The sequence below is a fragment of the Halomonas sp. DP5N14-9 genome, from assembly GCF_019802175.1.
Lineage (GTDB): Bacteria > Pseudomonadota > Gammaproteobacteria > Pseudomonadales > Halomonadaceae > Halomonas > Halomonas litopenaei.
The window spans coordinates 225,552-281,996 of sequence record NZ_JAHVHR010000029.1 but is presented as its reverse complement, the minus strand read 5'-3'; the positions used below and the strand labels follow the sequence as shown (position 1 = coordinate 281,996).

Below are 56,445 nucleotides of genomic sequence, written 5' to 3'. Positions count from 1 at the left end.
GTCCTGCCCGCCCCTGGACGTCAATTCCGCCTACGCCTACCTGTTGCTGGCCACCCAGTTCCGTGACAGCTGCGCCGTTGCCACCAACGAGGAAGGCGAGATCGTCGGTTTTGTCTCCGGCTACGTGAAGACCAACGCCCCGGACACCTACTTTCTGTGGCAGGTCGCGGTGGGCGAGAAAGCCCGCGGTACCGGGCTTGCCCGGCGTCTCGTCGAAGCCATCCTGACCCGTCCCGAATTTGCCGAGGTTCATCACCTCGAGACCACCATCACCCCGGACAACCAGGCTTCCTGGGGCTTGTTCCGCCGCCTGGCCGATCGCTGGCAGGCGCCGTTGAACAGCCGCGAGTACTTCTCTACCGACCAGTTAGGTGGTGAGCACGATCCGGAGAACCTGGTACGCATCGGTCCCTTCGATACGACGCGTATCTAGCAGCATCTATGGTGGTGACAGGGCGCCAGCATCTGTCGCCACCGCTACCCGATAACTTCCCCTACGAATCCGACAGGAGGTCGCAATGCAGACCCAGATCCTCGAACGCATGGAATCCGAAGTTCGTACCTATTCCCGTTCCTTCCCGGTGGTCTTCACCAAGGCGCAGAACGCTCGCCTGACCGACGAGGAAGGCCGCGAATACATCGACTTTCTGGCCGGCGCCGGCACCCTGAACTACGGCCACAACAACCCGCACCTGAAGCAGGCGCTGGTCGACTACCTGGCCACCGACGGCATCATCCACGGCCTCGATTTCTGGACCGCCGCCAAGCGCGACTATCTGGAGACCCTGGAAGAGGTGATCCTCAAACCGCGTGGTCTCGACTACAAGGTCCACCTTCCGGGACCGACCGGCACCAATGCCGTCGAGGCGGCCATTCGCCTCGCCCGGGTGGCCAAGGGTCGTCACAACATCGTGACCTTCACCAATGGCTTCCACGGCGTGACCATGGGGGCGCTGGCCACCACCGGCAACCGCAAGTTCCGTGAGGCGACCGGCGGTATTCCGACCCAGGGTGCAGCCTTCATGCCCTTCGATGGCTACATGGGCAGCGAGACCGATACCCTGGACTACTTCGAGAAGCTGCTCGGCGACAAGTCCGGCGGCCTCGACGTGCCCGCCGCGGTCATCGTCGAGACGGTTCAGGGCGAGGGCGGTATCAACGTGGCCGGCCTGGATTGGCTCAAGCGTCTCGAGGGCATCTGCCGCGACAATGACATCCTGCTGATCATCGACGATATTCAGGCGGGTTGCGGTCGTACCGGCAAGTTTTTCAGCTTCGAGCACGCCGGCATCACGCCGGACATCGTCACCAACTCCAAGTCGCTGTCTGCACTCGGTCTGCCGTTTGCCCACGTGCTGATGCGTCCGGAACTCGACAAGTGGAAGCCGGGCCAGTACAACGGTACCTTCCGCGGCTTCAACCTGGCCTTCGTCACCGCCACCGCTGCCATGCGCAAGTACTGGAGCGACGATACCTTCGAGCGTGACATCCAGCGCAAGTCGCGGATCGTGGAAGAGCGCTTTCAGAAGATCGCCGCCTGGCTCAGCGACAAGGGCTACCCGGCGTCCGAGCGTGGCCGCGGCCTGATGCGCGGCATCGACGTGGAAAGCGGCGATATCGCCGACAAGATCACCGCCAAGGCCTTCGAGAACGGCCTGGTGATCGAGACCAGTGGCCAGGACGGTGAGGTGGTCAAGTGCCTGTGTCCGCTGACCATCACCGACGAGGATCTGATCGAAGGTCTCGATATCCTCGAGCGCAGCACCCACGAGGCGCTGAGCTGAAACAGGAGTCGCCCGCAGGCTCTCTGCGGGCAGGCGCCAGCAGCAAGGCGTCGCTGATCCTGCCCTGAGCAATATCAAAAGCGAGGGCCCGCCCTCGCTTTTTCTGCGGCCGCCACCAGCGTTCGAAGCCTCGCAAGAGGCCTTTCGATGCCCGGCACCGCCGACGCCCCCGACACCTGACAACGGAGAATTCGATGATCGTTCGCAACCTGGAAGAAGCCCGTCAGACCGATCGCCTGGTCAAGGCAGAGAACGGTAACTGGGACAGCACCCGCCTGATGCTTGCCGATGATGGCGGCCAGTGTTCCTTCCACATCACCCGTATCTTCGAGGGTACCGAGACCCATATCCACTACAAGCATCACTTCGAAGCGGTCTTCTGCATCGAGGGCGAGGGCGAGGTGGAGACCCTGGCCGACGGCAAGATCTGGCCGATCAAGCCGGGCGACATCTACATCCTGGATCAGCACGACGAACACCTGCTGCGTGCTTCCAAGACCATGCACCTGGCCTGCGTGTTTACCCCGGGTCTGTCCGGCAAGGAAGTGCACCGCGAAGATGGCTCCTACGCGCCTGCCGGCGAGTAAGGGTGTACCGTCAGGATTGAACAAGATCGAGCAGGCGCAGAAGCGGGCGCAAGTCTCGCTTCCAGCACCAGACAACGGCGTCCTTCGGGGCGCCGTTGTCGTATCTGGCCCATCGCCTGAGGTTCTTGCAGGGTTCTGGAGGTAGACAGCACGGGAATGGCAGCGGGGGCATAGGAGGCAGACACATCAAAATTGTGCCCAAAAGTTCGTAGTGCTTCCTATACTTTGCAGCAAACTTCTCAATGGAAACCGTCCCCATGGCCGTTTGTCGCTCCCGACTCCTGTCCTCCGGTATGTATCACTACCTGCTGGCAGCGCCGACGCTTGGTCTAGCGTTGCTGGCCCCAGCGACGGCTCACGCCTCGGAAGGCGGTAGCAGCATCTACGTGCCGGGCGCCTACAACGACTTTGCCGCAGGCTTGGCCCCGCCACCCGGGGCCTATGCGCGCAACGACCTGGTGCGCTACGAGGGCGATATCGGCGCGCGCCCCCTGGGCGGGCGGCTGTCGGCGGGTCTCGACCAGACGCTGTGGTTCAACCTGCTCAAGCTGACCTGGGTGACCGACGTCGAGTGGCTCGGCGCCACCTACATCGCCGGGATCAATCTTCCCTACGTGTTTGACGTCAGCGTCGATCTCGAGGCCAGCATCCCGGGCCAGGAACGCTTCAACAGCGGAAGCAACAGCGGCTTCGGTGATCCGTATCTGGTGCCTGTCGCCCTAAACTGGGCCAACGGGACTCACCACACCACGGCGGCGGTGGGTATCAATATTCCGGTGGGGCGCTACGACGAGGACGATCGGATCAACCTGGGGCGGCACTACTGGTCGATCGATCCCACCATTACCTACAGCTGGCTGCCCGAAAGCGGATGGGACCTGTCGATGACCGCGGGCATCCTGTTCAACTTCAAGAACGATGCCACCGACTACACCACCGGCGACGAGTTTCACCTGGACGTGCTGGCGGCGAAGTACCTGACGCCAAGCTTCGGACTGGGTCTGGCCGGGTACGTTTACGAACAGCTCGAGTCGGACTCGGGACCGGTACCGGATCGCCTGGAAGATGGTTTTCGCAGTAGCGGGGCAGGGGTGGGGCCGGCCTTCATGAAGAGCGTCTCACTGGGCCAGGCGCCGGTCACCTTGATCGGAAAGTGGCTTCACGATGTGTCATCCGAAAATCGCTTCGATGGCGATACGGTGTCGCTGTCGGCAGCCTGGGCCTTCTAGCCACCTCCCCACCTCCCGACCAGCGCCCGATCCGATGATTCGGGCGCGCCGCCTCGATTCTTCCCTCGAACGAATCTCCGTCATGTTCTCGGGCGCTCAGCGGCGCCCGATTCTCCCGTTATTCTGCATTGATATTGTCTGCCCTGAATGTCTTTATCAGCCGAGGCCTTGCTCGTCCCACGAGACTTCCTGCCGCCTATGCAGCTCAGGCGGCACAGGGACACAGCGGGCCACGCGTCACGACTGAAATTGACAGAAATTTACAAATAAACTGCCGCTGCAGCGGGGCCTCCCTGCACCAGGAACAGGTTTCGGACAGGTCGTTATTGCCCGCTAATAAAGAGCTTTTCCGAAAAATGTCGATCATGTTGGCCGCCTTGGCTGACGCACCTCGACAGCGGCATTGCACTTTAGTCAAAAAGTGTCAGGAAGGGGTTGCAGCCAGGAAGTCCTCTCTTCCACTTTGTCATACATAGTATGCCATGGTTTCCAGAAAACGGCCCAGGCCATCGCCATGTGATGGCAGTACGAGAGGGCCGGACACTTGCCCAACCGGGTATGACAACAACGCCAACAAGGTCAACCAGAGGACTCGCCATGAATCCCGCCGCTTCACGCAAGCTCACCCGCGCCATCCATCTTGCCGGCCTGGCCGCGACCACCGCCTTGCTGGCAACGCCAGCCCTGGCGGAACAGTGGCGCGGCTGGAACATTCATCCTCCCGAGTACCCCAACAGCATTGCACTGGAGACCTTCGCCAAGGAGGTGGACGAGCGAACGGAAGGGCGCATCACGCCAAAGGTCTATCACAACGCCGTGCTGGGGGATCAGCCCGATGCCATCGAGCAGACCCGAAACGGTGCTCTGGATTTCGGCAATTTCAACATGGGCCCCATGGGTCCGATGGTGCCGGCTGCCAACGTACTCTCGCTGCCCTTCATCTTTGAAAGTGAAGAGCGCATGTACGAACTGATGGATGGCGAGATCGGCGAACGCTTCGCCGCAGCGATGGAGGAGCAGGGCCTGGTCGCGCTGGGTTGGTTCGGGGCAGGCTCGCGCAGCCTCTACAACACCGACCATCCGGTCGAGACTCCGAAAGATGTCGAGGGCATGAAGGTCCGGGTCATGAACAACGACCTCTACGTCGACATGATCGATGCGCTGGGTGGCAACGCCACCCCCATGGCCTACGGTGAGGTCTACCAATCGCTGACGACCGGAGTGATCGACGGCGCCGAGAACAACTTCCCGTCCTACGAATCCAGCGGCCACTATGAGGTTGCCGGCTACTACTCACTGACCAACCACCTGGTCATTCCCGAGTGCCTGTGCATGGCCCGCAGTACCTGGGACGAGCTGTCCGAAGAGGACCAGGCGGCGGTCCGGGAGGCCGGGCAGATCGCCACCGAGCAGCAGCGTGAACTGTGGGAAGAGCGTACCGCCGCCAGTCGGCAAACGGCGCTGGACGCAGGCGTCGAGATCAATGAGGTTCCGGACAAGTCAGAATTCCAGGCGCTGATGCAACCGGTCTATGAGGGCTTTCTTGCCGAGAACCCGGACCTGGCCTCGCTGGTCGACGACATTCGTGCGGCTCAGGCCGACTGATCCCATTGATACGAGAGCCCCGTCCCCGGTGCCGGGGGCGGGCGGGGAGGCTGATGCGTGAACGCACCCACCGACACCTCTGACGTCGGGTCCGAGCAAACCGAGTCAGAGCAAGAGGGCGCCACGGTACGCCGTGGTGCCTTTCCTCCGGCATCGCCGGAGTCACGAAGCATACGCTACAAGCGAGAAACACCCAGCCGACTGGACCGCATCCTCGACAGTATGGCCCATGGTTGCATCATGGTGGCCGGGGTGCTGCTGGTGTTGCTGATCATCACCTTTGGCTGGCTGGTATTTGGCCGCTACGTGCTCAATGACACCCCCACCTGGGTCGAGCAGACGGCGCTTCTGAGCGTGGCCTACATCACCTTTCTCGGCGCCGCTGCCGGCGTTCGTCACAACAGCCACCTGTCCATCGACCTGCTACGCGACAACATGCCGGCGCCGATCAAGGGTCTGATGCACCATCTGGCGGATCTGTTCGTGGTGGCCTTTGGCGGCTTCATGGCCTGGCAGGGCTGGCAGTTGATGATGACCAACCTGGCACGACCTATCCCGATGCTCGGACTCTCCGAAAGCTGGCGTGCCGCGCCGCTGGCGATCTGTGGCGCGCTGATGGTGCTGTTCGCTGTGGCCAACATCGTCAAGCGGCTTGGCGGCCGGCACAACCCGACCCAGGAGGACTGAGCATGGGACTCGCTATCGTTTTTGGACTCTTTGCCCTGGGACTGGCCGTCGGCGCTCCGGTGGCCTTTGCGGTAGGACTGGCAGCAGTAGGGGGCTTTCTCTATGAGGGACTGCCGCTGTTCGTGGCATTCCAGCGCATCCTCTCGGGCATTTCGGTGTTTTCCCTGCTGGCCATTCCGTTCTTTATCTTCGCCGGCGAGCTGATGCTGCACGGCGGTATTTCCCAGCGCCTGGTGCGCCTGGCCTCTGCCGCAGTGGGCCGGGTGCGCGGAGGGCTCGGGGTGGTCAATGTGACCTCTTCGATGCTGTTCGGCGGGATTTCCGGTTCCGCGGTGGCGGACACCTCAGCGCTCGGCTCCATCCTGATTCCGGTGATGAAGGAAAAGGGCTACGACGCGGACTACGCGGTCAACGTGACGGTGACTTCGTCGGTGGCCGGGGTGGTGATTCCGCCCAGCCACAACATGATCCTCTACGCCGTGGCGGCCGGTGGCGGCCTGTCCATCACCAAGCTGTTCATGGCGGGCATCGTGCCGGGCATCCTGATGTGTGGCCTGCTGGCCCTGGCCGCCTATCTGGTAGCGGTCAAGCGTGGTTGCCAGGGCGAACGCTTTCCGGGCTGGCAGGCGCTGGCGATCAGCTTTGCCGCCGCACTGCCAGGGTTGCTGACCGCGGTTATCATCGTGGGCGGCGTGCTGTCTGGCGTGCTGACGGTGACCGAGTCAGGCGCCTTCGGGGCCATCTACGCCATCGTCGTCACCGCACTGGTCTATCGCGAGCTGCGCTGGGCATCGTTCAAGCAGGCGGTCTACCAGTCGGTGCGCACCACCGCACTGGTGATGATCCTGGTCGGCTGCGCCTCGGCGTTCTCCTATCTGCTCGCCCTGTATAGCGTGCCGGAGTTGCTGTCCAACACACTGCTCGGGATCACCGACAATCCGCTCGCCATCCTGCTGATGCTGAACCTGATCCTGCTGGCACTCGGCATGATCATGGACATGGCGGCGCTGATCCTGATCTGCACGCCGATCTTCCTGCCGATTGCCGCCCAGTTCGGCATGGATCCGATCCAGTTCGGCATCATGATGATGATGAATCTGGGGCTGGGACTGTGCACGCCGCCGGTGGGTGCCTGCCTGTTTGTCGGCAGCGTGGTCGGCAAGATCAAGATCGAACAGACCGTTCGCACCATCTGGCCGTTTTACCTGGCGTTGTTCGCCGCCCTGATGCTGGTGACCTACGTTCCGGCACTGTCCATGGCGCTGCCCAATATGCTGGAGTGATGGCGACCATGCCAAGCCAGCCTTTGACGAGGCGCCACACACCGCTGACCACCTACAGGAAAAGAGGCACACCGATGAAGATCGCCAGGGTCGAGACCCATCTGCTGGATCATCCCCTTGAACAGGCCTTCGAAAGTGCTTCCATGCGCTTCGAACGCCGCCAGCACTGCCTGGTGGAGATCACCTGCGAAGACGGCACCGTCGGCTGGGGGGAGTGCCTCGGTCCGGCCCAGGCCAACGCCGCGGTGGTGGCCACCTACGCCGACACTCTGATCGGCGCCAACCCGCTGGAGCATGAAAGACTGTGGCTCGTGCTCTACAACCGGCTGCGTGAGCAGGGCCAGCGGGGGCTGACCATGACCGCCCTCAGCGGCATCGACATCGCGCTGTGGGACATCAAGGGCAAGCACTACGGTGCCAGCGTGTCGGAGCTCTTGGGAGGGCGTTTTCGCGAACGCATCCAGGCCTATGCCACCGGCTCCTTTCGTCGCGATGGTGTGGACCGGGTCAGTGATATCGCCGCGGAGGTGGCGGGCTACGCCGAGGAGGGCTTTCACGGGGTCAAGATCAAGATCGGCTTCAACGTCGAGGAAGATCTTCGGGTCATCGCCGCCGTGCGCGAGGCCATCGGTCCCGATCGGCGTCTGATGATCGATGCCAACCACGGCTATGACCTGCTGGAGGCCCTCGAGGTCGGCAAGCGGGCGGCGGCTTACGACGTCGACTGGTTCGAGGAACCGGTACTGCCGGAGCAGATTCATACCTATCGCGCGGTGCGCGATGGCCAGCCTCTACCGGTCGCCAGTGGCGAGAACTGGCATGGCCGCTACGCCATGCAGGAGCCGCTGGCCAGTCGCGCCATCGATATCTGCCAGCCCGACATATGCGGCGTCGGCGGCTTCACCGAGATGCGGCGCGTCGTGGATATGGCGGCGCTTCATGGCGTGCGTCTGATTCCCCATGTGTGGGGCACCGCCGTGTGCATCGCCGCCAGCCTTCAGGCCATGGCGGCGCTACCGCCCAATCCGCCCAGACGTGAGCCGATCGAACCCATCATGGAGTTCGATCGGACCCACAATCCCTTCCGTCAGGCCATTGTTACCCAGCCGCTGGAGCATCATCAGGGCTGGGTCGATATCCCCGACGGCCCTGGACTTGGCATCGAGATCGATCGCGACGCCCTGACACGTTTCGCCCTCAAGGAGACAAGACAGTGATACCGGCCAATACCCGTCCGCTGGAAGGGCGCGCGCCCAGGCTGAAGGCACCCGCCGGCGCCACCGATTGCCATATTCATCTCTTCCTCGATGGCTACAAAGGCCAGCCAGGCGGGCCGCCGATCAAGGAGTTGGCAACCGTCGAGGATCTCCGGCGCTTCCAGCGCTGGATGGGGCTCGACAGGGTGGTCGTGACCCAGTCCAACGCCTATCAGTTCGACAATGGCGCCTTGCTTGCTTCGCTCGATCAACTGGGCCTGGACAAGGCCCGCGGGGTCGCCGCCGTCAGTCCTGACACCCCGCTGAAAACCCTCGAAGACTGGCATGGCCGAGGTGTGCGCGGCGCACGCATCATGAACCTGGGCGGAGGCGCCATGCCGTTGGCTCGCCTGCCCGAGGTCGAGCCGTTGATCGCGCCCCTTGGGTGGCACCTGATGGTGCAGTTCAATGGCCGCGAGCTCGACCAGCACCTGCCGATGCTGGAACGTATCGAGTGCCCGTACATCATCGATCATATCGGCAAGTTCATCGATCCGGTGCCGGACGATGATCCTCGCGTCGACGCCATTCTCAGGTTGCTCGATCGCGGCAACGCCTGGTTCAAGATCTGCGCTGGTTATGAAACCAGCCTGAGCGGAGGGCCCGACTACGACGACGTCGGCGCCATCGCCCGGCGGGTCATCAACCACGCCCCGGAACGCATCCTCTGGGGCAGCAACTGGCCCCATGTTGGTGTCCCGCGAGATCAGTACCCCGACGACCCTGACCAGCTCGACGTACTGCTGGCCTGGGCCAATGAGCAGCAGCGCCAACGCATCCTGGTCGACAATCCCGCCGAACTGTACGGCTTCGGTCGCTGAAGGCGCGTATCACGAGACACGAGACACGACACCCGAGAAGGAATTCTGACATGTTGAATCGACTGCTGGTCACCGGCGCCGCCGGGGGCCTGGGCACCGCTCTGAGACCTCATTTGAGTCGCTTGGCGAAGGAGGTCCGCCTGTCCGACATGGTCGCCGTCGACCAGGACGTGACCCACGACACCCGCCATGAAGAGATCGTCACGGCAGACCTGACCGACGTCGATGCTGTCGCTCGCCTGGTCGAAGGCTGCGATGGTGTTATCCACCTGGGCGGTGTATCGGTGGAGCGTTCCTGGCAGCAGATCCTGCCGGCCAACATCATGGGCACCTATCACCTCTATGAGGCGGTGCGCCGTCATGACAAGCCGCGGGTGGTATTCGCCAGTTCCAACCACGTCATCGGCTTCTACCCACAGCATCAGCGGCTGGACGCCAAGGTGCCGAAACGCCCGGATTCGCTCTATGGCGTGTCGAAAGGCTTCGGCGAGGACCTCGCCAGCCTGTACTTCGACAAGTTCGGGGTCGAAACCCTGGCGGTGCGTATCGGCTCCTGCTTTCCCGAGCCCGCCGATGCACGCATGCTGGCCACCTGGATGAGCGTCGAGGATTTCGTGGCGCTGCTCGAGCGCGCCTTCTGCGTCCCTGAACTGGGCTACACCGTGGTCTACGGCGCCTCCAACAACGCCGAACAATGGTGGGACAATCGCGAAGCAGGCTTTCTGGGCTGGGTGCCCAAGGACAGCTCGGAACCCTGGCGTGCCGAGATCGAGGCCAGGGGAGGGCGGTTGGCTCCCGATGACCCTTCGGTGCGCTTCCAGGGCGGCAAGTTTGCAGGCCAGGGCCACCCTGACGATAAATAGCCGCTGAATCGCTGCGGAAAGCCACCAGGCATCCGTCTCCGGCACTGGCAGAGGGACAGAGGGACAGAGGAACAGAGGATCGAGCAGCGTGACACCGGGGACCTGACGCCATCGCCTTGATACACTGGCGTCCTGATAGTCAGTGCTGATATACAGCCCTGATAAATAGCCCTGAAAAGTAGCCCAGTGATAGCGCTTTGCGGCACGTCGCGTCATCGCCACGCGAACTGAAGAGGAATCGACCATGGCAGCCAAGCCAGCACCCCGCACGGAACCGGCACCGCTAAATGTCAAGAAGCTGACGCGTGAAGGCAGTCTGTCGATGAACGTGGCCGACCAGCTGGAAGGTCTGATCACCGCCGGAACCATCGCCGTCGGCGAGAAGCTGCCGACAGAAAGCGGCCTGTGTGATTCCTTCGGTGTCAGCAGGACGGTGATTCGCGAGGCGGTGGCTCACCTCAAGTCGCTGGGCCTGGTCGAGGCACGGCGTGGCGTCGGCACCACGGTGATCCGGGCCGCACCGGCCGAGGCCATGCCAGCCAAGCGGATTCGTCCGACCACCGTCGAAGACATCCTGCATGTCATCGAGCTGCGGCTTAATCTGGAGCCCGCTGCGGCGGCGCTGGCCGCCGAGCGCTTCGAAGCCGACGACGAGACTCGCCTGCGTGATACCCATGCGGCCTTCGTCAAGGCCCGTCAGCAGCGTAGCCAGGCCCGCAACGAGGACTTCGAGTTCCACCACGCTATTGCCAGGGCCACCCACAATCCGTTCTTTCCCCAGGCGCTGGAGCAGCTCAACCTGAGCGCCATTCCACGCTCGAAGCTGGCGACCAGCGAGGTCAACACCGACTCCACCAGCACCTATCTCAAGCGCGTGGAAGCCGAGCATCAGGACGTGCTCGACGCCATCCTGTCACGTCAGCCCGACGCCGCCAGAGCCGCCATGGCCCGACACCTGGAGCGCGCCCGGGAGACCTACCAGCGGTTCAAGGAAAAGGGCTGAGTTAAGGAAAAGGGCTGAGTGACAGCCGGCCACCAGAACGTCAGGTCGTGTTCGTGTGAATGTGAGTGGCCGCCATACACGGATGCCAATTCGATGATCTGAATCCGTTGGGCTCGGCGGGGAGCTACCGTCGAGTTCGAGGCAGATAGAGACAGTGACGGATTCCAGGTTCTGGAGGCTCATGCCCAGGATCAGCGGATCAGTCTTGACCGCCATGCGTCAAGGCCATGGGCCATAACCGCGGGTTCGCATAATCTATATTATGTTAAATGAGGTGTTTGCCGGTTCTCCCGGACAAGCCTCTGATGCTCTGCTGCCTCCCCTTTCCCCTTTGGCGCTTGCGGCCTCCATGTCGATCGTCTGGCTGCTTTTCCATCCTGCACAACCCAGCGACGCTTCCTCTCCGCTTGCGAGCACAGGCTAGCTGGCAGGAACCTCACGTTCGATGTCACATCGTGCCACACCGTCGTCTGAAACCCGTCCTCCGGCATCCAGGCAGGCGTCCTGGAGATGCCAGAGCTGGTAACGGCTTCCTGCGTAGAACCCCATGACGAGTCCGGCGACCAGCGCCGTGGTGACGATAATCGCTATCGTGCGTCTTCCCTGACGATGTCTGGCTGCCATGGTGATGTCCGGATAGAAAAGATCTTGCTGACCGACGGTGATCAGTCGCCCAACGCTTCCAGCACCAGTTCGGCCACGCGTCGGCCCGAGGCTGGATTTTGCCCGGTGACCAGCCGCTCATCGACTACGGCGAATGGCTCCCAGGCGCGATCCGCCTTCAAATAGAGCCCGCCACGCTCGACAAGCTCCGTTTCGGTAAGAAACGGCACGATGTCGTCGAGCTTGGCCAGGTGCTCCTCGTGATTGGAAAAGCCGGTCACCTTCATGCCCTTGATCAGGTATTCCCCATCATCCCGGGTCACATTGAGCAAGCCCACGGTACCGTGACACACAGAGGATACGATACCGTCTGCCTCGTAGATGTCCCGACACAGGCGTTGGAGCGTCTCGCTGCCCGGAAAGTCCCAGATGACCCCATGCCCGCCCGCCAGATAGATTGCCCGATAGTCCGCTGCGTTGACCTCGTCCAGGGCCAGCGTCGTACCCAAGCGGTTCATGAAGTCCTTGTTCTGATAGTAGTCCCAGTCAATCGCCTCGGCGGCCGCCAGACTGTGGGGATCGATGGGCGTATAGCCCCCCTTGGGGCTTGCGATGTCGCAGGTCCAGCCAGCCTGTTCGACATGATCGATGAAATGCACGGCTTCACCTAGCCACAGACCCGTGGCTCGATCATGATTGGGATACTTGGCGTGACTGGTCACTACCACAAGAATCTTGTTATCCATGGCGAGGGCTCCGACGAGAACGTTGAACCTTGTAGTCGACTCTGTCGCTATCTTGTTGCGTTATTGTAGTCAGCCTCGTGCTAGCTTCAGCAAAGCACGAAAGGTTCTGCATAGTGGAAGCGGAATGCCCAGGGGCGTGTATAGGGACTTGTGTAGCCGACAATACTCAGGCAACTCCTTGGTTCTATTGTCCCGATTTCTGATGAGGTAGACATGAGCCCCGCCCAGTAGACACCCTTGCGCTTTTCCAGGGGTGGGGGCTCGGGATTGTGGGCGGTTCTCAGCAGTACAGCGGAGCACCTGAGGCGTGATCAACCCGGCCCCAGCATGGACAGCGCTGGCGTCGCTCCTTATCATCGCTTCAATTTGTCTCGTTCGATTAGCTTCCTCGGAAGTGGTCTTGTCGAGTCACACCATTTTTGTCGATGCCGATACAAGGACGCTAGCGTCATGCCCCTCCGACCGACTCGTTTTCTTTCTTTGGCCGCCGTCGCGATGCTCGGTGGCTGTGCTCTGGCACCGGTCGACGCTCCGCCTCCTCCTGAGCCTCTCACGCCTTCGGAATTCCACGCCGAGATCCGAGGGCTCGAGACGCGCCTGGCGGGACGCTGCGACCTGACCCACGACATGCTCAGTGAACAGGCGGCGCAGGATCGCCGCATGACCGCGGATATCCGCGAAGTCGGTAGCCTGCTGCGCGGCGTACGCCAGGATCTGGCCGGGCTCGAGCGCGGCAGCACGGAGCCCGGTCCTCGGACGACGCAGTGCGAGGCCAGCACCGAGTCCGGTATCGACAACAAGGAACTGCTGGGTCGCAGCGAGTGGGTTGGCTTGCCCGATGTGGGCACCTATCTGAAGGCGCGGATCGACTCCGGGGCCAACACCTCATCGCTGTCCGCTACCGATGTCACCACCTTCGAACGGGATGGTGACGAATGGGTGCGCTTCAAGCTGGGCCTCAATGAAGAGGATTCGGTGGTCGAGGCCGTGCGCGATGAATGGATCGAGGCACCGGTAGAACGCAAGGTGACCATCGTCCAGGCCAACGGTGAAGAAAGCCGCCCCGTGGTCAGCCTGCTGATGACCCTCGGCCCGCTGCGTGAACAGGTCGAATTCACCCTCAACGACCGCACCCACCTGAGCTATCCCGTCCTGCTTGGCCGTCGTTTCCTGTTGGATATCGCCGTCATCGACGTGGCACGCCACTACCTGCACGACCGTCCCGAATTCCCAGGAGGGGAATCGGCCAGCGAAGCCGCCGACGAGGAAGCGGCCGATCGTGATGATCAGGAACAGCCCTGAGATAACGCTGTGTGCCGACGCCTCGGGGCGTCGGCCTTTCGCTCCCGATTAAGGAAGACCCATGTCCAGACTGCCCTTTTATCTGATCGTCGCCCTGCTGATGGTGGTTGGCATCGCGATGAGCATTCACCGCCACGTGGAATTCGAGGTCCCCTGGACGCCGGGTGAACAGCGCCAGGTCTGGGAAATCGAGGCTCAGGTCACCTTCGATGGCCAGGGCGAGCCGGCCAAGGTGGACATGGCCCTGCCCTCCTCTCAGGCCGGCTTTCGTGTGCTGACCGAGCACACCGCCTCGCCGGGTTATGGCCTGGCGTTCCTGCAGGAAAACGGCGCACGTCGCGCCGAGTGGTCCACCCGCGAGGCGGTGGGCGATCAGCGCCTCTACTACACCGCCCAGGTACTGGTGACCGAAGGTGCCCGCAAGGCAACCGCTCCGCCCCCGCCGCCGCCGGTGACCGATGTCGCCTGGGAGCGTCCCTACGACACCGCCGCCCAGCAGGTGATCGACCGCGCCTGGGCACGCTCGTCCGACGCCTTTACCTTCGCCCGTGAATTGCTGAGCGAATTCGCCGATGACCGCCAGGGGGAAAATGCCAGGCTACTGCTGACCCAGTTCGATCGTGTGCCGCTAGCCGTGCGCCTGTTGAACCAGGCCGGCGTTTCCGCCCGTGAGGTCAGTGGCCTGATGCTCGACAGCGGCCGTCGGCGCCAGAGCCTGACCTCGTGGATACAGGTCTATGACGGCGACAAGCGCGCGCTGTTCAATCCGGCCACCGGCGAACAGGGCAAGCCCGACAACCTGTTGATGTGGGAAAGCGCTGGCAATGCCGTGCTCGAGGTGGAAGGCGGTCGCGATTCACGTATTTCCTTCTCCATGCTGGTACGCAATCAGCCCGCCGCGGCGGCAGTGCGCAGCCAGCTCGCCGAGGACAGCGATACCCTGCTCAACTTCTCGATTCACAGCTTGCCGCTCGAGGAGCAGGCGCTGTTCCAGACGATCCTGCTGATCCCGATCGGTGCGCTGGTGGTGGTGCTGCTGCGGGTGCTGATCGGCATCAAGACGTCCGGTACCTTCATGCCGGTACTGATTGCCCTGGCCTTCATCCAGACCACCCTGCTCACCGGCCTGGTCGGGTTTCTGCTGGTGGTGGCCGTCGGTCTGGTCATCCGCAGCTATCTGTCACACTTGAATCTATTGCTGGTGGCCAGGGTGACGGCGGTGATAATAACGGTGATAGCGATCATCTCGATCTTCACCGTGCTTTCCTATCGCTTTGGCCTCAATGCGGGCCTGACGATCACCTTCTTCCCGATGATCATCCTGTCCTGGACCATCGAACGGATGTCGATCCTGTGGGAAGAAGAAGGCCCCAAGGAGGTGCTGATCCAGGGCGGCGGCAGCCTGCTGACCGCGGTACTGGCCTATCTGGCGATGAACAATCCTTGGATTCGCCACATCACCTTCAACTTCCTCGGCCTGCAGCTCATCCTGATGGCGCTGATCCTGCTGCTGGGCAACTACACCGGTTACCGGCTGCTCGAACTGCGTCGTTTCAAGCCGGTCACGGAGGACTGAGCCATGCTCAACTGGACCAGTCCCGGCAAGCTCAAGGCCAAGGGCATCATCGGCATGAACCGGCGTAACATCCGTTACATCGGTCGCTACAACAGTCGCAAGCTGTATCCGCTGGTGGATGACAAGCTCAAGACCAAGCTGCTGGCACAGGAATACGGCATCACCACGCCGGAGCATATCGGCACGGTGTCGACCCAGTTTAGTGTCAAGCACATCAGCGAGATGCTGGCGGGCCACAACGGTTTTGTGATCAAGCCAGCCAAGGGCAGCGGCGGCAAGGGCATCCTGGTCATCGAGCGCGTCGAGGGCAAGCACTTCATCAAGCCCAGCGGCGCGGAGCTGGATATCGAGGATGTCGAACGCCACGTCTCCAATATCCTTTCGGGGCTCTATTCGCTTGGGGGCTCCCCGGACGTTGCCCTGGTCGAGGGGCTGATCAACTTCGATACCACCTTCGCTGCCTACACCTACGAAGGCGTCCCGGATATCCGTGTCATCGTGTTCAAGGGCTACCCGGTGATGGCGATGATGCGGCTGTCCACCGCCGCCTCCGACGGCAAGGCCAATCTGCACCAGGGCGCGGTGGGCGTCGGTATCGATATCGCCAGCGGGCGCGCCGTACGAGGCGTCCAGTTCGACCGTTCGCGCACCGATCATCCCGATACTGGTCACGAACTGGCCAGCCTGCAGATCACTGGCTGGACCACCCTTCTTGAGCTCGCCTCCGGCTGCTACGAGATGACCGGGCTTGGCTATCTCGGCACCGACATGGTGCTCGATCGTGACCGCGGCCCCATGTTGCTCGAGCTGAACGCCCGCCCTGGCCTGGCGATCCAGATGGCCAATGGCGAAGGCTTGCGGCGACGCCTCGATCTGATCGAGGCGCAGACCGAGGAGCGCAGCGCTGCCGAGCGGGTGGCCTTCGCCCAGCACCACTTCGCCCGCCAGGGCGAGCTGCAGGAAGCCCCGGCAGAAGCCATTTGACAGTTTCGCGTGTCTGGCCCGCCGGCGGGCCAGCGCGTAGACTAGGTTGCCGCTTCGTGAATATTGGACCCCATGACCGAAACCGCCCTGCTACAACAGGCTGAAGCTCACTGCGCACATCGTGGCGTGCGTTTCACCCCCATCCGGCGACGTGTACTGGAACTGATCGGTGAGGCCAGCGGTGGCCTCAAGGCTTACGATCTGCTGGATCGGCTAGCCAAGGATCACGCCGCCGCGCGCCCCCCGACGGTGTACCGTGCGCTGGAGTTCCTGATCGAACAGGGGCTGGTACATCGCATCGAGTCGCTCAATGCCTACGTCGCCTGCCCCTGCCCCGAGCATGCCCATCGCTTCCAGCTGCTGATCTGCCGGGACTGCGGGCGCGTCGAGGAATTGCACCTCGACGAGATCAACGAGCAACTGGCAACCCGTGCCAGGACGCTGGGCTTCCAGGTACAGCGCCAGACCATCGAACTGCTTGGCCTGTGCCAGGCCTGCCAAGGCAGCCGCAACGATGGTGCCGAGGAGCGTGCCGACGCCACCGCTGATCCAGTCAATACATCCTCTTCCACCCCCAAGGACGCCACCTGAGCCCCATGACCGACCTGCTCAAACGCCTCGAGCGCGAACCCTGCGATAGCCGTCATTCTCTCGAAGAGGTGCTGGCCAATGTGCGATTCAACGGCGATGGCCTGCTGCCGGCCATCGCCCAGCAGCACGATAGCGGCGAAGTGCTGATGATGGCGTGGATGAACCGGGAAGCGCTGGAGGAAACGCTGCGCACTGGCCGGGTATGCTACTACTCCCGCTCCCGCGCCAAGCTGTGGCGCAAGGGCGAGTCTTCCGGCCAGCAGCAGCATCTCAAGAGTGCGTCGCTGGACTGTGACGGCGATACCCTGCTGCTGCAGGTCGAGCAGACCGGTCCGGCCTGCCATACCGGCCGTCGCAGCTGTTTCTATCTGTCCCTGGAAGCTGACAGCGCCCGCATCAGCAGCGCTGCGCTGATCGATCCCGATGAGCTCTACACCAAGGGATCCTGAGTCACCGGCGACGGCCGGGGCTGACAGCGGCCGTGGGCGCGATGATCGATCGCCCCCCGCGCAGGAGCCATCACTCCGAGAGCGCTGGCTGGCATGGCCGTTACTGGCGCTGATTCGCCTCTACCAGGGTGTCATCAGCCCATTTCTGGGCCCACGCTGTCGCTATTGGCCAAGCTGCTCGCACTACAGTCACGAAGCCATAACGGTTCACGGTCCGATACGGGGCGGTTGGCTAGCGCTCAAGCGTATTCTGCGCTGCCATCCTGGCGCCAAGGGCGGCATCGATCCTGTGCCTGGCGGGCCCAGCGAGAGGCTGTGCCGCCAGGATCCGGAGCTCGACGAGCGGTTTGAGGTGCGCGGCGACAGCGACTCGAGATCAGCGGACTGACGCGGGCGCCTCGTCGACGCCCAGGGTTCAAGGGTCAGGCGGCTTCCTGCTCAGCGACGCGATAGATGCGCTCGAGCATGGCGTTGAGGCCATTACTGCGGGTCGGCGACAGGTGCTTGTCGAGGCCCAGGTCCTTGAGAAAATGCGGACTGGTGGCGAGGATGTCGCTGGGCTTTCGATCGTTGTAGATGCGCATCAGCACAGCGATCAGCCCTGACACTATGGCGGCGTCCGAGATGGCGGCAAAGTGCAGGGTGTCGCCCTGGCGCTCGTGGTGCATCCACACATTGGACTGACAGCCCTGAATCTTCAGCTCGTCACGCTTGTGCTCATCGGGGAAGGCCGGCAGTGCCTTGCCCATGTCGATGATGTACTGATAGCGGTCCATCCAGTTGTCGAACAGTTCAAACTCTTCCAGCAGCTCCTGCTGGGCCTGTTCTGCGGTACTCGTCGTGGTCATGGTGACTCCCTAGAATGCTGCCAGGATTATACCTGCCAGGCCCCGCCGTCGTCCTCCCCCGGTCAGCCCCGGTTCGGAGAACCCGGCCAGGCGTCATGCTAGAATTCGCCCTGAGCGGGTGACAACGGAGCACTCGCTGTCGCTCGCCGCCTAAGCTACATAAAGAGATCGACATGCAAGCGCCAGACCCCCAAGGACAGGGCCCGCATCGCTCACGTGATAGACGACTCGATGCACTGGAAAAGGAGCTCGACCAGTATCTGGGCTCGTCACGGGCCGACAAGACCGGCACGCCGGCCTCCGAGCGAGGCCTGACGCAGCAGCAGCTGGAAGAAATCATCGCTCACCTGGCTGCCCAGCGGCGGGCCAAGCGAGCGGCCATCCTTACCAATCTGCTGGATCTGGCCGATCGCGCGGGCACAACCGTCGGCGCACTTTCGCTGATTGCGCTGTTCTTCGCCGACAAGGATAGCTCGGGGGCGACGCTGGTGGTGGCCAGCACGGCCAAACCGCTTTGGGGCGCCTTCGTTGGCTTTGGGCTGGCACTCGTGGCATCCTATGCCAAGGCCCTGCTCACCTGGAGGGACAAGTGATGACATTCCATATCGCCATGCTGATCATGCTGGGCGCCACCTTGGCGCTGGCGGTGGCCGCCTACCGACTCGACCGTGGCTACAAGTCCGACGTCAAGGCGCTCACCGAGCACGCCAATCGTTATATCGCCCGAAAGCGCGACCCCCTCGAGCACTAGGATTGCCTGGTTGGCTCCATTGGCGGGCTCTGCTAGCCGCCCTCAGCCAGAAACCTGTCCAGGGGGGGGCTGTTTCTTCATTCCTTATTCTCCCCCCTTCCCTTGACCCCATCTTGGTCCTTCTGCCTGGCCAAGGCCGTGCAGCGACTGCTGGCGATGCCACTCCTCGTCTTCGGTGTGAAGGTAGCGTGACGTCGTCTCCAGGCGTGAGTGACGTGCCGACTGCGCCAGATAACGAAGCTCCACGCCCGCCTGGGCCTGATGGGTCAGAGCGGTATGCCTGAGCCAGTGCGGCGTAGCCTGTCGTAGCCGTGCCACCGCCTGGGGATCCCCGCCCTGCTCTTCCAGGCAGCCCGCGGCCTGGCTGAAGGTCGTGCGTATCAGTCGGTACAACTGGTTGTCACCCAGCGCGGTCTTACCATCCAGGCGTCTCAACAGTGGCGCTGGATCCCCGGCGGGATCGGCCGGCTCGCCGTAGAGCGTCCGCGCCTCCCGGACCAGCTCGATCATGTCGGGCGGCACCGGAATCTCGGCAAACTTGCCGCCCTTGCCAACCACCTGCCACCACCAGCGCCCTTCCCGCCTCACCAGATCCTCCATGCGCGCCTGGCTCATCTCGTTGATCCGCGGGGCCAGCAGGTAGGCAAAGCCGAACACCAGTCGCCGCCTGGTCCAGAGAAATCTGGCTCGTCGGTCGGCACCTGGCTTCAGTGGCTCATTGAGCCAGGCCCATAACCAGTCCCACAGCGGACGCTCCAGATAGCGCTCGACACGCCGCTGGCCATTGTTGAGTCGCCTGCGCTTGTCGCGCATCAGTCGAAACGGGTTGCGCGACAGCCAGCCCGCCTCCACCAGCCAGGCCATCATGCCTTGCAGGATCACCAGACTCTGGCGTCGACTTGCCGGCGACAGTGGGCCGCGAAACGGCCGCCAACGGGGATCCTGACGCGGCCTGACCGGGCCTACCCACTGCTCACGGGGGCGCGGGTCGGCGAGAAACACCTCGAACTCATCCAGGTGAGCCCGGGTCATCTGGGCCAGCGAAAGGCGGCGCTCTTCAAGCCACAGCAGCAGCCGCTCGGCCTCGCGGCGGTAGGCGCGCTGGGTCTGCGCACTGCCGGCGTATTCGGCAAGCCAGTGGGCCACCGCCTGCCAGTCATCTTCCGCCTCGATCAGGGCCTGCGGGGACGACGAAGACGGTAATTCGCCCTCGACCAGGGTGCCCCCCGGCGTGCTGCCGACGATCGCCCTGCCGTCCTGTGCCTGTACCGGAGGTATCTTGCTCATATGACCTGCCCATTGGCTTGTGCCATTGCGTGTCGTCGCTTGGCGCGGCTGAATAGATAAAAAGTCCTGCTGACCAGCTGACCAGCTGACCAGCTGACCAGCTGGCCGCTCAAGACACCAATGGCCACATCCGGTTGTGCGCGGCCAATGTGCGAGAACGCGATAGCGCGCAGCCTGGTTGCGCCGGTATCTGGGTGTCTCGGGTATGCTGACGTATGAACGACAGGGAGCCGTCGAGATCGATCATGAGTCACAACCAGCATTTCGTTGCCCGTGGCTTCGGGGACTTCGTTGACCGGGTTGGTGCCACCATCGCGGCACTCAGTGTCATGGGCGGCCTGTTCACGTCTCAGATACCCGCACTCCTTTCGCTCGCGGGGGTGCTGCTGGGGATTGGCTGTGCAGCTCTCGGAATCACTACTAAGAAGAGGTTTTCCTCTGAGGAGGACGTATGACACCGGGTATTCTCGAATCCCTGAAGACGTTCCTGTTCGTGGCTTCGCCGCTGATCATTCTGGCGCTTGGAACGGCAGCTTATGCCAAGTGGCGTGGGCATAACCCCTGATGCCCTGCTGTCAGGGTGGCTTGACCGCTACTCACCTGCCCGCCCTCTCCCGCCCTCGTGCTTCTCTACTTTTGCCGCTCTCTATTCTGTCCCTTCTCTGATCTAGCCATTCTCAGCTCTCGCTTTTCCCCGGCCTGGCGCTGCCATGCCCGCGTTCTTTCCTGGTCTCGTTTTTCCCTGCTCCAGGCTAGCCAAAGGCCGCCTCGCAGGCGAAAAAGGTAATCGTGTAACACATTGATTTTACATTATATGTTGTCCGGACAAGAACTTCTCCCATAGACGCTCTCTACGCGCCCTTGTTCGACATCAACGAGAAATCACGCCGTTTCTACCGCTGCAACCAACTCGCCGCAGCCCTTCCCGCGCCATACGACGCCAGCTTCTCCCATGCATCCGCAGCGAGCGCTGATCGTTTTAGTCTGCCCCTGTAGATGCGTAAATTCAAGATAAGGCGCGTAATCTTGATTTAATGTCGCTTATCATAAATATTGGTACGTATTTACGCGTTATGTAATTACACGTACTATCGCCTTTGCTTAATGGAAATGATGGCTGGCGGCATCAGCCGCCCCCTCACGGAGCAGGCAGGGGTTCGCAGGAATGTGAGCACCGCTCACGTGACGTCACCGCACGGCAGTGCCAACGGGTGTCACAGAAAGCGAACCGGAGCATGGCGAGCGAGGGGGCATTCAGGCATGATCAGCCGCTGGCGGAATCGACCACCGCACAAGGAGAGCTTCATGGCCCGTACCGGGATCACCTACGACGACGTTCAACGAGCGGTGGATACCCTGCTCAAGCAGCAGGAAGCCCCCAGCGTTCAGAAGGTCCGAGAGATACTCGGCACCGGCAGCTTCACCACCATCAGCGAGCATCTGCGCGAATGGCGTTCACGCCGGGAAGAGCGACGAGACGTTCCGCCCCCCCAGGGGATGCCCGTGGAGCTTCAGGGATTGGCCGAAGAGCTCTGGAGCAAGGCCCAGGAGGCGGCGGCGGAAAACCTGGCCCACTATCGCCAGGAGGCCGATCGCAACGTGGAAGGCGCGCTTGAAAAGGTGGCCGCCGCCGATCGTCGCGCCGAGGACGCCGAACAGCGCGAAAGCGCCCTGTCGGCCCATCTGTCATCCATGGAGCAGCGCCTGCAGGAGGCGGCCTCGGAATCGGCAAGGCTGGCGAGCGCCAATCAAGCGCTGGAGCAGCAGCTCATCAAGGAAGGCGAGCGCGCCACCCAGCTCGAAGCGCAGCTTGATCGTCTGCAGCAGGACAAGGAGCGTGAAGGCAGGGAATACCAGCAGGCACTGGATGATCAGCAGAAGCAGCATCGCGAGCGCCTGGCCCAGGAAGAACAGCGCCACGAGGCCGCCGAGGCGCGGCTGATGGCCATGCTGGACGAGGCACGCCAGGAACGACAAAGTGCGGAAAAGGCCCATGCCCAGCGGCTCAAGCAGGCCGATCAGCGCCAGGAGGTGTTGCAGCAGCAGCTTCAGGCACTTCGGGGCGAACTGTCAGAAGAGGAAAAGCGCCACCGCGAGACGCAGATGGAGCGCTCGCGAGCCGAGGAGAACCTGCGCGCTCGAGGCCACGAGGTAGACCTGCTCAACGAGCGTATCGAAGAGCAGAGGCGCCTGCTGGCAAATCAGTCAGAGCGACTCAAGGCGCTCGAGGCCAAGCTTGACGAGAAGATCTGGGCGCTGGCCAGACAACAGCGCGAACGCGCCGATGACAACGAAGGCACATCCAGCGGAAACGCCAAACAACAGACCTCTTCGCCCTAGGGCTGCGCCTCCAGGATTCAGGCAGCGGCCTGGCCGTGTGATTGCATAGGGTGGCATTCACACGGCACACCCGGGATCCAGCGCAGCGGCACTGCAAACCACAAGCCGCCATTCAGGGCCCAAGCGGCGTGCACCGCCTCCTTCAATGCCCGGTTTGCGGTGTTGCCAAGGCACAGCTTGCTCGACATATCGTTTTCCTGCGTAAGCCCTTTCTGAAAACGCCTTTCCCCTGCTGCCCGGGCCCCGTCCCGCCGGTAAGATCCTCCAGATTCGGACTGACGGAATCGTTCAGGGAGGAACCGCCATGCCATCTGCTCCCCATCATTTTCGCGCATCACTGCGTCTTCCATCGGCGCCCACCGAGTGGGCACGTTTGGCAGGAGGGTGCTGAGCATGGACGACCCCTCCTGGTCCTCGTATCGCCCAAGCGACCTGCTGGGTGCCTTTGACGTCACACTGAGTCAGGATCAGCGCCTGCTCAAGTTTCATCTGGCCGGGCAATCGCTGATCCCTCATCGCCTGGTCGCTGAAGAGGCCATTTCGCGCCCCTTCTGCTACACCCTCGACGTGATCTCCCAGCGCGGCGACATCGAGCTCAAGTCGCTGATCGCCCAGCCGGCGTTGATCGAGATCCGCCAGGCCGACGGCGGCTACCGTCCGCTCTCTGGCCTGGTCGACACCGCCGCCCTGCTCGGCGAAGACGGTGGCGTCTACTACTACCAACTGGTGCTGGTGCCCTGGCTATCCCTGTTGAGCCTCGGTCGTGACAGCCGCACCTTCCAGGACAAGAACGTCACCGAGGTGATCGAGGCGGTGTTCCAGGGCCACGAGATCGCCAAGGGGCACTACCGCTTTGATCTTCGTCGCGACTACCCCGCGCGCAGCTACTGCGTGCAGTACCGAGAGAGCGACTTCCACTTCGTCAACCGGTTGATGGAACAAGAAGGACTGTTTTTCTATTTCCGCCATGGCGAAGGCGCGGGGGCACATTCAGGATCCGCGATTGATGCAGCCAGCGATCACTGCCTGGTGATCACCGACAGCGTTGACACTTGCCCGGCGGTCGCCCCCCGGGCCATTCGCTTCCACCGCCAGGCCGCCACCGAGGCCGAGGACGCCCTGACCCAGTGGGGCGGGCGCCGTCAGCAGCAGCCCACCCGAGTAAGCCTTGCCACCTTCAACTACAAGCAGCCCCGCCACCCCAGCGACCACACCCAGGACACCATCCGCGACCAGGGCCACCTGCCGGACACCGAGGTCTACGATTATCCCGGCGAGTACTACTACCCGGACCACCATCGCGGTGAACGGCTGGCGGTCAATCGCCTGGAAGCCCTGGAGTCCCGCGCCAAGCGCTTCCATGGCGCCGGTGGCGCCCGCCAGCTTAAGGTAGGCGGCCACTTCACCCTGACCCAGCATGGCCAACATGAGCGCGGCGACGACAGCGAGCGCGAGTTTCTGGTGCTGGGCCTCACCGTGCATGCCGAGAACGCCCTGCCGGTGTCGGCGCATCTGTCGACCCTGCCCGGCAGCCTGCAGGAACAGCTCGATCAAGCGCGTCGCGCCCACGGCCAGGAACTCTCTGATAAAGACTCCAGCCTCCACCGTGACGATTACCAGCGCGCCGGCACCGGCCACTATCTGGTCGATATCGAGACCCAGCGCCTATGCCTGCCCTATCGCTCGAGCCTCGACCATCCGCGACCGGTGATGGGTGGCCCCCAGACCGCCACCGTGGTGGGGCCGGAAGGCGAGGAAATCCACACCGACGGGCTCAACCGGGTCAAGGTGCAGTTTCACTGGGACAGGCTGGGGCGGGAAACATCAGGTCATCACGACGCTGGCTCGAGCTGCTGGCTGAGGGGCAGCGAGCCCAACGCCAGCGCCGGCTGGGGGGCGGTCTTTGTCCCGCGCATCGGCCAGGAGGTGATCGTTGACTTCCTCGAGGGCGACCCGGATCGCCCCTTGATCACCGGTCGGGTCTACAACGGCGATGAACGTCCGGAATGGCACTCCAACGGCCTGCTGTCGGGCTTCAAGTCGAAGACCTATCGCGGTGGCAAGTACAACGAGCTGGTGTTCGATGACGCCACCGACCAGGAGCGGGTGCGGCTCAACTCCGAGCACGCCAAGAGCCAGTTGAACCTCGGCTATCTGATCCACCAGCACGGCAATACCCGCGGCGACTTTCGTGGCACCGGCTTCGAGCTGCGCACCGACGCCTACGGCGCCGTGCGCGCCAACCAGGGCCTGTTGGTCAGCAGTTGGGGACAGCTGGGTGCCAACGGTGAGCAGCTCGACATGCGCCCCGCCTGGCGCGAGCTACAAAGCGCCTGGCAGCTTGCCGACAGCCTCAGCGACAGCGCTGTCGACCACGACGCCGAGGCGCTTGCCAGCCGCACCGACCTGCACAAGGCCAGCGACGACGCCCAGGGGCGCCACGGTAGTGCCGACTCTGCCACAGCCTTCGACGGCAGCAGTGCGACAACGGCAAGCAAAGGTGGGCGTGGCGAGGCCGCGCGACTCAAGGAGCCCTGGCTGCAATTGGCCTCCCCGGCGGGCATCGCCATCAGCACCCCCCAGTCCACCCACCTGGCCCAGGGCAAGTCGCTGAGCGTCACCGCAAGCGAAGACATCAACCTGGCCGCCGGCAAACGCCTGGTCGCCAGCATCGCCGACCGGCTGTCGCTGTTTGTCCAGCGCGCCGGGATCAAGCTGTTCGCTGCCCAGGGCAAGGTCGAGGTGCAGGCCCAGAGCGACGAGATGGCGCTCACAGCAGAGAAAAAGCTCAGCATCACCTCCACCGAAGACGCCGTGCACATTGCCGCTGCCGAGGAAGTGCTGCTGACCTGCGGTGGCGGCTATATCCGACTCAAGGGCGGCGACATCGAAATTCACGCCCCCGGCACTATCGACGTCAAGGGCAGCCAGCACCTGTTTGGCGGGCCCACGAGCTTGAATTACAGCCTCGACAACCTGCCACGCAAGCCCATCTGCTATAGCTGCCTGCTGGATGCAGCGACGCGCAACACCACCTATCTACGCCGCTGAAAGGGAGTTCACGGTGAATATCATGCCCATGCAGGCCGACCCTCTGCTACTGAAGATGCTGGCCAAGGCAGAGGCAGAACAGCTCGACGGCCACGTACTGGTCGATCTGTCGATCTCCGCCAAGACCCAGTCGTTCGTCCTCGGCCTGCATGATCGGCGCAAGACGCGCAGCCTCTTTCAAGCCACACCCGAGCAGGCCTTCACCCACATCGCGCCTCACCTGATCGCCTGGAGCGCGCTTTGCGCCACGGAGCGCGACCAACTCATCGATCTGGATCAGCGCGTGCCCGCCCTTTCCTGGCTTTGGAGCACACAGGAAGGGACCGTCACCCTCTACCGCCACCTCAAGGCCCAGCTGGACATGCGCTTGCCCGATGGCGCTCTAGCCCTGCTGCGCTACTACGACCCAACGGTCTGGCGACGTTTGATGAACCTGCTGACAGCGGAGCAGATCACCGCCCTAATGGGCCCGGTCCACTACTGGAGCGTACGGCTGGATTGCCGACGCCAGCTGTTTGATCGTCAAGGAAACCTGACATGCTTGAGTTAACTCCGGATCAGGAACGGCGACTGCGGATTTCAGATCAAGCCGTCATGGTGCAAGAAGCTCTCGACGTCTTCCGGAATAAACTGCCTCGCATCTACGACAAGCTTGGCCACGACACCCTGTCATCGCGATTGAGCGAGGGATACACAACGGCTGTTGTTCTCGGTCTCACCAAGAAGGCCCTTGTTTTCAAGTACATGCTCTATGGCGTTAGCGCCCCCAAACTGCGCAATGCTGCATACATGAAAGAGCACTTTCAGAAAAGTAGCGATACGACAGACTTGGTCGCTATGGATCTGTTCTCATTATTGGCATTTCGCCCAACTATAACGAAGACAGGGAGACTAAAATGACAGCACCAGCCGCCGCCGCCGCGCCGCTTGTCTTGGCGGGTGGCCCCCCTGCATGGCTGGCGGCGGGAGCGGTTGCCGTCGCGGCAGTAGTGTACATCGCAATCGTCAGTGATGACGAGACAGATCTAGAGGATCTTGGAGACGTTGGTGATGTCGCCGAACCGAACGCTAAAGGGGAGGGAGAGACAGAGGAGAACCAGGACGCTAAACCCATTCCCGGCTCGACAACCGATGTTGGCGTGCGTACCAAAGAGTGCGAAGATTGTAACGACTGCAAGCCAAGAGACGGATACATTCATCAGCCATATAGTCGAAACTATCAGGTAGGCGGTGGTGACTGGGTCTTCTACCAGCTATTTATCGCCAATATGGGGGGAGGTCCATTCTTCGGCATGGCGAACGGAAGGTTACAGGAGTGGAAGTATAACGGCGTCGATTTTGATGGGTTTTGGTCTAACTCATGCACCTTGGTGGAAGCCAAGAAGGGGTATGATAAATTCTTGATCAAAAAAGGTAAAATTTGGCAGCCAAAAGATATACCATTTATGATCAGTACGATAGATAGCTTCAGAATTGAGGCTCAATCACAGATTGATGCTATCGAAGATAGCATCCCGCCGGCAACATTGAGATGGTACTTCTCGGCTCATCCAACTTACCTTTATTTCCGAAAACTTTTTAAAGGAAGTAGATTAGGCATCGAATGCCAATTTCTTCCATATTCAGACTCTATGACTCGCTAGCTTCACAACATCCAAGGCCAAAAGCATGTTAGAGAAAATCCACGTCACCCATTTTTTCATTCAAGACATGAATTACTCAGATCCAGATAGCGTATATGTCACGTGGATGGACTTTAACAATTCAATTAGGGGCATAGATCACGCCCTGAAAGATTGGTATTATCTTGCCAAAGCCACTCCAGATACTGTAGTCTACTTGAACCCAATCAATGACAAAGAACAAATTATCTACAGTTCTATCAGAAAGATGAAATTGGACCCGATCCCCCCCCGAGAAAACATCAAAGGAATTTCTTTTCACGCGTGGTCACAGAAAGTTCCCGCTCGCGGCCCAGCAAACGAAAGAGAAGGCTCGCTGATCGCATTTAGCTCTTTATCTGGCGGAACCAAGCGTAGGCCAGCTCGGTTTAACCTAGAAATAGGATTACTGCAAGATCATCATGGCCGAGATGAAGTGCGGGCATTTGCGAAGATATGTAAAGCAATCGCAAGAAGCAAAGCACCCGTCTGGCTTAGCGCATGCCCACTTTCATATATGGACCATCTGGTTTTTCCCCATAGGGCTCACGTTGGCTGGATGGCGGTGGTGCCAGACGTTGATATTTCTGGGCAACTACCGTTTCTCGCTTATGATGAGTATCTGCCGGATGTTGGTACACTCATTGTCACGACGGAGGAGCGGTTCGATACCACAAAGCCAGAACACGTGGAGAAAAGCCAAATGACAGAGACGACGTTGCAGCAGATGGGGTTGCTGCCAGAACACTAGTCCCACCACCAGCACCATCTGGTCACCCGCTACACCCACCGCAGTGGCCTGGCGGTGTAGCTCGAGTGGGACTGGCCGGGCAAGGCCGAGGGCGCCCTGCCCGCCGCTCACGAGGCGCGCTGCGTACGCAACCGCCTGGAAGACGGCAGCGAGGACACCCGCTTCGAGTACCATCGCGGCCTGTGGTACACCCGCGTCACCGACGCCGACGCCGACGGCGTGGTGACCTTCTACCGCTACAACGATCACAACCAGATCGAGTCGATCACTCACCCCTTCCACCCGGCGCTGGGCAGCGAGCACTGGCGCTGGGACGAGCACGGCCGGCTGAACCGCCATATCGACGGCGAGGGACGCACCACCCACTATCGCTATGACGACCAGGGTCGGCTGATCGAGACGGTCGATCCCCAGGGCCTGAGCACCCGCATCGACTACGACGACCAGGGCCTGCCGGTGCGCGTCACCGAGCCTGACGGACGCGAACGCTCGCTGCGCTTCGATGAACGCGGGCTGCCGCTGCAAGAAATCGCCCCGAGCGGGCGTGTCACCACCTTCAGTCACAACGCGCGCGGCCTGCTCACGGCGATGACCGACGCCGCCGGTAATACCTACCAGTACCGCTGGAACGACCAGGGTCGGCTGACCAGTGCCAGCGACTGTTCACGCAAGACCACCCAGTTTCGCTACGACCACCGCGGCTGGCTGATCGAGCGCCGTGACGCCGCCGGGCATCGCACCCATTACACCCGTGACGCCACCGGCCTGCTGCTGAGCGTCGAGCACCCCGACGGCGCCATCGAGCACTTCTCCCACGACGGCGATGGCCGGCTTACCCAGTATCTCGATCCCACCGGGCAGCGCACCCGCTATCGCTACAATGGCAAGGGCCAGCCGATCGAGCGCCGCGACCCCATGGGCCAGCGTTTCGCCTACCACTACGACCGCCTGCTGCGGCTCTCGGCGCTGACCAACCAGAACGGCGATCGCTGGCAGTTCCGCTACGACGGCGGTGGACGACTGATCGAGGACACCGGCTTCGACGGGCGCACCCGCCACTACCGCTACGACGATGGCGGCGCCCTGATCGAGCGTCGCGAAGGTGAGCTGGTCACCACCTTCACCCGCGACGCCATGGGCCGGGTGCTGGAGCGCGAGAGCCAGCGACCGGGCCAGCCCGCGCTGACCACCCGCTACGGCTACGACCCGCTGGGACGCCTGACCCGCGCCGCCAGCCGCCACAGCGAGACGCGCTTTCACTTCGACACCGCCGACAACCTGATCGCCGAGGTGCAGCGTCATCAGCTGCCCAACGGCGGTGACTACTCCAGCGTCACCCGCCACACCCACGACGCCCTGGGTAACCGCGAGACCACCACCCTGCCTGACGGCCAGACCCTGGCCTGGCTGCGCTATGGCTCCGGCCATGTCCACGCCATGACCCTGGACCAGCGCGAGCTGATGGCCTTCGAGCGCGACGACCTGCACCGCGAGGTGCGTCGTCACCAGGGCAGCCGCGAGGTCGAATCACGCTTCGACCCGCTGGGACACCTGATCGAGCAGCACATCCGCACCCTCGAAGCATCCGTCGAGGACCGCCCCCGACACCCCACCGTCAGGCGCCAGTGGCACTACAGCGCCAACGGCCTGCTCAGCCAGGTGGACGACAACCTGCGTGGCACCACCCGCTACGGCTACGACCCACTGGGCCGGCTGCGCCAGGCAAGCGCCCCAGGGCTTGAGGAAGTGTTCGCCTTCGACCCGGCCGGCAATCTGGTCGATCCCGTGCCGCCAGAACGAACCAGCGAAAACGGCAGCAACACCCCGCCCTCCGACGCCACCCGCTGGCGACACGAACGCCCCCGCGATCACCTCGACCACGGGTCCGAGGAGCGCATTCGCCTCGATTGCCCTGGCGCACCGGCCAGCCTGTCACCGGCCATGGGCAACCTGCTCAAGCGCTACGCCGGTACCCACTACCACTACGACGCCAGCGGCAACCTGACCCGACGCATCGCCCCCAGCGGCGAGACCTGGCATTACCAGTACGACCCCGAACACCGACTGATCGAGGCCTGCCACTACCCCCATGCCCCCGCCGCGGGCGATGACACGGTGCCGCGCATGCGCGCCCGCTACGCCTACGACGGCCTCGGCCGACGGGTGTGGAAAGAGGTGAACCGCCAGGGCCAGCCCAGTGAGCTGACGGTGTTCAACTGGGACGGTGACCTGCTGCAAAGCGAAGAGCGTTTTGTCGGTGGCCTGCCGCCGCTGTTTCGCCCCGAACGCCTGGAACTGGCCCGCGAGAACCCCGAGCGGCAGCACTCGCTACCGATCGCCCAGCGCTGCCATCGGCTCGAGTACCCCGGCCTCACCCCCGAACGGCGGGTGGTCTACCTGTTCGAACCCGACAGCTTCGTGCCCGCCGCCAAGCTCGAAAACCGCTTCGAGGCCGTCCACACCCGCAGCGCCACCGGCGCGGTGCTCTATACCGAATACCAGTCAACCGAGCCGACGCTCTACAGCATCCACACCGACCACCTCGGCACCCCGATGGAGCTGGCCGGGCAGGATGGGCAACTCGCCTGGGTCGGCCACTACCGCGCCTGGGGCAAGCTCACCAAGGCCAGTGACGGCCACGGCAACCCCAGCACCACCGACAACCCCCTGCGCTTCCAGGGCCAGTACCTGGATGAAGAAACCGGGCTGCACTACAACCGCCATCGGTACTATGATCCAGAGACGGGACGCTTCACCACCCAGGACCCGATAGGACTGGCCGGCGGCGAAAACCTGTACATGTACGCCCCCAATCCGACAGGATGGGTGGATCCGCTGGGGTTGAGTAGGGACAATGGGTGTAACTGTCCTGATTCGGGGGTTCCTCGGCGGGGTTACCACAATGAGACCTACAGTAATAAACCTGTCAAACCAGAGGACGCAACAGACCGATGGGACGAATTTTTGGGTCCGGGACCTCACACTGATATTCATCCTCGAACGGGTGCTCCCGACCGCGATAGAATCGTATCTTCAGATGGTGCTCGCAGTATCCGTTACGGTTCCCATGAAATGAATAGTTCCTCCACCAAACATCATTATCACGAAGAAACCTGGTCGCTGGATACAGAAAACAATGTTATGAATGTAGATAACACTGTTATTAGGGTTCCACAGAGAAAGACATCGCGATGAATGTAAAAATCGAAGAGATCAAAGTACTCAATAAAAATACTTTTGTTAACTTTGCCAGCCCCTTAGGAAGAGGGAAGGCTATATGGCTGGGAAATATGCCAATAAAAAACGAGAATTATGATGTTGAGATAGATATTGACGAGAAACTCTGGTGGGGATCAACAATACTTGGAGCAAACTCAAAACAACCAAAAATAAAGGAAGGGAAAGATAGTATTGAGCTAACTGGGGAGGTGGTAGCAATTGAAGAAGATGGACTATTAATTGTATCTATTGGGGGAAGTCTAATATTTGTGGAAACAGATTTAGAAAAAAACCCACAAAAACCGTTCGTGACAATGAGAACATATCATTTAACTATGCATGACAGCAATTATTAATTGCAATGTCTCGTATATTATCAAACGGCCAACAAACCCCATCTTCTGCAACTAAATAGGGCTCTTCGTAGCTGGATGTGGAATGCAACCGGGAAAATATCGAGAGCTCATAACCCCCCCCCCTACCGACTAACGCACCCGCTATTGGCTCTATCTAACGACAGGCGGCAAGGGCCAGCCGCCACAGCGAGACGCGCTTTCACTTCGACACCGCCGACAACCTGATCGCCGAGGTGCAGCGTCATCAGCTGCCCAACGGCGGTGACTACTCCAGCGTCACCCGCCACACCCACGACGCCCTGGGCAACCGCGAGACCACCACCCTGCCCGACGGCCAGACCCTGGCCTGGCTGCGCTATGGCTCCGGCCATGTCCACGCCATGACCCTGGACCAGCGCCAGCTGATGGCCTTCGAGCGCGACGACCTGCATCGCGAAGTGCGCCGCCACCAGGGCAGCTCGGCATGGTGCGGTTGATGCATTCAGGCATACAGTACCTACCACAAAAGGAATCCTATGAATAATAACGATGAATTTCATCAGACAGTGTCCGTAATTATTGACTTACCTAGGGTGTACTCCCTTGGTGAGTCAAACAGAATCCTTAAGACCGCCGGAGCAAACTTAAATTATGACACTTATAGTTTTTATCGGAAAGAAAAAGCCCCTGCGTGGCAATCTGAAACAATCATACAGCTAAAGCTTTTTCTTTCCGGAAAACTTGTGGACGCACAAGATCCGATCGACAAAATTGAACTTGAATACCCACTGGCAACATTAGACTCTAAATATATAGGACAATTTGGTGCTCTAGTCGATGAAATCTCTAACATATTTGGTGGTGCTTCAACTTTGTGTGGGAATAAAGCTTCTGGAAAAGATGTAATAGCACATTGCGACAAATTATCTTCAGAGCTAATGGAGTCATGGGGAGAAGAACCTGGAAGCAAACATCTTAGAATAATGATTGAATCCATGTATTCAGGGTAAGTGGCTTTCTCAAACTCTTGGATGCAGAAAACATCCGGCTCTTCGACGCTGGATGTGGAGTTCGCCATATAAAGTTTCGGGAGGTCACGCCCCTACCAACCAGCACTATCGACTCTTCACAACGACAAGCGGCAAGGGCGAGCCGACCGAGCGCCGTGCCCCCATGGACCAGCTCTTATTATTTATATTCAAGCCTACCATTGCGACCGCCTGCTGCGGCTCTCGGCGCTGACCAACCAGAACGGCGACCGCTGGCAGTTCCGCTATGACGGCGGTGGATGGCTGATCGCGGACACCGGCTTCGACGGGCGCACCTGTCGCTCCCCAACCAGTCTCGCGCGCCCCCTAGCCCTACTGGTTTGCCCAAACACAACAACGCCGCTCCATGGAGCGGCGTTGTTGATTCACCTTTGATCCTGAGGGCGGAACCTCAGTGCGCCAGTCGGCCGGTTGAACGTCAACGGTAGTATGCGTTGGTGGTATCGGTGTGGTCGGTGACGTCGCGGATGCCGGCGAGTTCCGGGATGCGCTCCATCAGCGTCTTCTCGACGCCTTCCTTGAGGGTCAGGTCCACCGCGGCGCAGCCCTGACAGCCGCCGCCGAAGGCCAGCACCGCCACCTGGTCGTCGGTCAGCTGCATCAGCTTGATCTCGCCACCGTGGGCCGCCAGGCCCGGGTTGATCTCGCTGTAGAGGATGTAGTTGATGCGATCCTCGAGCGGGCTATCGGCGTTGACCTTGGGCATCTTGGCGTTGGGCGCCTTGATGGTCAGCTGGCCGCCCATGCGATCGGCGTTGAAGTCGACCACCGCCTCTTCCAGGAACGGGATGCTGTTGGCGTCGAGATAGACGGCGATCTTGGAAAGCTCCAGGCGCTCGTCGCTGGGCTCTTCCTCGCCCGGCCGGCAGTACGCCAGGCAGGTCTCGGCGTAGGGCGTGCCCGGCTGGGTGATGAAGATCCGCACCGCGATACCTTCGACGTTCTGCTTCTCGAGCAGCTCCGCCAGGTAGTCCTGTGCGCTGTCGGTGATCTGGATATTCTCGCTCATGGGTCTCTCGCTAGTTCGCCCCGCCTGACAGCGGGCGCTGTGGCCCCGCGGGTTTGGTCAGGACCATGGTAAGCGACACCTGCGTCAGACTCAATCCCGAGTATTTTACTCGGATTTTGGTTTCCGCCAGCGCAGGTACGCTGCCCCTGCCGCCAGGCCCGGTGCTTTGGTACCATATGGCCCCTTCGACCGACTCCCGAGACATCGCCGTGTATTCCGGCATGCACATGGGGGTCCTGCCGCGTGGACACAAGCGCTGGCCCATAAAAATTTTATCGTTCGTCGACCTGACAAGCGTCTAGCTGGAGACACACCCGCCCATGGCCGTAGCAGCACCGACCCCTCAGACAGCCCGCCTCATCGATAGCCTGAAAGACCGCATTCTGATGCTGGATGGCGGCATGGGCACGATGTTGCAGAATGCGGCCTTGAGCGAGGAAGACTTCCGCGGCGAGCGCTTCAAGGACTGGCCGTCGGACCTCAAGGGCAACAACGATCTGCTGGCCCTGACCTGCCCGGACCTGGTGGCGCGCATCCATCGCGACTATCTGCTGGCCGGTGCCGACATCCTCGAGACCAATACCTTCAACTCCACCCGCCTGTCACAGTCGGACTACGGCATGGAGGAGCTGGTCCCGGAGCTCAATCGCGAAGCCGCTCGGCTGGCCCGCCAGGTATGCGACGACGTCGGCGAAGAAACAGGGGTGCCCCGCTACGTGGCCGGCGTGCTTGGCCCGACCTCGCGTACCGCCTCGCTGTCGCCGGACGTCAATGACCCGGCCAAGCGCAACGTGAGCTTCGATGCCCTGCGTGACAACTACCGCGAGGCAGCCCTGGCGCTGATCGAAGGCGGCTCCGATCTGATCATGATCGAGACCATCTTCGACACCCTGAACGCCAAGGCGGCGATCTACGCCCTCGAAGAGATTTTCGACGAGACCGGCGAGCGCCTGCCGGTAATGATCTCGGGCACCATTACCGACGCCTCCGGGCGCACCCTGTCGGGCCAGACCACCGAGGCCTTCTGGAATTCGGTGCGCCACGCCCAGCCGCTGACCGTGGGCCTCAACTGTGCCCTCGGCGCAGAGGAGCTGCGCCCCTACGTCGAGGAGCTGTCGACCAAGGCCGACACCTTCGTCTCGGCTCACCCCAACGCGGGCCTGCCCAACGAGTTCGGCGAGTACGACCAGACCCCCGAAGAGATGGCCGAGATCGTCGCTGAATTCGCGCGCAGTGGCCTGGTCAACATCATCGGTGGATGCTGTGGTTCCACCCCCGAGCATATCGCCGCCATCCACCGCGCGATCAAGGACCTGCCCCCGCGCCAGATTCCGGACCGCAGCAGAGCCTGCCGTCTGTCTGGCCTTGAGCCGTTCAACATCGAGCACGATTCGCTGTTCGTCAACGTCGGTGAGCGTACCAACGTCACAGGCTCGGCTCGCTTCAAGCGACTGATCAAGGAAGAGGACTACACCACCGCCCTGGAGGTGGCGCTCGAGCAGGTCGAGAACGGCGCCCAGGTGATCGACATCAACATGGACGAGGGGATGCTCGAGTCCCAGGAAGCCATGGTGCGCTTTCTCAATCTGATCGCCGGTGAGCCGGACATCGCTCGGGTGCCGATCATGGTCGACTCCTCCAAGTGGGAGATCATCGAGGCCGGCCTCAAGTGCATCCAGGGCAAGGCGGTGGTCAACTCGATCTCGCTCAAGGAAGGCGAAGAGGCCTTCCGCCACCAGGCCACCGAGTGCCGCCGTCATGGCGCCGCCGTGGTGGTGATGGCGTTCGACGAGTCCGGCCAGGCGGACACCTTCGCGCGCAAGACCGAAATCTGCCAACGCGCCTACCGGGTGCTGGTGGACGATATCGGCTTCCCCGCCGAAGACATCATCTTCGACCCCAACATCTTTGCCATCGCCACCGGCATCGACGAGCACAACAACTACGCGGTGGACTTCATCGAGGCCACCCGCTGGATTCGCGAACACCTGCCGCACGCCATGGTGTCGGGCGGCGTTTCCAACGTGTCCTTCTCGTTTCGCGGCAACAATCCGGTGCGCGAGGCGATCCACTCGGTATTTCTCTACCACGCGATTCGCGCAGGGCTCACCATGGGCATCGTCAACGCCGGCCAGCTGGCGGTCTATGACGACCTGCCGGAAGAGCTGCGCGAAGCCGTCGAGGATGTGGTGCTCAATCGCCGCGATGACAGCACCGAGCGGCTGCTCGATATCGCCGACAAGTACAAGGGCGACGGCTCCGGCGGTGAGAAGAAGGAGGACCTCGAGTGGCGTAGCTGGGAGGTCGAGAAGCGCATCGAGCATGCTCTGGTCAAGGGCATCACCGCCTACATCGAGGATGACACCGAACTGGCCCGCCAGCGCGCGACCCGCCCCATCGAGGTGATCGAGGGGCCGCTGATGGATGGCATGAACGTGGTCGGCGACCTGTTCGGTGCCGGCAAGATGTTCCTGCCCCAGGTGGTCAAGTCGGCGCGGGTGATGAAGCAGGCGGTGGCCTACCTGATCCCCTACATCGAGGCGGAAAAGAGCGAAGACACCCAGGCCAAGGGCAAGATCGTCATGGCCACGGTCAAGGGCGACGTCCACGACATCGGCAAGAACATCGTCGGCGTGGTGCTCCAGTGCAACAACTACGAGGTGATCGACCTCGGCGTGATGGTGCCCGCCGACAAGATCCTCAAGACCGCCCGGGAAGAGAACGCCGATATCATCGGCCTGTCGGGACTGATCACCCCCTCGCTTGACGAGATGGTCCATGTAGCCAAGGAGATGCAGCGCCAGGGCTTCGAGCTGCCGCTGCTGATCGGCGGCGCCACCACCTCCAAGGCGCACACCGCGGTCAAGATCGAACCCCAGTACGAGCAGCCGGTGATCTATGTGACCGACGCCTCACGTGCCGTGGGCGTGGCCGGCAAGCTGCTGTCACCGGGGCTGAAAGAGGCCTACGTCAACGAGATCCGGGAAGAGTACGTCAAGGTCCGCGAGCGCAATGCCAAGCGCCGCCCCAAGGCCGCCGACCTGTCCTACGCCGATGCCCGGGCGCGCAAGCCGGCGCTGGACTGGCAGGGGTATACCCCGCCGGCGCCGACCTTTACCGGTCTCAAGGTGTTCGAGGACTACGACCTCAACGAACTGGTCGATCGTATCGACTGGACGCCCTTCTTCATGAGCTGGGAGCTGGTCGGCAAGTATCCGAAGATCCTCGACGACAAGGTGGTCGGCGAAGCCGCACGCCAACTGTTCGACGAGGCCCAGGTGATGCTGCGCAAGTTGATCGACGAACGCCTGATCCAGGCGCGCGGGGTCATCGGCCTGTGGCCCGCCAACAGCGTCGATGATGACGTCATCGAAGTCTATTCCGACGAGACCCGCGGCGAGGTGATCGAGCGTCTGCACCATATTCGCCAGCAGACCACCAAGAACCGAGAGGGAGTCTGCTACAGCCTGGCCGACTTCATTGCCCCGAAGGACAGCGGCAAGCCGGACTGGATCGGTGGCTTCGCGGTCACCGCCGGTCACGGCGTCGAGGAGCTGTCTGCGGCCTACAAGGCCAAGGGCGACGACTACAACGCCATCATGGTGCAGGCGCTGGCCGATCGCCTGGCCGAGGCCTTTGCCGAACTGATCCATGAGCGGGTGCGCAAGGAGTTCTGGGCCTACGTACCCGAGGAACAGCTCGACAATGAGGCGTTGATTGCCGAGAAGTATCAGGGCATCCGCCCTGCCCCTGGCTACCCCGCCTGCCCTGACCACACCGAGAAGGCGACGCTGTTCCGCATGCTCGACGCCGAGGCCAGCACCGGGCTCGAACTGACCGAGAGCTTTGCCATGTGGCCGGCGGCGGCGGTGTCCGGCTGGTACTTCTCCCACCCGCAGTCGAAGTACTTTGCCACCGGCAAGATCACCCGGGATCAGGTCGAGGCCCTGGCCAGCCGCAAGGGCATGGAGCTGGACGTCATGGAACGCTGGCTGTCGCCGGTACTGTCCTACGACGCCTGATGCGTTCCCTGCAACAACAGGCCCTGCTGCCCGACCTGACGCGCTGGCGTCTGATCCTGCGCCTGGCGCTGCCGATCATGGCCGGCATGTTGAGCCAGAGCCTGATGAACCTGGTCGACGCCGCCCTGGTGGGCCGGCTCGGCGAGACCGAGCTGGCCGCCGCCGGCATCGGCGGCTACGCCATGTTCATGGTCACCGCCTGCCTGTTCGGGCTGTCGTCGGGGGTTCAGGCTCAGGTAGCGCGGCGCCATGGCGAACGCCATCAGACGCCCGTTGCCTCGGCGGCCGCCGAGCTTGGCGTTGAGCTGCGCCACGATCCACGCGGGGAGCCGCTGGCGGCGGGACTTACCCTGGCCGTCATGATCGGCCTGCCGTTGATGGTCCTGTGTCTGTGGCAGGCCGGTCCGATCATGGCCTGGCTCAACGACGATCCGCGGGTGACGTCGATGGCGGTGGACTACTTTCGCTGGCGTCTGATCGCGCTGCTGCCGGTGGCGATGATCTTCTGCTACCGAGGCTACTGGAACGGCATCCAGCAGACCGGCCTGTACCTGCGGATCATGCTGGTAATGCATCTGGTCAACCTGCTGGCCAGCATCGGCCTGATCTTCGGCTACTGGGGCCTGCCCGCCATGGGCGTCAGCGGTGCCGGGCTCGGCAGCAGCCTGTCGCTGTTTGCCGGTGTCGCCATCTGGGCCTGGTTGAGCCATACGCCTGGCCATCGCGGCACTCGTCACAGGCCGTGTCATTCGCCTTGGCGACTCGGCGGCAGCACCATGGCCACCACCCTGAAGCTGGCCACGCCGCACTCCTTTCAGCAGCTCTGGTTCGCCGCCGGCTACGCCGTGCTGTTCTGGATCCTCGGCCAGGTCGACACCGCCAGCGTGGCGGTGGGCCATGTGCTGGTTAACTTATCGCTGTTGCTGATTCTGCCCGGCGTGGGCCTCGGCATGGCGGCGATGAGCCTGGTCGGCGAGGCGCTGGGGCGCGAGTCGCCGGAAAGGGCCCACCGCTGGGGCTGGGAGGTGGTGCACATGGCCTGGTTGCTGCTCGCTGCCCTGTCCCTGCCCATGGCATTGATGCCGGAAGCCGTGCTGGGCCTGTTTCTGCATGACCCCGAACTGATCGCCCTGGGCGTCGATGCGCTGCGCCTGACCGCGCTGATGATCGTGCTCGACGCCGCCGCCCTGGTGTTCACCCAGGCATTGCTCGGCGCCGGCGCCAACCGTACGGTGATGCAGCTGACCTTGACCGGTCAGTGGCTGGTCTTCCTGCCGCTGGCCTGGTGGTTCGGCGTGCATGAAGGCTTCGGCCTGGCCGGCATCTGGTGGTGTCAGCTAGGCTACCGCGCGCTCAACTCACTGTGCTTTGCGGTGATCTGGCAACGCCGCCGCTGGCAGAGTCTGAAGGTGTAGCGCCCCGCACGACGCCTATCAACACCTTTTAATTACCTTTTGCACCCAAACTATGACTATTTATTCTTTTATAGCATAATGGCGTGCAGGTAGAGTAACCCGCAACGTCCCGTCATTCCCTGGCTGCAGGAACGCGCTGAATGTATCGCTACGACAACCATGATCAGACCCTGGTCGACGAACGCGTCGCACAGTTCCGCGACCAGATGCGTCGCTACCTCGAAGGCAAGATCAGCGAGGAAGAATTCCTCCCGATCCGGGTGCAGAACGGTCTGTACGTACAGCGTTACGCGCCCATGCTTCGCATCGCCATCCCCTATGGCATGCTGGCCTCCTACCAGCTGCGCAAGCTCGGTGAGCTGGCCGCCCGCTATGACCGCGGCTACGGCCACTTCACCACCCGTACCAATCTTCAGTTGAACTGGCCGAAGCTCGAGGACGTGCCCGAAATGCTGGCACAGCTCGCCAGCGTGCAGATGCACTCGATCCAGACCAGCGGCAACGATATCCGCAACACCACCACCGACCAGTTCGCCGGCATCGCCGCCGATGAAGAAGTGGATCCGCGTCCCTGGTGTGAGCTGATTCGTCAGTGGTCGACCTTCCACCCGGAGTTCTACTACCTGCCGCGCAAGTTCAAGATCGCCGTGACCGGCGCCGCCGAGGATCGTGCCGCCATTCAGGTCCACGACATCGGTCTGCGTCTGTGGCGCAACGACGCCGGCGACGTCCGCGTAAAGGTGCTGGTCGGTGGCGGTCTCGGCCGTACTCCGATGATCGGCGAGACCATCTGCGAGGACCTGCCCTGGCAGCACCTGCTGACCTACCTCGAGGCAGTGTTGCGGGTCTACAACCAGTTCGGTCGCCGCGACAACAAGTTCAAGGCGCGCATCAAGATCCTGACCAAGGCACTCGGCATCGACGAGATGCGGCGGCGCGTCGAGGAAGAATGGGCCCACCTCAAGGACGGCGCCCAGACCCTCAATCAGCAGGCCATCGACGACATGGCGGCGCACTTCGTCGATCCGCCCCGTCGCAAGGTGGATGACGCCGCCATCGAGGCCTTCGAGGCGTTGCGTCGTGACAACCGGGCCTTCGCTCGCTTCGTCACCAACAACGTCACCGACCACAAGGTACCGGGCTACAAGGCCGTTACCCTGTCGCTCAAGCGCAGCGGTCATTCACCGGGTGACGTTACCTCCGAACAGATGGCTCAGATCGCCGACCTGGCCGACGAGTACAGCTTCGGCGAGCTGCGGGTGACCCACGAACAGAATCTGGTGCTGTCCGACGTGGCCGTCGACCGTATCGAGGAACTGTGGCACAAGCTCGAGGAGCTGCGCCTGGCCAACCCCACCGTGGGCACCCTGGCGGACCTGATCTGCTGCCCCGGCGGCGACTACTGCGCCCTGGCCAACGCCAAGTCCATTCCGGTGGCCCAGGCGATCCAGGAGCGCTTCGACAGCCTCGACTTCCTCTACGACCTTGGCCCGCTGGATCTCAACATTTCCGGCTGCATGAACGCCTGCGGTCATCACCACGTCGGCCACATCGGCATTCTCGGCGTGGACAAGAAAGGCGAGGAGTACTACCAGATCTCCCTCGGCGGCAGTCAGGGCAACGAATCCTCGCTGGGCAAGATCCTCGGCCCCTCCTTCTTCCGCGAAGATGTGCCGGAGGTCATCGACAAGGTGCTGCAGGTGTATGTTGGCGCCCGCGAAGCCGACGAAACCTTCATCGACACCTATCGCCGCATCGGTCTGAAACCCTTCAAGGAGCACGTTTATGCCTGAGCAGACGCCGCAACGCCCGCTGATCAAGGAACGCCGCCTGGTGGAAGACGCCTGGGTGCTCCAGTCTGACGTCGATGACGAGGGTGCAACCCCCGTCAAGCCCATGACCATCGTCCGCCTGGACGTCTGGCTGGCCGCCGAGCGTCGCGACGACCTGGCGCCCTGGCTGCCCAGCGACACCCAGCTCGATGAGGACACCGTCGCCGCACTCAGAGACGCGCCGCTGATCGCCATCGACTTTCCCAAGTTTACCGACGGCCGCGGCTATTCGCTGGCCCGGGTACTCAGGGAGCGTCACGGTTTCAAGGGCGAGATCCGTGCCGTGGGCGACGTGCTGATCGACCAGTTGTCCTATATGGCACGCTGTGGCTTCGACGCCTTTTCGCTGCGCGAAGACCAGGTCGTGGAAGACGCCCTGGCCTCGCTCACGGTGTTCTCGCGCCACTACCAGGTGTCCGTCGACAACCCGGAGCCGATGTTCCTGCGCCGTCAGCGCGAGGCGCGTGAACGCCAGCGCGAAACCGCCGTCGCCTGACCCTATCCGGGTTGGACAGCTTGCCTGGTTCGACCGACCTCCTGCCAGGCAAGCAGGAAGCATCACCATCAACAATGCCGCTATCTCCGGCGCCATCGCCCCAGTGGTGACAGGCTGGCGCCAGCAGGAATCGCGGCATTGTCGTGTTTGGTGGAAGGGGCACCAGCAGATGGGATATCGATGCGCCGCGTTTCATGTCAGCCCATGCCCATCCATGCACAATATGTAAGCCATAGATCCTGAAAGACGAGCCAATCTCATCTTTTTCTCAGGCATTGGAGGTAGCTCGCCACTGGCCGCCGAACCAGTTGGCGTAGTGATCTATGCTGAACAAGCGCTGCTCGAACGCGCAACAGATGATGATCACGCACCCCAGACCTTGTTCAGGCTCCTTATGTCCAGCGAAGCGCCATCCCCCCTGGCGGCCTTTCAGCGTCACTCGACGATGGTGGTTGCACCCGAGTTACGCTTTGACTACTGGCGCAGTCTGCATCCCTCCATAGCGCTCGAGCTTCCCCAAGGCCGGCGCGCTGACGACTATCGAGCCTGCGTGATCAGTGCTTCAAGCGCGGGTGGTGCCGTCCTTGGCTGGTGTACCAACGACGACACCGCTGCTCACTTTGCCCAGGACAATGGCAACTGTGTGCTGGTCAGTCTGACGCTCGCCGGGGAGGCGCGCCTGCGGCAAGGCCCTGACCGACGACTTCGTGTCACCAGCCAGAGCGGCCTGGTGGTGCTGGATAGCTGCCAGCCACTTTCCAGCCTCGCCATACAGCATTCAATGCTGTACCTGATGATTCCCCGGCCCCAGGTCAAGGCCAGGGCGCCAGATGCGCTGACGCGGGCCGAGTCGAGCCCCTTCAGCCTTCCCGACAACGCCATGACCCGGTTGCTCACGACCCATCTGCTTGGCGTCATCAAGGAGCAAGAGGCCCTCGCCGGCGAGGACTTGGCCTGCGCACTGGATACCGCTCGCGACATGAGCCTGGTAGCGCTGGCGCAGTTGAAAGGGCCGCTGTCGCTCGAGTGGGAGGCGACCCAGCGCCAAAGCCTGATGAATGCCGCCTGTCGTTATATCGAACTGCACGCCGGTGAGCCTCGGTTGAACGTCGACAGCATCGCTCACGCCTTGGGCTGCTCCCGTGCCGGGCTCTACCGCGCCTTTAGCGACCACCCAGAGAGCGTGGCCGAGACGCTCAGGCGCACCCGGCTGGAACAGGCAAGGGCCAGACTCAAGACCCGCCATCCGCCCAGCATCGATCAGCTTTCGTACCACTGCGGCTACCTGAACGCCGCCAGCTTCACCCGTGCCTTCAAGCGTCAATACGGTGCCAGCCCCCAGGACTGGCACCGAGAGTGGTGCGAGCGTCAGTTGCTGCTCTGATGTCTGGCGACATCAACGTCCTTGTCTGTCGTCTCCGCCCCCGATGCCAGAGGTCGACTAGCCAAGCTCTTTGAGCAGATGGGCCCGGGCATCCTCCAGAGGCTCGATGACGTGAAGCGTGTAGAAAGACAGCAGCAAGGCCCGCTCTCGCTCGTCAAGCGGTCGAGAGCTCCCCTGGTCGCCCAGCGCCAGCCGCTGCTGACACCTTGTCGCCGTTTCACTCGCCTGCTCGACTAGTGCCATGGCGCGATCACGCAGATGATCCAGCTTTTGCTGGTCATGGTCGGTGAATACCGGGCCGAAGTCCTGAATCCGCCGGTTCGCCCGGTCCAGCCGGCGCAGCAATGGCATCAGCTCATCGCAGTGCCAGTAGCGGTGCCCCAAGGTAGGTATCGAGTGATGCTTGAACCACTGCCAGTGGTCGTGAAGTTCCGCGATGATCATGTAGCCCCCTGCCAACTGAATGACGTCGTAAGGCCACTGCACCGGCGGTGGATGACTCATCAAGTCGCTCCCCACCTTGCCGTGACCCTGCCAGCGCATTGCTTGCCACTATCGCGCTATAGGAACCCTAGTCGCGGCAGCCAGTGCAGACTGTTCCAACTTGATGCCGATTGTCTCGATGGCGTCCTTGGCGAGGCCACGCAAGCGATACGGCGCCATCTGCAGGATGGCGCCGGGTGGAAAGGAGTAACAACAAGAGGATCGATGCAGGAAAGCGGCCGGGAAGCCGCAACAGGCTTCGCCAGGTCTATCCGCGACGCTTCTGCTGGCGTTCACGGTTCGCCGCGCGGGCACGCTCGCTCTTTCTGAGCATCACCCAGGTGGCGCCGAGTCCACCGTCAGCCTCCTGAGCAGACACGAACGCCTGGACCTCGTCGAGGGCGGGTAGCCACTTGGCCAGACAGGAGCGCAGCACATTGGCGGCGCCATCGATCTCGCGGCTGCGTCCATGGACGATCAACACCGAGCGCAGATCCGCCGCGTAGGCGTCGCGGATGAACTGGGGCAGACTCCCCCGGCATTCATGCAACGGGCGCCGCAGCAGGTGAAGACTGGCCTGCACCGGATACCCGCCCTGCCGCAGGCGCTCGACCACCCCGGTCTGAATGCCATCGCGGCGGTATTCCAGCGGATCGAAGGGAGGCACCAGGTCGACGAAGTCGTCACTGAGACCATCAAGCCCGTCGTCTCCACTCAGGGCATGACGACGCCTGGCCAGCTGTGATTCGGTTGGCGCGCCTCGGCGACGGCCGGCATCGGCACGATTGTTGGCCTGACGCAGTGGTTGGACGTCCCCCATCATGGCCTTGAAGTCCACATCATCATGGGCACCATCAAAAGACTCGGCGCGGAGAAATTCGCTCATGGGGCACCTCCTCGTCTTGGCGGGAATCTTTATCCTAGCAAGGCCGGGACCGCCGCCGATAGAGGGGAACCTCGGTTCGACAAGCCGGCCGCCTGGTGAGAGGCTAGTCAAGCGAGACACGCCGCCTTTCGATTTCCTGCACACACCGCTCATTTGTCATTGGTCCCCCATGAACACCCTGACGCTCTGGCTTGCCCGCCTGCTCTGTCTTGTTGGCGCACTGATCATCGGCCTTTACGGCTGGTTCTGGTACACCTACCAGAGCCCTTATGGCTATACGTCTCCGGCCGCCATGGAGCAGTCCGCTGACGGCCCCCACCGAGTCTTTGTCTACGGCACCCTGCGCTCCCCCTGGGTGCGCTGGCTGGTGACCGGAGAAAGACTCGAGTCGACGCCCGCACTGCTCCCGGGGTATCGCCGAGAGGGGCTCGACCTGGAGGTCGATCGTGATGACCAGGTGGCCGGACAGCTACTGGCGGTGGATAGCGAGACCCTGGCCGAACTGGACCGCTACGAGCGTCTGGGCGTGCGCTATGAACGCGTCAGGCTAACCCTCGCTCGCGGCGATGAGGTCTGGGCCTATCGCCTTCTCGAGCAATGACCTGCCTTGGCGGCGCGTCGTTGTGGCCGGTCGCGCCGGCGATCTACAATAGCTGCCGATTCCCACTCGACCGGAGCTGTCATGGCCGCACTCACGCTATTGCATAATCCTCGCTGTTCGAAGTCCCGCGAAGCCCTTGCCCTGCTGGAGCAGGCCGGCGCCGAGGTCCAGGTCCGCCGCTACCTCGACGATCCCCTGGACGGTGAGGAATTGCGTGGCCTGATCGCCCGGCTGGACGGCAAGCTCAGCGACCTGGTGCGCGCCAACGAGACCGAATGGAAGAGTCTGGGCGCCGACCGTGAGGATGAATCCCAGGTGGTGGCTGCCATCCTGGCCCATCCTCGAATCCTCCAGCGCCCGATTCTCGACAACGGCGAGCGAGCGGTAATCGGCCGCCCGCCCGAGGCCATCACGTCACTGCTGGAGAGTTGAGGCCAGCCAGCCTCTTCGCCCGTTGCCTCGGGCTTTCGTCAACCCATAGGCTCTTGCCATAAGGAAAGTGCATGTCGGATCTGCCCTACGTTCTGGTCCTCTACTACTCCCGCCAGGGCGCCACCCGGGCGCTGGCCGAGCGCATCGCCGCCGGTGTCGAGTCTGTCGCCGGCGTCGATGCTCGCCTGCGTACCGTGGCTCCGGTGTCGCCGACCTGTGAAGCGGTGGACCCGGAAATTCCTGCCGAAGGCGCTATCTACGCTGACCTCGACGATCTTCGCAACGCCAGTGGCCTGGCGCTCGGCAGCCCCACACGCTTCGGCAACATGGCGGCTCCTCTCAAGCACTTTCTCGACGGCACCAGCGAGCTGTGGCTGTCAGGAGCGCTGATCGACAAGCCCGCCACCGCCTTCACCTCTACCTCGAGCCTGCACGGTGGCCAGGAGACGACGCTGGTGACGATGCTGATGCCGCTGCTCCACCATGGCATGGTCTACGCCGGGCTGCCCTACAGCGAGACGGCCCTGACCCGCACCCAGGGCGGAGGCACCCCCTACGGCGTCAGCCACCTGGCAGGCGTTCGCAGCGATCGCCCGCTGGACGAACACGAGCGTGAGCTGGCCTTCGCTCAGGGCGCGCGCCTGGCGCGGCTGACGCTCGCTCTGGCTGACGCCCGCAAGGGGGCCTCATGAGAGCCTGGCTTGAGGGGGTAGAACAGCGCCGCGGGCTTGACCGCCTGACCCGGCAGTCGCGCCAGCTGGTGCTGGTCGGCTTTGGCCTGCTGCTGGCAATGATGGTGTACCGCGGTATCGCGGTGGAAGCCGACGGCAATCGTTTCGGCCCGATGATCGCCTTTGTACTGCCTCTTGTGCTGTTTCTGCCATCCATCCTGACCCGCCGTCCACGGGGCCATGCCTGGCTGGCCTTCGTCAGTCTGCTCTACTTCGCCCAGGGGGTGATGATCGCCACCCTGCCGGGACTCGGTCTGCGTGGCGTCGCTGAGGCACTGGTGGCGCTGGTGCTGTTTACCGGCTGCATGGGCTACGCACGCTTTCGCTCTCGTCAGATGCGACAGCACCAGGGCAATTCATAGCTCTTGTTCAGGCCGACCGTCATGCCCTTCTGGCGGCAGCCGCTCTCCTTGCTATCTTGAGGATGTCGTTGCATTCGCGACGCCATCCTCGACAACGCCCGGCCCATGTCGCCAGGCAAGGAGTAAGGACAATGACCGTGACCCCGTTGCATGCCCTCGTGACCGGACTTGGACTAACGTTGGCCAGCGCCTGTGCACTCGCCGAGGAACTCCCCGATGCCAGCGTCGAGATCGAAGACGCCATCGAATACCGTCAGGACGCGCTGGGCGTGATGGCCTGGCAGATCGGCCCGCTGGGCGCGATGGCCCAGGGCAAGCGCGACTTCGACGCCGAACTGTTTCTCGAGAAGGCGCGTCGCCTCGCCGCCGTGGCGCCGCTACCCTGGGAAGGTTTCGTCAAGGGCTCACTGCAGGGAGACGACCATGGCGTCGAGACCGATGCCCTGGCGGACATCGCCGATGACTACGAAGACTTCGACCAGCGCTACCACACCCTGATCGAGGAAACCGCAAAACTCGCCGAGATGGCCGACGGTGGTGACCAGGATGCGCTGTTCAAGCAGGTGGCCACCGTCGGCAATACCTGCAAGGGGTGTCACGACAACTTCCGCGCCGAGTGACCCTTCGCCGCTTCACAAGCGCCCCCACAGCCACATCACACACCCCGTACTGAACAGGGCCAGCAGCGCCGCTCGTACCATCAGGGCCGAGCGGCCAGGCTCTACCCCTTTGCCGCTGCTTCCACGTTCCCCCTGCTGCTGATCTGACGCCCGATCTAGCTCTTGATCTGACTGTTGCTCTGGTTGTTGGTGGGTCTCTGTGTCCGTCTCGGCCCAGTGCGCACCCCGCGGCAGCGTCTTGCGGCCGCTGAACATGGCGCCTACCAGTCGCTCGCCGAGGCAGCGATGGGCCACCAGTGCACCCAGGTGAAGCACGATCAGCGCCAGCAGCACATTCGCGTTGAGGTGATGAATCCACAGAGCCGCGTCGCTGACTGCTGCTGGCACCAGGGTATGCAGCGGCGCCTCGAAGAATATGTCATCGGTGACAAAGAGCCCCGTCAGTGCCTGAATCGTCAGGCTCGTCAGCATCGCCAGCACCGCCCAGCCCCCCAGCGGATTGTGACCGGCAAAGATATCGGCACGTCGCTTCATCAGGTCTCTGGCATAGGCCAGCGTTACCGAGGGAGAGCGCAGCCAGGAGCCGATGCGCGCGTGGTGATCGCCGACCAGCGCCCACCCCCATCGAAACAGCACAAGCCCAAGCGCTATCAGCCCAGCCCTGGCGTGCACGTTCTGCGGAAAGTCGAACAGGTCGGTCTCCACCTTCATGGTCAGAAATGAGAGTACAACGCAGGCCACCAGCCCCCAGTGGAATAGCCGGATGACCAGGCTCCAGACACGCCGGCTACGCCCTGACGGCCTGTGCTCGGCGGCTGACGTTGACTCGACAGATGGCATGGTCGCTCCCCCTCGCTGATAAAGGCACCACGCCTGGCGCCAGTGACGATATACTCAAGATAGCCACTCCCTGTGGTGGCGCCTTGCCAAAGCGGTACTTGCTAAAGCTGTAGCAGCTGACATTCATCATGACTCGCGACGATGACGGTGGTGTTCCCGGCGACGCGGGGCGACATCTCGGACACAAGGTGCGATGATTTATCAATTGGACGACGGTACCCCTAGTGGCCGTCCTTTTTTTGTCTGATTCCACCGGAGATACCGATGACCCGTGATATTGCGGACATTCGACGTGACTATGAAGGCGGCAGCCTGGACGAAGGCCAGGTACCCAAGGATCCCTTCACCATGTTCGATGAGTGGTTCGCCCTGGCCCTGGATACCGATCCCCAGGATGCCAATGCCATGACCCTGTCGACCGTGGACAGCCAGGGCCTGCCCCACGCGCGGGTGGTGCTGCTCAAGGGGTTCGATCAAAACGGGATGGTCTTCTACACCAACTATCACAGCCACAAGGGTAGCGAACTGGCCAACGTCCCCCATGCGGCCCTGACCTTCTGGTGGCCCAAGCTGGCGCGCCAGGTGCGCATCGAGGGACGCACCGAGCAGGTCGCCGAGCAGGAGTCGGACGAGTATTTTGCAAGCCGTCCCCGCGGCAGCCAGCTCGGGGCCTGGATCGCCACCCAGAGCGTGGTCATCCCCGATCGCGACTGGATCGAGCAGCGCCAGCGGCGCTTCGAGAAGGCCTACGAAGGCCAGGATATCCCGCGCCCGGTGCACTGGGGAGGCTACCGCGTCGTCCCCGAAATGATCGAGTTCTGGCAAGGACAGCCCAGTCGCCTGCATGACCGGGTTCGCTACGGCCGCCGCGATGGCCACTGGGAAGTGGTGCGGCTGGCACCCTGAACGAATCATCCGACCGGCTCCCGCCTTGCAAGCACAGGCGGGAGGCCAGGCCGGCGGTCCTGGCATCGAACGCCGACCTGCTACTCCATCGGCCGTTCCAGGCGGTGTCGCTGCCAATCGTTACCCGGCTCGTTGAGGCGCAGCACTGCGTCCACCACCTGCTCCTCCATGTTGAAGCTTTGTCGGAACCCGAGGTGCTTCATCAGTGCGCGCATGGGGTGATTGTCGATCATGATCTTGCCGACCATCTCCAGGGTGCCGACCCCCTTGCAGTAGCGGATCATCTTTTCCATCAGACGACTGCCGATACCGAGCCCCTGAAGGTCATCGCGGATGATGATCGAAAACTCGGTTCGGATATTGTCGGGATCGTTCCAGACCCGAACCACCCCCAGCATCTCCTTGCTGCCGTCTTCGCAAAGACGCTCGGCGATAAACGCCATCTGTCGGTCGTAGTTGATATGGGCCAGGCGCGACAAATCGCCCTGGCTTAAATCGGTCTTGTTGTGGAAGTAGCGAAAGCGGATGCTCTCCTCGGACAACTGCCCGTGGAAGTCGGTAATCAGAGGGGCATCTTCAGCCCGAATGGGCCTGAACTCGACGTCCCAGCCGTTTCTGAGCTTGACCCACTCCCTCAGTTCTTCGGGATAGGGCATGATCGCGAAGCGCGCCGGAGAACCGAGGTCCATGGCGAAGTCCACCGCCACCATGCCGTCTCGATTGAGCAGTAGCGGGTTGATCTCGAGACCACGCAGCCGAGGCAGGTCGGTGGCCATCTGCGACAGGGTCACCAGTAGTTGGCACAGCCTTTGTTCATCGCGCTCTGGATCACTCGAGTGCTCACGAATCAGCCGCGCGGCGTGGGTACGAGACACCATGTCCGCGGCCAGCGTCATGTTCAAGGGCGGCAGAGAGACCTGTCGATCCGCCAGAATATTGACCTTGTAGCCGCCGATGCCGAATAGAATCAGTGGTCCGAAGACCGGGTCCCGGGTGATGCCTGCGCACAGCTGCATCGAATGCTTGCCCCGTTGCATGGGCTGGAGACAGAACTCTCGCACGCGAAAGCCGGGAAATTTCTCGGAGACCTTCTCGCTGAGGCGATCCACCGCCTCGGCCACGTCGCCGGGACTGGCCAGATCCTGGACCAGCCCCGCCGACAGCTTGTGAGGATGTCGCCGGTAACGAAATGGCCGACTGTTGCCGTCGTGCACGATCTTGATCGCGAAGGGGCCCGTCAGCTCCCGGGCGGCCTCCTCGGCGGCCTGGGCACCGTCGGGATAGCGACTCTCCGCCACTGGCAGGCCGTAGGCCTTGAGCACCTGGGCGGTCTCGCTATGGGTCAGGCTCTCGCGACCATCGGCGAGCACCTCGTCGATCAGCCGGTGGCAGCGCTCTCGCACCTCGGCCGAGGTCGAAAACGGCAGGCTCGGGGGCGTCTGCTGCAATAACGACTGGACCCGCTGATAGTCGACCATGTGCATGAAGGCCTTCACCGCCTTCTCCGGCGACAGATAGGTGGGTACACCCGCTTCGTGACACAGGTGACGAGCGCCGATCGCCTCTTCGAAGCCCATCCAACTGGTCAACAAGTTACGCCGAAAGCGCTTGCGTTCACGGATCAGCGCCTCGGCGGTCGCCTTGGAAGGCGCCAGACGCGTCGGAGCATGGACCACCAGTACGGCGTCCACATTGGGGTCGGCGGCGACGATCTCCAACGCCGCCACGAAGCGTTCCGGGGTGGCGTAGCCCCCGAGATCCACCGGGTTTTCGCCGGGCTTGCTGATATCGAGGTCTCGCTCACGCAGCGATGTCTGGGTAGCCTCCTCGAATTCGGCCAGACGACCTCCGGCGTTGATCAACTTGTCGATGGCCAGCATGGCCGGCCCCAGCCCGTTGGATACGATCGCCAGACGGTCACCCTTGAGTGGGCGCATCCGTGACAGTGTCTCCAGGGCGTCATACAGCTCGTCGGAATCGTTGACCCTTACCACGCCCGCACGCGCGAAGGCGGCATCGAAGACCCGATCACGATGGGTGACGCCTGGCGTCGGTGGCAGGCCGCTGAGGTCGGCTTGGCTGGTCCTGCCACTCTTGATCGCCAGTACCAGCCGATTGCGCGACGCATCACGCACGGCGGTCATGAAGTGCTGGGCGTCGTGGACCCGTTCAAGGTGCAACAGGATCGCCTGGGTGGGCGAATTCTGGTTGATGTAGTCGATCAGGTCGGGAAGCATGACATCGACGCTTTCCCCCAACGTCAGCAGGTGAGAAAAGCCGATCCCGCGCCCGGCTGCCCAGTCGATCATGGCGTTGGCCAGCATGCCCGACTGCCCCAGATACGCCACCTTGCCCCTGGGCACCGTATGACTGGAGTAGGACGCATTGAGCCGTCGTCCCGGCACGATCAAGCCCATGCACTCCGGCCCCAGTATTCGGATGCCGGAGGACCGGGCCGCATCGAGCATGCGCTGGCGGATCGACGACTTGCCGCCTTCGTCCTGTTCGAGCTGACTGCCACCGGACAGTACCAGGGCCGCGCGCACCCCGCGTTCACCCAGCCGGCTCAACAGTTTCGGCAGGGTCGAGACCGGCGAACACAGGATCGCCAGGTCCACCACCTCGGGAAGTTGAGAGGTGCGAGCGACGCACTCGACCCCGTGGACGCTGGCGTACCCCTTGGGGTTGACCGCCCACAGCTTGCCGCCGTAGCCGCCGTCAAGCAGATTGCGAATGACCTGCCCACCCGTGGACTCAGGCTTCTCGGAGGCACCCACCACGGCGATCGAGGCGGGATCGAAAAAGCGACGAAGAAACTGGGTGCTCACAGGTGGTCTCCTCAGGCGACGGGTAGCCGACACCCTGGCGGCGAATTGTGCGCACTTGCGCACTTGAACGTTATGGAAATAGTGCCGGAGTGTGGCGCTACCCCACAACCACGTCCAGCGCTAGCTTGACCAGGACCAAGGCATCCTTGGCATCACGCTTCGACCATTTGCCACTGTCTCGGGGTCCGTATTACTCCTAAGGTGGCGCCAGACCAGTCGGAGATATCGATGATCACAGCCTTTCTCAGTCACCCGTACTGCCAGCGTCATGACATGGGGCCGGATCATCCCGAAAGTCCCTTGAGACTCGATGCCATCAGGGCGCAACTGATGCGCTCTGGCGTGCTGCAACACGCGATGCAGGCAGACGCTCGGGAGGCCACTGAAGAGCAGTTGCAGCGCGTGCATCCCGAGGCGCACCTCGCTCGGCTGGAGCAGGCTTCGCCCCAGGAGGGGCACGCCTCGATCGACGCCGATACCCTGATGAACAGCGACAGCCTGCAGGCCGCACGTCTGGCCGCCGGCGCCGTGGTCAAGGGGGTCGATCAGGTGTTCCGCGGTCAGGCCGACAATGTCTTCTGTGCGGTCAGGCCTCCCGGTCACCACGCCGAGGCCCAGGAGGCCATGGGCTTCTGCTTCTACAACAATGTTGCCGTCGGCGCGGCCCACGCCCGCGCCGTCCACGGAGCGCGGCGCATCGCCATCCTCGACTTCGATGTCCACCAGTGCAACGGCACCATCGACATCTTCAAGAATGACCCCGAGGTGATGGTCTGCACCAGCTTCCAGTATCCCTTCTACCCCTGGCGCTATCTGGATACCCCTTACCCCAACGTGGTCCACACGCCGCTGCCCGCCGGCACCGAAAGCGCTGGTTTTCGCGCGGCCATCGAGCGTGACTGGTGGCCCGCTCTTGAAGACTTCGGCCCTGAGCTGATACTGGTCTCGGCGGGCTTCGACGCCCATCGCGACGACCCCATGGCAGAGTTGTGTCTCGCCGACGAGGACTACCACTGGATCACCCAGGGTATCCTCGATATTGCCCGGCGACATGCCGAGGGCCGCGTCGTCTCGGTGCTGGAAGGGGGCTATGACCTGGCGGCGCTGGGACGTTCGGTGGAAGCCCATCTGCGGGCCCTGCTGGGGTTGGCCTACCAGCCCTGACGACGGCGACTGGAGCCGTCTTGGCGAATCGCCTTTCACCTGGTGGCTTGGCTCACCCCTTGCCCTTGCTTTGCCCTGCCCCTGCCATCGGCCTGTGTTTCCCGATGCCGGGAAACATGTCCGGGAAATATCGACGCGCCGAACCGCCTCATGGTGGACTCAGCTGCCAGGCTGTCAGCAAACTCCAGTAGCAGGCCGGGGCAGATAGTCCAGATAGAAAACCCGGGTCGAATGCCCGCCGAGACACAGGCAGGGAGTGGCGACGCTGTGGTAGCCTAGAGGAAACCTGGTTTCCTATTGTGAACACGACATGGCGCAACACACCGATCAGGAGGCGGCACTCAAGATCGCCTCCGGCCGCAAGGCCTTCGTCGAACCCCTTCGTCTGGGGGAGCGACTCAAGGAGATTCGTCTGGCCAACCAGTGGACCCTGGAGGACGTCAGCCAGAAGACCGGTCTCGCGCGCTCGACCCTGTCGAAGATCGAGAACGATCAGATCTCGCCGACCTTTACCGCCGTTCAGAAGCTGATCGGCGGCCTCGACATCGACCTGCCCCAACTGCTGTCACCGCCCAGGCAGCAGACCCGCACCATGGGCAGGCGAGACATGACGCGCCGCGGCGAAGGCCAGCGCCACCCTACCCCAACCTACGAACACGAGCTGCTCAGCTGTGAGCTGGCGCAAAAGCGCATGATCCCGTTCAAGACCATCGTGCGCGCCAGACACTTCGAGGAATTTTCCGAGTGGGTGCGCCATGATGGCGAGGAATTCCTGATGGTGCTGGACGGCGAGATTCTGCTGTACTCGGAATTCTACGAGCCGCTGCGCCTGGTTGCAGGCGACAGCATCTACTTCGACAGCGACATGGGTCACGCGCTGGTTTCGGTGAGTGAAGAGGACGCCACCGTACTGTCGGTCTGTACCCGTCGCGAGAACACCTGAGCGACAACGTCTGGGAAGCCCCCGATCACGCCTAGTCTTTCGTCTGCCGGCGCTTGATATCTCCGGGACGCCGGGCCGGCTGTGCGTCGAAGTCGAAGCGCTCGCGCCCATGGACAATCTGGAGCCTGCGCCCCTTGGCCCGAGCGATCAGCAGCACGCCGAAGCGCCGGGCTAGCTCCACGCCCTTCTGGGTAACGCCTGAGCGCGACACCAGCACCGAGATACCCATCTGGGCCACCTTGAGCACCATCTCAGACGTCAGCCGTCCGGTGGTATAGAAGATGTCCGCCTGGCCGAGCGGAAGGTCGTCGAGCCACTCTCGGCCAGCCAGGGTGTCCACCGCATTATGCCGGCCCACGTCTTCGACAAAGTCGAGCACCTCGGTCTGGCGACATAACGCACAGCCATGGACCGCCCCCGCGCTGCGGTAGGTCTCGTTGTAGTCTCCCAGGTTGTCGAGCAGCCGATAGATCACCGACTGACTCACCCTGGCCTGGGAAAGCCGGGTCTGTGGCACCGCATCGAGCAGGCGGCCGAATACCGTGCCCTGGCCGCAGCCGGTGGTAACGGTGCGCTGGCCTAGCCGTTGCTCCAGATCCTCCGGCGAATGGCGAGTGACAACCGCCGCAGCCTCGACTTCCCAGTCGACCATCACCGCCTCGAGGTCTTTGCGCTGCGTAATCAACCCCTGATTGCGCAAATAGCCCACCACCAACGCCTCCGGGTCCGCTCCCAGCGACATCAGGGTGACGATTTCCCGCCGGTTGAGGTAGACCGTCAGCGAGCGCTCCGCGGCGATAGCCTGACGGTGCGATTCGCCGAACTCATCGACGACGTCGATCTCGATGGTGGGCGGCAACAGGGCGTGACTACGTTGTATGGTCGACATCTCGATCCCCGATAAACGTTCCCGATAAACATTCCCGACAAACCTTTCCGATAGACCTTCCCATCGGACAATAAGCGCTGAGGTGGCCGGATAACGTCGAATTGACGGCGTGATGCGGAAACTGCTTTGCTAATACTGCTTGCTGACACGAGTCGGCCGATAAAAGCAGTCGGAACCACGGATCAGGTTCGACGGCATGACTGACCGCATCCTGCCATTGCCAAGGACATTACGCCATGACGAGGCTAGCCAATCGCCGGCCACTCAGTGTGACGATCACGCCACAGGACAAGGTAATCAAGGGCTTTCGCCAGCGCAGCTGGGCAGTCGAGCGTCTGGAGCCTGGCGATCAGGGGCCCAGTGTCGTGACGCTGGTGCTCAGCCTGACCGAGCGGGCGGCTTATCGGTTCAACCTTCAGGCCGCTGCCCCACGTCTGTTTATCCGCGCCGGACACAGCGACGGAGAGCCCCATCTCGATGCCATCACCGCAAGTCAGGACGTCGCGGCCAATTGGATGGACGGAGAACACCGCGTGCTCGCCACAGAGATGCCACTGGCGATCCAGGCCTGGATAGAGGCCTATCTGGTGGCCCATGGCGAGGCGCCGATCGAGGGACGCAAGAAAAAGCGCAAGGGTGCCGGACGTGCGCGGGAGAACACCCCATGAGTCGCCTGTCACAGTGGTCCCGCAGAAAGCTCAAGGACCCGTCGGTTGTCGACGGCACACCCCCTGACGCCACCGCCGCCAGTGATGCTGCTCTCGACACGCAGCGAGCCCCCGCCGCCCCAATTGCCAGCAGCGATGCCAAACCGTGCCACTCCGAGGTCGATACCGCTGCCGCGCCCGAGCACGATGCGCACGACGGCGCACCACCCGCGGACGCGACCTCTGATGCGGACGTCGAGCTACCGCCTCCCGAGTCGCTGGCGCCCGGCAGCGATATTCGGGCATACCTCGCCTCGGGCGTGGACCGGGCGCTCAAGAAACGCGCCCTGCGCCAGCTGTTTCGCGGTGAACGCTACAACCTGCGCGACGGGCTGGATGACTATGATGATGACTTTCGCGCCAAGCTGACCCCCTTGCCCAGCGAGACCGCCCAGCGCCTGCGCCGGTGGTGGGATAACGTCGATGACGAGGAGGCCGCGGAAGATAGCGTCGCCGACTCTGCGGGCGAAACGCCAGACGCTCTTTCAGACACCCCGCCAGACGCTCTGCCAGACACCCCGCCAGGGCACAGCGATCAGGGAGACGGCGCTAGCGACGAGGACGTCGCCGATACCACCACGACGCCATCACCGTCACCGGACGACGCCACAACGTCGGAGGCCATGACACAAGCTGGCGAACGAGGTGTCAGCCGCACCTCCGCATCCGCCAAGGCAGGCCGCGCAGCGCCAGCCGCTGGCCGGGCGCTGGCTGCCAGCGAGGAAGATCCCGAGGGGCCTGGTCCCACCTCGTCATAGCGGTGCTTACCGCCTTCGACCAAGGAGTGTTGGCGCATTTGATGTACAGCGCTCACACTTGGGGATGACACATAAGAAAAAATTCATAACGAACACAAAGTTTTCGACCGTGAGTCAGCATGAACCAGAAAATCGCAACCGTGCCGGTGGACACCGAGGTCAACCGGCAGGCCCGTGAGCGAGCCCTTGGCGCCGTCTCCTGGCCGCTCAATCTCGTCGCAGCAACGGTGGGTTACCAAAGCCATGGCCATCTACTGGCGATTGGCGACAGCGCGTCCCTGCTGGAAGTGCTGGAAGTGCTGGAGCGTGCACGAGGGCTTGAACAAGAGCTTGCCAGTATCACGCTGGTGGTGACCGATGTGCCGGATGATGCTCTGTTGCAGCGTGCCGAGGCTGCCGATGTGCAGCTCCAGCCGCTACTCGCCTCCCAACTCGGACGGCTGCACCTGGAAGGCTACCTTGGCCACTTCAGCGCC

Annotated in this window: 56 protein-coding genes (2 of these 56 running past the window's edge); 45 read left to right on the top strand and 11 right to left on the bottom strand. The window is 62.5% G+C overall.

The features are described from left to right. The 11 genes from ectA to KUW00_RS16175 form a co-directional block, all read left to right on the top strand. Positions 1–433, top strand: partial view of a diaminobutyrate acetyltransferase gene (gene ectA / locus KUW00_RS16225; protein WP_222569607.1) — the 3' portion only. 146 nt of this gene lie to the left of the window's left edge; 433 of the gene's 579 nt are visible here — the last part of the coding sequence; its start codon lies beyond the left edge, outside the window; the stop codon is at positions 431–433. A gap of 85 nt (positions 434–518) precedes the next feature. Next, the gene (gene ectB / locus KUW00_RS16220) at positions 519–1,784 is read left to right on the top strand and encodes a diaminobutyrate--2-oxoglutarate transaminase (RefSeq protein WP_222569606.1); all 1,266 of its coding nucleotides are present in this window, start codon (positions 519–521) and stop codon (positions 1,782–1,784) included. A 194-nt stretch (positions 1,785–1,978) separates the two neighbouring features. Then, complete coding sequence (locus KUW00_RS16215) at positions 1,979–2,371, top strand: ectoine synthase (protein WP_222569605.1); 393 nt, start codon at positions 1,979–1,981, stop codon at positions 2,369–2,371. 257 nt (positions 2,372–2,628) lie between these two features. Then, entirely contained in the window at positions 2,629–3,600 is a 972-nt protein-coding gene (locus KUW00_RS16210) for a transporter (RefSeq protein ID WP_222569604.1), read from the top strand. Positions 3,601–4,197: 597 nt separating this feature from the next. Next, positions 4,198–5,205: a TRAP transporter substrate-binding protein gene (locus tag KUW00_RS16205; RefSeq protein ID WP_222569603.1), complete on the top strand. Its 1,008-nt coding sequence runs from the start codon at positions 4,198–4,200 to the stop codon at positions 5,203–5,205. A gap of 57 nt (positions 5,206–5,262) precedes the next feature. Then, complete coding sequence (locus KUW00_RS16200) at positions 5,263–5,892, top strand: TRAP transporter small permease (RefSeq protein WP_315901175.1); 630 nt, start codon at positions 5,263–5,265, stop codon at positions 5,890–5,892. Positions 5,893–5,894: 2 nt separating this feature from the next. Further along, positions 5,895–7,175: a TRAP transporter large permease gene (locus KUW00_RS16195; protein WP_222569602.1), complete on the top strand. Its 1,281-nt coding sequence runs from the start codon at positions 5,895–5,897 to the stop codon at positions 7,173–7,175. A 74-nt stretch (positions 7,176–7,249) separates the two neighbouring features. Continuing rightward, positions 7,250–8,392 (top strand): mandelate racemase/muconate lactonizing enzyme family protein, encoded by a 1,143-nt coding sequence (locus KUW00_RS16190; protein ID WP_222569601.1) that lies wholly within the window; start codon positions 7,250–7,252, stop codon positions 8,390–8,392. Further along, complete coding sequence (locus tag KUW00_RS16185; RefSeq protein WP_222569600.1) at positions 8,389–9,252, top strand: amidohydrolase family protein; 864 nt, start codon at positions 8,389–8,391, stop codon at positions 9,250–9,252. Before KUW00_RS16190 ends, KUW00_RS16185 begins: the two co-directional genes overlap by 4 nt. Before the next feature lie 50 nt (positions 9,253–9,302). Continuing rightward, a complete protein-coding gene (locus KUW00_RS16180) occupies positions 9,303–10,115 on the top strand; it encodes an NAD-dependent epimerase/dehydratase family protein (protein ID WP_222569599.1) in 813 nt (270 codons plus the stop codon). 244 nt (positions 10,116–10,359) lie between these two features. Beyond that, on the top strand, positions 10,360–11,118 hold the full coding sequence (locus KUW00_RS16175) for a FadR/GntR family transcriptional regulator (protein WP_222569598.1): 759 nt from the start codon (positions 10,360–10,362) through the stop codon (positions 11,116–11,118). 420 nt (positions 11,119–11,538) lie between these two features. On the opposite strand, the gene KUW00_RS16170 is transcribed toward KUW00_RS16175, so the two are convergent. Both KUW00_RS16170 and KUW00_RS16165 read right to left on the bottom strand, forming a co-directional pair. Next, positions 11,539–11,742 carry a hypothetical protein gene (locus KUW00_RS16170; protein ID WP_108133625.1) on the bottom strand — a complete coding sequence of 68 codons (204 nt, stop codon included), beginning with the start codon at positions 11,740–11,742 and terminating at the stop codon, positions 11,539–11,541. A 41-nt stretch (positions 11,743–11,783) separates the two neighbouring features. Continuing rightward, a complete protein-coding gene (locus tag KUW00_RS16165) occupies positions 11,784–12,467 on the bottom strand; it encodes a type 1 glutamine amidotransferase domain-containing protein (RefSeq protein WP_222569597.1) in 684 nt (227 codons plus the stop codon). A gap of 450 nt (positions 12,468–12,917) precedes the next feature. Between KUW00_RS16165 and KUW00_RS16160 the strand changes: the two genes are divergently transcribed. The 6 genes from KUW00_RS16160 (at position 12,918) to yidD (ending at position 17,757) form a co-directional block, all read left to right on the top strand. Further along, positions 12,918–13,769: an ATP-dependent zinc protease gene (locus KUW00_RS16160; RefSeq protein WP_222569596.1), complete on the top strand. Its 852-nt coding sequence runs from the start codon at positions 12,918–12,920 to the stop codon at positions 13,767–13,769. Positions 13,770–13,830: 61 nt separating this feature from the next. After that, on the top strand, positions 13,831–15,345 hold the full coding sequence (locus KUW00_RS16155; protein WP_222569595.1) for an inactive transglutaminase family protein: 1,515 nt from the start codon (positions 13,831–13,833) through the stop codon (positions 15,343–15,345). 3 nt (positions 15,346–15,348) lie between these two features. After that, entirely contained in the window at positions 15,349–16,329 is a 981-nt protein-coding gene (locus KUW00_RS16150; protein ID WP_045992077.1) for an alpha-L-glutamate ligase-like protein, read from the top strand. 72 nt (positions 16,330–16,401) lie between these two features. After that, a complete protein-coding gene (locus KUW00_RS16145) occupies positions 16,402–16,920 on the top strand; it encodes a Fur family transcriptional regulator (RefSeq protein ID WP_108133629.1) in 519 nt (172 codons plus the stop codon). Positions 16,921–16,925: 5 nt separating this feature from the next. Then, positions 16,926–17,369: a phosphoribosyl-AMP cyclohydrolase gene (gene hisI, locus KUW00_RS16140; protein ID WP_045992079.1), complete on the top strand. Its 444-nt coding sequence runs from the start codon at positions 16,926–16,928 to the stop codon at positions 17,367–17,369. Between the two features lie 88 nt (positions 17,370–17,457). Beyond that, positions 17,458–17,757 (top strand): membrane protein insertion efficiency factor YidD, encoded by a 300-nt coding sequence (gene yidD / locus KUW00_RS16135; protein WP_261392233.1) that lies wholly within the window; start codon positions 17,458–17,460, stop codon positions 17,755–17,757. A gap of 34 nt (positions 17,758–17,791) precedes the next feature. On the opposite strand, the gene KUW00_RS16130 is transcribed toward yidD, so the two are convergent. Beyond that, positions 17,792–18,217, bottom strand: coding sequence for a SufE family protein (locus KUW00_RS16130; RefSeq protein ID WP_045992080.1), 426 nt, complete (start codon positions 18,215–18,217; stop codon positions 17,792–17,794). Positions 18,218–18,390: 173 nt separating this feature from the next. Between KUW00_RS16130 and KUW00_RS16125 the strand changes: the two genes are divergently transcribed. Continuing rightward, positions 18,391–18,810, top strand: coding sequence for a hypothetical protein (locus KUW00_RS16125; RefSeq protein WP_045992081.1), 420 nt, complete (start codon positions 18,391–18,393; stop codon positions 18,808–18,810). Continuing rightward, the gene (locus KUW00_RS16120; RefSeq protein ID WP_222569593.1) at positions 18,810–18,968 is read left to right on the top strand and encodes a hypothetical protein; all 159 of its coding nucleotides are present in this window, start codon (positions 18,810–18,812) and stop codon (positions 18,966–18,968) included. Before KUW00_RS16125 ends, KUW00_RS16120 begins: the two co-directional genes overlap by 1 nt. A gap of 84 nt (positions 18,969–19,052) precedes the next feature. Here the strand turns inward: KUW00_RS16120 and KUW00_RS16115 are convergent, their stop codons facing one another. Next, on the bottom strand, positions 19,053–20,255 hold the full coding sequence (locus tag KUW00_RS16115) for a tyrosine-type recombinase/integrase (protein ID WP_222569592.1): 1,203 nt from the start codon (positions 20,253–20,255) through the stop codon (positions 19,053–19,055). A 1,305-nt stretch (positions 20,256–21,560) separates the two neighbouring features. Between KUW00_RS16115 and KUW00_RS16110 the strand changes: the two genes are divergently transcribed. Next, positions 21,561–22,595, top strand: coding sequence for a DNA-binding protein (locus tag KUW00_RS16110; protein WP_213227851.1), 1,035 nt, complete (start codon positions 21,561–21,563; stop codon positions 22,593–22,595). Positions 22,596–22,612: 17 nt separating this feature from the next. Here the strand turns inward: KUW00_RS16110 and KUW00_RS16105 are convergent, their stop codons facing one another. Then, positions 22,613–22,990 carry a hypothetical protein gene (locus tag KUW00_RS16105; RefSeq protein ID WP_222569591.1) on the bottom strand — a complete coding sequence of 126 codons (378 nt, stop codon included), beginning with the start codon at positions 22,988–22,990 and terminating at the stop codon, positions 22,613–22,615. Between KUW00_RS16105 and KUW00_RS16100 the strand changes: the two genes are divergently transcribed. The 9 genes from KUW00_RS16100 (at position 22,989) to KUW00_RS16060 (ending at position 32,622) form a co-directional block, all read left to right on the top strand. Then, positions 22,989–25,646 (top strand): type VI secretion system Vgr family protein, encoded by a 2,658-nt coding sequence (locus KUW00_RS16100; RefSeq protein ID WP_222569590.1) that lies wholly within the window; start codon positions 22,989–22,991, stop codon positions 25,644–25,646. The genes KUW00_RS16105 and KUW00_RS16100 overlap by 2 nt on opposite strands. Before the next feature lie 22 nt (positions 25,647–25,668). Then, a complete protein-coding gene (locus tag KUW00_RS16095; protein WP_222569589.1) occupies positions 25,669–26,196 on the top strand; it encodes a DUF4123 domain-containing protein in 528 nt (175 codons plus the stop codon). Continuing rightward, complete coding sequence (locus KUW00_RS16090; RefSeq protein WP_222569588.1) at positions 26,184–26,546, top strand: hypothetical protein; 363 nt, start codon at positions 26,184–26,186, stop codon at positions 26,544–26,546. Before KUW00_RS16095 ends, KUW00_RS16090 begins: the two co-directional genes overlap by 13 nt. Then, positions 26,543–27,289 carry a Tox-REase-5 domain-containing protein gene (locus KUW00_RS16085; protein ID WP_222569587.1) on the top strand — a complete coding sequence of 249 codons (747 nt, stop codon included), beginning with the start codon at positions 26,543–26,545 and terminating at the stop codon, positions 27,287–27,289. The genes KUW00_RS16090 and KUW00_RS16085 overlap by 4 nt, the downstream gene beginning before the upstream one ends. 25 nt (positions 27,290–27,314) lie before the next feature. Continuing rightward, positions 27,315–28,058, top strand: a complete 744-nt coding sequence (locus KUW00_RS16080) for an Imm52 family immunity protein (protein WP_222569586.1) — start codon at positions 27,315–27,317, stop codon at positions 28,056–28,058. A 219-nt stretch (positions 28,059–28,277) separates the two neighbouring features. Then, the gene (locus tag KUW00_RS16075) at positions 28,278–31,253 is read left to right on the top strand and encodes an RHS repeat-associated core domain-containing protein (protein ID WP_222569585.1); all 2,976 of its coding nucleotides are present in this window, start codon (positions 28,278–28,280) and stop codon (positions 31,251–31,253) included. After that, the gene (locus KUW00_RS16070; RefSeq protein ID WP_222569584.1) at positions 31,250–31,633 is read left to right on the top strand and encodes a hypothetical protein; all 384 of its coding nucleotides are present in this window, start codon (positions 31,250–31,252) and stop codon (positions 31,631–31,633) included. Before KUW00_RS16075 ends, KUW00_RS16070 begins: the two co-directional genes overlap by 4 nt. A 233-nt stretch (positions 31,634–31,866) precedes the next feature. Continuing rightward, complete coding sequence (locus KUW00_RS16065) at positions 31,867–32,109, top strand: hypothetical protein (RefSeq protein WP_045992188.1); 243 nt, start codon at positions 31,867–31,869, stop codon at positions 32,107–32,109. Between the two features lie 39 nt (positions 32,110–32,148). After that, a complete protein-coding gene (locus KUW00_RS16060; RefSeq protein ID WP_222569583.1) occupies positions 32,149–32,622 on the top strand; it encodes a hypothetical protein in 474 nt (157 codons plus the stop codon). 457 nt (positions 32,623–33,079) lie between these two features. Here the strand turns inward: KUW00_RS16060 and nfuA are convergent, their stop codons facing one another. Continuing rightward, a complete protein-coding gene (gene nfuA / locus KUW00_RS16050; protein ID WP_045992189.1) occupies positions 33,080–33,670 on the bottom strand; it encodes a Fe-S biogenesis protein NfuA in 591 nt (196 codons plus the stop codon). Between the two features lie 320 nt (positions 33,671–33,990). On the opposite strand from nfuA, the gene metH reads away from it, so the two are divergent. The 5 genes from metH to KUW00_RS22575 all read left to right on the top strand — a co-directional run bounded on the left by metH (position 33,991) and on the right by KUW00_RS22575 (position 42,819). Then, entirely contained in the window at positions 33,991–37,692 is a 3,702-nt protein-coding gene (gene metH, locus KUW00_RS16045; protein WP_222569582.1) for a methionine synthase, read from the top strand. After that, positions 37,692–39,107, top strand: a complete 1,416-nt coding sequence (locus KUW00_RS16040) for an MATE family efflux transporter (RefSeq protein WP_222569581.1) — start codon at positions 37,692–37,694, stop codon at positions 39,105–39,107. The genes metH and KUW00_RS16040 overlap by 1 nt, the downstream gene beginning before the upstream one ends. Positions 39,108–39,247: 140 nt before the next feature. Next, entirely contained in the window at positions 39,248–40,900 is a 1,653-nt protein-coding gene (locus KUW00_RS16035; RefSeq protein WP_045992193.1) for a nitrite/sulfite reductase, read from the top strand. After that, on the top strand, positions 40,893–41,435 hold the full coding sequence (locus KUW00_RS16030) for a DUF934 domain-containing protein (protein WP_045992194.1): 543 nt from the start codon (positions 40,893–40,895) through the stop codon (positions 41,433–41,435). Before KUW00_RS16035 ends, KUW00_RS16030 begins: the two co-directional genes overlap by 8 nt. A 550-nt stretch (positions 41,436–41,985) precedes the next feature. Beyond that, positions 41,986–42,819: an AraC family transcriptional regulator gene (locus tag KUW00_RS22575; protein WP_222569580.1), complete on the top strand. Its 834-nt coding sequence runs from the start codon at positions 41,986–41,988 to the stop codon at positions 42,817–42,819. 57 nt (positions 42,820–42,876) lie between these two features. Here KUW00_RS22575 and KUW00_RS16020 read toward each other — a convergent pair whose 3' ends face one another. Together KUW00_RS16020 and smrA are read right to left on the bottom strand one after the other, a co-directional pair. After that, positions 42,877–43,323 (bottom strand): hypothetical protein, encoded by a 447-nt coding sequence (locus KUW00_RS16020; protein ID WP_222569579.1) that lies wholly within the window; start codon positions 43,321–43,323, stop codon positions 42,877–42,879. Positions 43,324–43,570: 247 nt separating this feature from the next. Next, complete coding sequence (smrA, locus tag KUW00_RS16015; protein WP_108133414.1) at positions 43,571–44,188, bottom strand: DNA endonuclease SmrA; 618 nt, start codon at positions 44,186–44,188, stop codon at positions 43,571–43,573. A 169-nt stretch (positions 44,189–44,357) separates the two neighbouring features. Between smrA and KUW00_RS16010 the strand changes: the two genes are divergently transcribed. From KUW00_RS16010 to KUW00_RS15990, 5 genes are all read left to right on the top strand, one after another. Then, the gene (locus KUW00_RS16010; RefSeq protein ID WP_045992198.1) at positions 44,358–44,789 is read left to right on the top strand and encodes a gamma-glutamylcyclotransferase family protein; all 432 of its coding nucleotides are present in this window, start codon (positions 44,358–44,360) and stop codon (positions 44,787–44,789) included. Positions 44,790–44,870: 81 nt separating this feature from the next. Next, positions 44,871–45,221 carry an arsenate reductase family protein gene (locus KUW00_RS16005; protein WP_108133412.1) on the top strand — a complete coding sequence of 117 codons (351 nt, stop codon included), beginning with the start codon at positions 44,871–44,873 and terminating at the stop codon, positions 45,219–45,221. 71 nt (positions 45,222–45,292) lie between these two features. Further along, positions 45,293–45,913, top strand: coding sequence for an NAD(P)H:quinone oxidoreductase (gene wrbA, locus KUW00_RS16000; RefSeq protein WP_045992200.1), 621 nt, complete (start codon positions 45,293–45,295; stop codon positions 45,911–45,913). Further along, positions 45,910–46,314 (top strand): DUF2069 domain-containing protein, encoded by a 405-nt coding sequence (locus KUW00_RS15995; RefSeq protein ID WP_045992201.1) that lies wholly within the window; start codon positions 45,910–45,912, stop codon positions 46,312–46,314. Before wrbA ends, KUW00_RS15995 begins: the two co-directional genes overlap by 4 nt. A 131-nt stretch (positions 46,315–46,445) precedes the next feature. Beyond that, positions 46,446–46,934 (top strand): c-type cytochrome, encoded by a 489-nt coding sequence (locus tag KUW00_RS15990; protein WP_045992202.1) that lies wholly within the window; start codon positions 46,446–46,448, stop codon positions 46,932–46,934. 12 nt (positions 46,935–46,946) lie between these two features. On the opposite strand, the gene KUW00_RS15985 is transcribed toward KUW00_RS15990, so the two are convergent. After that, entirely contained in the window at positions 46,947–47,774 is an 828-nt protein-coding gene (locus KUW00_RS15985; RefSeq protein ID WP_222569578.1) for a cytochrome b/b6 domain-containing protein, read from the bottom strand. A 264-nt stretch (positions 47,775–48,038) separates the two neighbouring features. Here KUW00_RS15985 and pdxH point away from each other — a divergent pair, with 264 nt between their 5' ends. After that, positions 48,039–48,680: a pyridoxamine 5'-phosphate oxidase gene (gene pdxH, locus KUW00_RS15980; RefSeq protein ID WP_108133409.1), complete on the top strand. Its 642-nt coding sequence runs from the start codon at positions 48,039–48,041 to the stop codon at positions 48,678–48,680. Positions 48,681–48,760: 80 nt separating this feature from the next. Here pdxH and KUW00_RS15975 read toward each other — a convergent pair whose 3' ends face one another. Then, positions 48,761–51,508, bottom strand: a complete 2,748-nt coding sequence (locus KUW00_RS15975) for a bifunctional acetate--CoA ligase family protein/GNAT family N-acetyltransferase (protein ID WP_222569577.1) — start codon at positions 51,506–51,508, stop codon at positions 48,761–48,763. 228 nt (positions 51,509–51,736) lie between these two features. On the opposite strand from KUW00_RS15975, the gene KUW00_RS15970 reads away from it, so the two are divergent. Together KUW00_RS15970 and KUW00_RS15965 are read left to right on the top strand one after the other, a co-directional pair. Then, entirely contained in the window at positions 51,737–52,672 is a 936-nt protein-coding gene (locus KUW00_RS15970; protein WP_124804755.1) for a histone deacetylase family protein, read from the top strand. 310 nt (positions 52,673–52,982) lie between these two features. Further along, complete coding sequence (locus KUW00_RS15965; protein ID WP_045992207.1) at positions 52,983–53,615, top strand: helix-turn-helix domain-containing protein; 633 nt, start codon at positions 52,983–52,985, stop codon at positions 53,613–53,615. A gap of 31 nt (positions 53,616–53,646) precedes the next feature. Here KUW00_RS15965 and KUW00_RS15960 read toward each other — a convergent pair whose 3' ends face one another. Then, positions 53,647–54,504, bottom strand: a complete 858-nt coding sequence (locus tag KUW00_RS15960) for a formate dehydrogenase accessory sulfurtransferase FdhD (protein ID WP_222569576.1) — start codon at positions 54,502–54,504, stop codon at positions 53,647–53,649. A 236-nt stretch (positions 54,505–54,740) separates the two neighbouring features. Between KUW00_RS15960 and KUW00_RS15955 the strand changes: the two genes are divergently transcribed. The 3 genes from KUW00_RS15955 to KUW00_RS15945 all read left to right on the top strand — a co-directional run. After that, positions 54,741–55,172, top strand: coding sequence for a DUF3305 domain-containing protein (locus KUW00_RS15955; protein WP_222569575.1), 432 nt, complete (start codon positions 54,741–54,743; stop codon positions 55,170–55,172). Next, positions 55,169–55,969 carry a DUF3306 domain-containing protein gene (locus tag KUW00_RS15950; RefSeq protein ID WP_222569574.1) on the top strand — a complete coding sequence of 267 codons (801 nt, stop codon included), beginning with the start codon at positions 55,169–55,171 and terminating at the stop codon, positions 55,967–55,969. The genes KUW00_RS15955 and KUW00_RS15950 overlap by 4 nt, the downstream gene beginning before the upstream one ends. A gap of 119 nt (positions 55,970–56,088) precedes the next feature. Further along, positions 56,089–56,445: the 5' end (the start) of a 4Fe-4S binding protein gene (locus KUW00_RS15945; protein ID WP_222569573.1), read on the top strand. Its footprint extends 1,455 nt past the window's final position; the window shows 357 of its 1,812 coding nt (coding positions 1–357); its start codon is at positions 56,089–56,091; the stop codon falls past the right edge of the window.

What these genes read in the sequence shown, in the direction of transcription:
- ectB (WP_222569606.1), top strand. Translation starts at nt 519, where the DNA reads ATGCAGACCCAGATCCTCGAACGCATGGAATCCGAAGTTCGTACCTAT.
- KUW00_RS16215 (WP_222569605.1), top strand. Translation starts at nt 1,979, where the DNA reads ATGATCGTTCGCAACCTGGAAGAAGCCCGTCAGACCGATCGCCTGGTC.
- KUW00_RS16210 (WP_222569604.1), top strand. Translation starts at nt 2,629, where the DNA reads ATGGCCGTTTGTCGCTCCCGACTCCTGTCCTCCGGTATGTATCACTAC.
- KUW00_RS16205 (WP_222569603.1), top strand. Translation starts at nt 4,198, where the DNA reads ATGAATCCCGCCGCTTCACGCAAGCTCACCCGCGCCATCCATCTTGCC.
- KUW00_RS16195 (WP_222569602.1), top strand. Translation starts at nt 5,895, where the DNA reads ATGGGACTCGCTATCGTTTTTGGACTCTTTGCCCTGGGACTGGCCGTC.
- KUW00_RS16190 (WP_222569601.1), top strand. Translation starts at nt 7,250, where the DNA reads ATGAAGATCGCCAGGGTCGAGACCCATCTGCTGGATCATCCCCTTGAA.
- KUW00_RS16180 (WP_222569599.1), top strand. Translation starts at nt 9,303, where the DNA reads ATGTTGAATCGACTGCTGGTCACCGGCGCCGCCGGGGGCCTGGGCACC.
- KUW00_RS16175 (WP_222569598.1), top strand. Translation starts at nt 10,360, where the DNA reads ATGGCAGCCAAGCCAGCACCCCGCACGGAACCGGCACCGCTAAATGTC.
- KUW00_RS16170 (WP_108133625.1), bottom strand. Translation starts at nt 11,742, where the DNA reads ATGGCAGCCAGACATCGTCAGGGAAGACGCACGATAGCGATTATCGTC.
- KUW00_RS16165 (WP_222569597.1), bottom strand. Translation starts at nt 12,467, where the DNA reads ATGGATAACAAGATTCTTGTGGTAGTGACCAGTCACGCCAAGTATCCC.
- KUW00_RS16160 (WP_222569596.1), top strand. Translation starts at nt 12,918, where the DNA reads ATGCCCCTCCGACCGACTCGTTTTCTTTCTTTGGCCGCCGTCGCGATG.
- KUW00_RS16155 (WP_222569595.1), top strand. Translation starts at nt 13,831, where the DNA reads ATGTCCAGACTGCCCTTTTATCTGATCGTCGCCCTGCTGATGGTGGTT.
- KUW00_RS16150 (WP_045992077.1), top strand. Translation starts at nt 15,349, where the DNA reads ATGCTCAACTGGACCAGTCCCGGCAAGCTCAAGGCCAAGGGCATCATC.
- KUW00_RS16145 (WP_108133629.1), top strand. Translation starts at nt 16,402, where the DNA reads ATGACCGAAACCGCCCTGCTACAACAGGCTGAAGCTCACTGCGCACAT.
- hisI (WP_045992079.1), top strand. Translation starts at nt 16,926, where the DNA reads ATGACCGACCTGCTCAAACGCCTCGAGCGCGAACCCTGCGATAGCCGT.
- KUW00_RS16130 (WP_045992080.1), bottom strand. Translation starts at nt 18,217, where the DNA reads ATGACCACGACGAGTACCGCAGAACAGGCCCAGCAGGAGCTGCTGGAA.
- KUW00_RS16125 (WP_045992081.1), top strand. Translation starts at nt 18,391, where the DNA reads ATGCAAGCGCCAGACCCCCAAGGACAGGGCCCGCATCGCTCACGTGAT.
- KUW00_RS16120 (WP_222569593.1), top strand. Translation starts at nt 18,810, where the DNA reads ATGACATTCCATATCGCCATGCTGATCATGCTGGGCGCCACCTTGGCG.
- KUW00_RS16115 (WP_222569592.1), bottom strand. Translation starts at nt 20,255, where the DNA reads ATGAGCAAGATACCTCCGGTACAGGCACAGGACGGCAGGGCGATCGTC.
- KUW00_RS16110 (WP_213227851.1), top strand. Translation starts at nt 21,561, where the DNA reads ATGGCCCGTACCGGGATCACCTACGACGACGTTCAACGAGCGGTGGAT.
- KUW00_RS16100 (WP_222569590.1), top strand. Translation starts at nt 22,989, where the DNA reads ATGGACGACCCCTCCTGGTCCTCGTATCGCCCAAGCGACCTGCTGGGT.
- KUW00_RS16105 (WP_222569591.1), bottom strand. Translation starts at nt 22,990, where the DNA reads ATGCTCAGCACCCTCCTGCCAAACGTGCCCACTCGGTGGGCGCCGATG.
- KUW00_RS16095 (WP_222569589.1), top strand. Translation starts at nt 25,669, where the DNA reads ATGCCCATGCAGGCCGACCCTCTGCTACTGAAGATGCTGGCCAAGGCA.
- KUW00_RS16090 (WP_222569588.1), top strand. Translation starts at nt 26,184, where the DNA reads ATGCTTGAGTTAACTCCGGATCAGGAACGGCGACTGCGGATTTCAGAT.
- KUW00_RS16085 (WP_222569587.1), top strand. Translation starts at nt 26,543, where the DNA reads ATGACAGCACCAGCCGCCGCCGCCGCGCCGCTTGTCTTGGCGGGTGGC.
- KUW00_RS16080 (WP_222569586.1), top strand. Translation starts at nt 27,315, where the DNA reads ATGTTAGAGAAAATCCACGTCACCCATTTTTTCATTCAAGACATGAAT.
- KUW00_RS16070 (WP_222569584.1), top strand. Translation starts at nt 31,250, where the DNA reads ATGAATGTAAAAATCGAAGAGATCAAAGTACTCAATAAAAATACTTTT.
- KUW00_RS16060 (WP_222569583.1), top strand. Translation starts at nt 32,149, where the DNA reads ATGAATAATAACGATGAATTTCATCAGACAGTGTCCGTAATTATTGAC.
- nfuA (WP_045992189.1), bottom strand. Translation starts at nt 33,670, where the DNA reads ATGAGCGAGAATATCCAGATCACCGACAGCGCACAGGACTACCTGGCG.
- metH (WP_222569582.1), top strand. Translation starts at nt 33,991, where the DNA reads ATGGCCGTAGCAGCACCGACCCCTCAGACAGCCCGCCTCATCGATAGC.
- KUW00_RS16040 (WP_222569581.1), top strand. Translation starts at nt 37,692, where the DNA reads ATGCGTTCCCTGCAACAACAGGCCCTGCTGCCCGACCTGACGCGCTGG.
- KUW00_RS16035 (WP_045992193.1), top strand. Translation starts at nt 39,248, where the DNA reads ATGTATCGCTACGACAACCATGATCAGACCCTGGTCGACGAACGCGTC.
- KUW00_RS16030 (WP_045992194.1), top strand. Translation starts at nt 40,893, where the DNA reads ATGCCTGAGCAGACGCCGCAACGCCCGCTGATCAAGGAACGCCGCCTG.
- KUW00_RS16020 (WP_222569579.1), bottom strand. Translation starts at nt 43,323, where the DNA reads ATGAGTCATCCACCGCCGGTGCAGTGGCCTTACGACGTCATTCAGTTG.
- smrA (WP_108133414.1), bottom strand. Translation starts at nt 44,188, where the DNA reads ATGAGCGAATTTCTCCGCGCCGAGTCTTTTGATGGTGCCCATGATGAT.
- KUW00_RS16010 (WP_045992198.1), top strand. Translation starts at nt 44,358, where the DNA reads ATGAACACCCTGACGCTCTGGCTTGCCCGCCTGCTCTGTCTTGTTGGC.
- KUW00_RS16005 (WP_108133412.1), top strand. Translation starts at nt 44,871, where the DNA reads ATGGCCGCACTCACGCTATTGCATAATCCTCGCTGTTCGAAGTCCCGC.
- wrbA (WP_045992200.1), top strand. Translation starts at nt 45,293, where the DNA reads ATGTCGGATCTGCCCTACGTTCTGGTCCTCTACTACTCCCGCCAGGGC.
- KUW00_RS15995 (WP_045992201.1), top strand. Translation starts at nt 45,910, where the DNA reads ATGAGAGCCTGGCTTGAGGGGGTAGAACAGCGCCGCGGGCTTGACCGC.
- KUW00_RS15990 (WP_045992202.1), top strand. Translation starts at nt 46,446, where the DNA reads ATGACCGTGACCCCGTTGCATGCCCTCGTGACCGGACTTGGACTAACG.
- KUW00_RS15985 (WP_222569578.1), bottom strand. Translation starts at nt 47,774, where the DNA reads ATGCCATCTGTCGAGTCAACGTCAGCCGCCGAGCACAGGCCGTCAGGG.
- pdxH (WP_108133409.1), top strand. Translation starts at nt 48,039, where the DNA reads ATGACCCGTGATATTGCGGACATTCGACGTGACTATGAAGGCGGCAGC.
- KUW00_RS15970 (WP_124804755.1), top strand. Translation starts at nt 51,737, where the DNA reads ATGATCACAGCCTTTCTCAGTCACCCGTACTGCCAGCGTCATGACATG.
- KUW00_RS15965 (WP_045992207.1), top strand. Translation starts at nt 52,983, where the DNA reads ATGGCGCAACACACCGATCAGGAGGCGGCACTCAAGATCGCCTCCGGC.
- KUW00_RS15960 (WP_222569576.1), bottom strand. Translation starts at nt 54,504, where the DNA reads ATGTCGACCATACAACGTAGTCACGCCCTGTTGCCGCCCACCATCGAG.
- KUW00_RS15955 (WP_222569575.1), top strand. Translation starts at nt 54,741, where the DNA reads ATGACGAGGCTAGCCAATCGCCGGCCACTCAGTGTGACGATCACGCCA.
- KUW00_RS15950 (WP_222569574.1), top strand. Translation starts at nt 55,169, where the DNA reads ATGAGTCGCCTGTCACAGTGGTCCCGCAGAAAGCTCAAGGACCCGTCG.